Annotated in this window: 43 protein-coding genes and 2 pseudogenes; 4 read left to right on the top strand and 41 right to left on the bottom strand. The window is 45.6% G+C overall.

Going from position 1 to position 44,726, the window contains the following annotated elements:
- Positions 1-184 (bottom strand): annotated as a pseudogene (locus BUB85_RS11915) (IS110 family transposase); the annotation flags it as partial.
- 488 nt (positions 185-672) lie between these two features.
- On the opposite strand from BUB85_RS11915, the gene BUB85_RS11905 reads away from it, so the two are divergent.
- A complete protein-coding gene (locus tag BUB85_RS11905) occupies positions 673-1,476 on the top strand; it encodes an SDR family NAD(P)-dependent oxidoreductase (protein ID WP_073110737.1) in 804 nt (267 codons plus the stop codon).
- A gap of 186 nt (positions 1,477-1,662) precedes the next feature.
- Entirely contained in the window at positions 1,663-2,442 is a 780-nt protein-coding gene (locus BUB85_RS11900; protein ID WP_159434641.1) for a DUF975 family protein, read from the top strand.
- A gap of 130 nt (positions 2,443-2,572) precedes the next feature.
- Here BUB85_RS11900 and BUB85_RS11895 read toward each other — a convergent pair whose 3' ends face one another.
- Positions 2,573-3,046: a signal peptidase II gene (locus tag BUB85_RS11895; RefSeq protein ID WP_084534019.1), complete on the bottom strand. Its 474-nt coding sequence runs from the start codon at positions 3,044-3,046 to the stop codon at positions 2,573-2,575.
- A gap of 24 nt (positions 3,047-3,070) precedes the next feature.
- Positions 3,071-3,706, bottom strand: a complete 636-nt coding sequence (locus BUB85_RS11890) for a zinc ribbon domain-containing protein (protein WP_073110733.1) — start codon at positions 3,704-3,706, stop codon at positions 3,071-3,073.
- Between the two features lie 156 nt (positions 3,707-3,862).
- On the opposite strand from BUB85_RS11890, the gene BUB85_RS11885 reads away from it, so the two are divergent.
- Positions 3,863-4,900 (top strand): aromatic acid exporter family protein, encoded by a 1,038-nt coding sequence (locus BUB85_RS11885; RefSeq protein ID WP_073110731.1) that lies wholly within the window; start codon positions 3,863-3,865, stop codon positions 4,898-4,900.
- Positions 4,901-4,925: 25 nt separating this feature from the next.
- Here the strand turns inward: BUB85_RS11885 and BUB85_RS11880 are convergent, their stop codons facing one another.
- The 11 genes and pseudogenes from BUB85_RS11880 to BUB85_RS11830 form a co-directional block, all read right to left on the bottom strand.
- Complete coding sequence (locus BUB85_RS11880; protein WP_073110746.1) at positions 4,926-6,626, bottom strand: S8 family peptidase; 1,701 nt, start codon at positions 6,624-6,626, stop codon at positions 4,926-4,928.
- Positions 6,627-6,789: 163 nt separating this feature from the next.
- Complete coding sequence (locus tag BUB85_RS11875; RefSeq protein WP_073110728.1) at positions 6,790-7,662, bottom strand: aldose 1-epimerase family protein; 873 nt, start codon at positions 7,660-7,662, stop codon at positions 6,790-6,792.
- A gap of 82 nt (positions 7,663-7,744) precedes the next feature.
- Positions 7,745-9,637 carry an ABC transporter ATP-binding protein gene (locus tag BUB85_RS11870; protein ID WP_073110726.1) on the bottom strand — a complete coding sequence of 631 codons (1,893 nt, stop codon included), beginning with the start codon at positions 9,635-9,637 and terminating at the stop codon, positions 7,745-7,747.
- The gene (locus BUB85_RS11865; RefSeq protein WP_073110723.1) at positions 9,630-11,363 is read right to left on the bottom strand and encodes an ABC transporter ATP-binding protein; all 1,734 of its coding nucleotides are present in this window, start codon (positions 11,361-11,363) and stop codon (positions 9,630-9,632) included. The genes BUB85_RS11870 and BUB85_RS11865 overlap by 8 nt, the downstream gene beginning before the upstream one ends.
- On the bottom strand, positions 11,356-11,820 hold the full coding sequence (locus BUB85_RS11860; protein ID WP_084534018.1) for a MarR family winged helix-turn-helix transcriptional regulator: 465 nt from the start codon (positions 11,818-11,820) through the stop codon (positions 11,356-11,358). The genes BUB85_RS11865 and BUB85_RS11860 overlap by 8 nt, the downstream gene beginning before the upstream one ends.
- A gap of 223 nt (positions 11,821-12,043) precedes the next feature.
- Positions 12,044-12,268 (bottom strand): annotated as a pseudogene (locus BUB85_RS11855) (DUF1905 domain-containing protein); the annotation flags it as partial.
- 184 nt (positions 12,269-12,452) lie between these two features.
- Positions 12,453-13,346 carry a 3-isopropylmalate dehydrogenase gene (locus BUB85_RS11850; RefSeq protein ID WP_073110719.1) on the bottom strand — a complete coding sequence of 298 codons (894 nt, stop codon included), beginning with the start codon at positions 13,344-13,346 and terminating at the stop codon, positions 12,453-12,455.
- A 294-nt stretch (positions 13,347-13,640) separates the two neighbouring features.
- The gene (locus tag BUB85_RS11845) at positions 13,641-14,129 is read right to left on the bottom strand and encodes an HD domain-containing protein (RefSeq protein ID WP_073110717.1); all 489 of its coding nucleotides are present in this window, start codon (positions 14,127-14,129) and stop codon (positions 13,641-13,643) included.
- A 364-nt stretch (positions 14,130-14,493) separates the two neighbouring features.
- The gene (locus tag BUB85_RS11840) at positions 14,494-16,335 is read right to left on the bottom strand and encodes an ABC transporter ATP-binding protein (protein WP_073110715.1); all 1,842 of its coding nucleotides are present in this window, start codon (positions 16,333-16,335) and stop codon (positions 14,494-14,496) included.
- A 1-nt stretch (position 16,336) separates the two neighbouring features.
- Entirely contained in the window at positions 16,337-18,778 is a 2,442-nt protein-coding gene (locus tag BUB85_RS11835; RefSeq protein WP_073110713.1) for an ABC transporter ATP-binding protein, read from the bottom strand.
- Between the two features lie 62 nt (positions 18,779-18,840).
- Positions 18,841-19,323 carry a MarR family winged helix-turn-helix transcriptional regulator gene (locus BUB85_RS11830; protein WP_073110711.1) on the bottom strand — a complete coding sequence of 161 codons (483 nt, stop codon included), beginning with the start codon at positions 19,321-19,323 and terminating at the stop codon, positions 18,841-18,843.
- Between the two features lie 539 nt (positions 19,324-19,862).
- Here BUB85_RS11830 and BUB85_RS11825 point away from each other — a divergent pair.
- Positions 19,863-20,297, top strand: coding sequence for a hypothetical protein (locus BUB85_RS11825; RefSeq protein WP_073110709.1), 435 nt, complete (start codon positions 19,863-19,865; stop codon positions 20,295-20,297).
- Positions 20,298-20,304: 7 nt separating this feature from the next.
- Here BUB85_RS11825 and BUB85_RS11820 read toward each other — a convergent pair whose 3' ends face one another.
- The 27 genes from BUB85_RS11820 to BUB85_RS11690 all read right to left on the bottom strand — a co-directional run.
- Complete coding sequence (locus tag BUB85_RS11820; protein ID WP_073110742.1) at positions 20,305-21,237, bottom strand: radical SAM protein; 933 nt, start codon at positions 21,235-21,237, stop codon at positions 20,305-20,307.
- Between the two features lie 85 nt (positions 21,238-21,322).
- On the bottom strand, positions 21,323-21,772 hold the full coding sequence (locus tag BUB85_RS11815; protein WP_073110706.1) for a DUF1284 domain-containing protein: 450 nt from the start codon (positions 21,770-21,772) through the stop codon (positions 21,323-21,325).
- Complete coding sequence (locus BUB85_RS11810) at positions 21,756-22,301, bottom strand: biotin transporter BioY (protein ID WP_242945410.1); 546 nt, start codon at positions 22,299-22,301, stop codon at positions 21,756-21,758. Before BUB85_RS11810 ends, BUB85_RS11815 begins: the two co-directional genes overlap by 17 nt.
- A gap of 229 nt (positions 22,302-22,530) precedes the next feature.
- The gene (locus BUB85_RS11805) at positions 22,531-24,150 is read right to left on the bottom strand and encodes a MutS-related protein (RefSeq protein ID WP_143160709.1); all 1,620 of its coding nucleotides are present in this window, start codon (positions 24,148-24,150) and stop codon (positions 22,531-22,533) included.
- Positions 24,151-24,246: 96 nt separating this feature from the next.
- Positions 24,247-25,092, bottom strand: a complete 846-nt coding sequence (locus tag BUB85_RS11800; protein WP_073110698.1) for a MerR family transcriptional regulator — start codon at positions 25,090-25,092, stop codon at positions 24,247-24,249.
- Between the two features lie 207 nt (positions 25,093-25,299).
- Entirely contained in the window at positions 25,300-25,569 is a 270-nt protein-coding gene (locus BUB85_RS11795; protein WP_073110696.1) for a spore coat protein, read from the bottom strand.
- Between the two features lie 11 nt (positions 25,570-25,580).
- Positions 25,581-25,766, bottom strand: coding sequence for a hypothetical protein (locus tag BUB85_RS11790; protein ID WP_073110693.1), 186 nt, complete (start codon positions 25,764-25,766; stop codon positions 25,581-25,583).
- A gap of 146 nt (positions 25,767-25,912) precedes the next feature.
- Positions 25,913-26,656, bottom strand: a complete 744-nt coding sequence (locus tag BUB85_RS11785) for an SDR family NAD(P)-dependent oxidoreductase (protein WP_084534021.1) — start codon at positions 26,654-26,656, stop codon at positions 25,913-25,915.
- Between the two features lie 159 nt (positions 26,657-26,815).
- Positions 26,816-27,901 carry an ABC transporter permease subunit gene (locus BUB85_RS11780; protein ID WP_073110688.1) on the bottom strand — a complete coding sequence of 362 codons (1,086 nt, stop codon included), beginning with the start codon at positions 27,899-27,901 and terminating at the stop codon, positions 26,816-26,818.
- On the bottom strand, positions 27,888-28,778 hold the full coding sequence (locus BUB85_RS11775; protein ID WP_073110686.1) for an ABC transporter ATP-binding protein: 891 nt from the start codon (positions 28,776-28,778) through the stop codon (positions 27,888-27,890). Before BUB85_RS11775 ends, BUB85_RS11780 begins: the two co-directional genes overlap by 14 nt.
- On the bottom strand, positions 28,766-29,530 hold the full coding sequence (locus tag BUB85_RS11770; RefSeq protein ID WP_073110684.1) for a hypothetical protein: 765 nt from the start codon (positions 29,528-29,530) through the stop codon (positions 28,766-28,768). The genes BUB85_RS11775 and BUB85_RS11770 overlap by 13 nt, the downstream gene beginning before the upstream one ends.
- Entirely contained in the window at positions 29,517-30,053 is a 537-nt protein-coding gene (locus BUB85_RS11765; RefSeq protein ID WP_073110682.1) for an RNA polymerase sigma factor, read from the bottom strand. Before BUB85_RS11765 ends, BUB85_RS11770 begins: the two co-directional genes overlap by 14 nt.
- Before the next feature lie 119 nt (positions 30,054-30,172).
- Positions 30,173-31,534: a sensor histidine kinase gene (locus BUB85_RS11760; RefSeq protein ID WP_073110679.1), complete on the bottom strand. Its 1,362-nt coding sequence runs from the start codon at positions 31,532-31,534 to the stop codon at positions 30,173-30,175.
- The gene (locus BUB85_RS11755; protein ID WP_073110676.1) at positions 31,525-32,184 is read right to left on the bottom strand and encodes a response regulator transcription factor; all 660 of its coding nucleotides are present in this window, start codon (positions 32,182-32,184) and stop codon (positions 31,525-31,527) included. Before BUB85_RS11755 ends, BUB85_RS11760 begins: the two co-directional genes overlap by 10 nt.
- Positions 32,185-32,196: 12 nt before the next feature.
- Positions 32,197-32,934 carry a lantibiotic immunity ABC transporter MutG family permease subunit gene (locus BUB85_RS11750; protein WP_143160708.1) on the bottom strand — a complete coding sequence of 246 codons (738 nt, stop codon included), beginning with the start codon at positions 32,932-32,934 and terminating at the stop codon, positions 32,197-32,199.
- Positions 32,935-32,949: 15 nt separating this feature from the next.
- Positions 32,950-33,675, bottom strand: coding sequence for a lantibiotic immunity ABC transporter MutE/EpiE family permease subunit (locus BUB85_RS11745; RefSeq protein WP_073110671.1), 726 nt, complete (start codon positions 33,673-33,675; stop codon positions 32,950-32,952).
- Positions 33,668-34,372 carry a lantibiotic protection ABC transporter ATP-binding protein gene (locus BUB85_RS11740; RefSeq protein WP_073110668.1) on the bottom strand — a complete coding sequence of 235 codons (705 nt, stop codon included), beginning with the start codon at positions 34,370-34,372 and terminating at the stop codon, positions 33,668-33,670. Before BUB85_RS11740 ends, BUB85_RS11745 begins: the two co-directional genes overlap by 8 nt.
- A 238-nt stretch (positions 34,373-34,610) precedes the next feature.
- Positions 34,611-34,841, bottom strand: a complete 231-nt coding sequence (locus BUB85_RS11735; protein ID WP_073110666.1) for a hypothetical protein — start codon at positions 34,839-34,841, stop codon at positions 34,611-34,613.
- Between the two features lie 84 nt (positions 34,842-34,925).
- Entirely contained in the window at positions 34,926-35,561 is a 636-nt protein-coding gene (locus tag BUB85_RS11730) for a trimeric intracellular cation channel family protein (protein ID WP_073110740.1), read from the bottom strand.
- 133 nt (positions 35,562-35,694) lie between these two features.
- Positions 35,695-37,524: a glutamine--fructose-6-phosphate transaminase (isomerizing) gene (gene glmS, locus BUB85_RS11725; RefSeq protein ID WP_073110663.1), complete on the bottom strand. Its 1,830-nt coding sequence runs from the start codon at positions 37,522-37,524 to the stop codon at positions 35,695-35,697.
- A gap of 234 nt (positions 37,525-37,758) precedes the next feature.
- Positions 37,759-39,030 (bottom strand): zinc-binding dehydrogenase, encoded by a 1,272-nt coding sequence (locus BUB85_RS11720; RefSeq protein WP_073110661.1) that lies wholly within the window; start codon positions 39,028-39,030, stop codon positions 37,759-37,761.
- Between the two features lie 60 nt (positions 39,031-39,090).
- Entirely contained in the window at positions 39,091-39,549 is a 459-nt protein-coding gene (locus BUB85_RS11715) for a PTS sugar transporter subunit IIA (RefSeq protein ID WP_073110658.1), read from the bottom strand.
- 396 nt (positions 39,550-39,945) lie between these two features.
- A complete protein-coding gene (locus BUB85_RS11710) occupies positions 39,946-41,580 on the bottom strand; it encodes a glycoside hydrolase family 43 protein (protein ID WP_073110656.1) in 1,635 nt (544 codons plus the stop codon).
- Between the two features lie 15 nt (positions 41,581-41,595).
- Positions 41,596-42,768: a glycoside hydrolase family 5 protein gene (locus BUB85_RS11705; RefSeq protein ID WP_073110653.1), complete on the bottom strand. Its 1,173-nt coding sequence runs from the start codon at positions 42,766-42,768 to the stop codon at positions 41,596-41,598.
- A 24-nt stretch (positions 42,769-42,792) separates the two neighbouring features.
- The gene (locus tag BUB85_RS11700; RefSeq protein WP_073110649.1) at positions 42,793-43,023 is read right to left on the bottom strand and encodes an HPr family phosphocarrier protein; all 231 of its coding nucleotides are present in this window, start codon (positions 43,021-43,023) and stop codon (positions 42,793-42,795) included.
- Positions 43,024-43,048: 25 nt separating this feature from the next.
- A complete protein-coding gene (locus tag BUB85_RS11695; protein ID WP_073110647.1) occupies positions 43,049-44,428 on the bottom strand; it encodes an MFS transporter in 1,380 nt (459 codons plus the stop codon).
- Positions 44,406-44,726: IS66 family transposase (locus BUB85_RS11690; protein WP_143160689.1), on the bottom strand; the 321-nt coding region annotated here is incomplete at its 5' end. The genes BUB85_RS11690 and BUB85_RS11695, both read right to left, overlap by 23 nt.

Here is a 44,726-nt window from a genome sequence, read left to right as displayed (position 1 = left end):
AGATGAAAGAGAGTTTGTCATTCTTAGCAAATTTACCTTGTATTTCCAATTCTCTCCACGTTGATGCTTTGAGATTTTCTTCAATAGATTTAATCCGCTTAGCGATTTCATCCTTTGACAGAACATTCATTTCGAATTTCACTACACTTGCTTGCTTTTTTGTCTTTCTTGTTTTACTATTCATCTTAGATACCTCTCGTGATTTAGATTTTTTACCAACTTCCCGGTCAGTAATAATCTAAATTTACCTGAGGTATTCTTTTTGGTCAATTCCCTTTACTCTTTAAAGTATACAGGAAGCTCCTAATATAACTTTCCTAAATTCTCAATCGACAGCACCTTTTCATTAGTATCTGCGGATATCCTTATCCAATAGTCTAACATCATATACTTCATTTTGAAAGACCGTTTCTGAGTTTTTACTGTCGAAGCCCCCAGGCCAGCTTTTCTGAGCAGCAGGCCCGAACAGGAATTTATCTCCGCACAGCAGTTTCAGATAAGCGTCCCCCCCCTCGTCAAATGTATCGTGCACTAAGCGATGGACTGAGGATGATAGTGAAACAGTGCCAACAATCATCCTGCTGCTTGTTAAAATAAAGATTAAAGTGTTCTTTTTCTTTCCGTGTGCTACAATATTATTACTACATTTAATCTTTTGAAGGAGGTATTATTATGGGAAAATTATTAGAAGGAAAAGTCGCTATCATCACCGGCGGTGGAAAAGCAATGACCAAAGCCGGTGACATCGGTGCAATCGGCTACGGCATCGCGACCGCTTACGCAAAAGAAGGCGCAAATCTTGTTCTCACCGGGAGAAATGTCCAGAAGCTGGAAGATGCCAAAGAAGAACTGGAGCGTCTTTATGGAGTGAGGGTACTTCCTGTTCAGGCTGACATCAGCGCAGGCGGCGACAATGAGGCAAGCACCAAAGCCGTGATCGCAAAGGCGGTCGAGACCTTTGGAAAAATCGATGTTCTGGTCAACAATGCACAGGCTTCTGCTTCCGGTGTCACTCTGGCAGACCACACCATGGAGCAGTTCGATCTTGCCATTTATTCTGGTCTATATTCCGCATTTCTCTATATGCGTGAGTGCTACCCATATCTCAAAGAGACACAGGGCTCCGTAATCAACTTTGCTTCCGGTGCCGGACTGTTCGGCAACTTCGGTCAGTGCTCTTATGCCGCTGCCAAAGAAGGAATCCGCGGACTCACGCGTGTTGCTGCTACAGAATGGGGCAAGGACAACATCAACATCAATGTCGTGTGCCCACTGGCTTACACCGCACAGCTCGAGAAGTGGAAAGAATACCAGCCAGAAGCGTATGAAAAGAACATCCATGGCATCCCAATGGGACGCTTCGGTCATCCGGAAAATGATATTGGACGCGTATGCGTACAGCTTGCAACGCCGGACTTCAAGTATATGTCAGGCGAGACGCTCGAACTTCAGGGCGGTTCCGGACAGAGACCATAGGGCTGGCTCTCTTTTCATTCAAGACCATGCACATAAAAAGGAGTTGCCACATACGGCAGTTCCTTTTTTTATTCCACAGTCAGAGACAAATGTTCGGGCGTTTCTATTCAAGCGTGACAAGTCTTTATAAAAATGTTATACTTTTTTAATAACTTGAAAATATATCATTATGGAGGAATAAAAATTATGTGGAACAGATTACAACTAAAAGAACAGGGGAAAGTTGATTTCAAACGCAATTACTGGCTATGCGTACTGGTATCTCTCATTTTGTCCATATGTATGGTCAGCAGTTCCGGCGGCAGTGCCGGCAGGTATGCCCAAGACCATGACACAACCATCTCTTCGACGACAGATGCCACAACGGCCGGCGATGCTTCATCAACCATTTTCGCAACTGCAATACTGGCTGTCGCTTCAGTCGTTGCGCTGATCGGTATTATACTTTCTATTTTCGTGTTCACTCCGATTTATATCGGCGGGCGCAGATTTTATCTGGAGAACCAGTTTGCTCCGGGGCAGCTGAACCGACTCGGCTACAGCTTCAAAGAGCATCGTTACGGAAATGTCGTTCTCACCATGTTTTTAAAAAATCTTTTCATTACACTGTGGACACTGCTTCTCATTGTTCCCGGTATTGTAAAGGGCTACTCTTACTGGATGATGGAATATATTCTCGCCGAGAATCCGCACCTGGATCAAAAGAGAGTATTTGAAATCAGCAGACAGACTATGAATGGGCAGAAATGGAATACCTTTGTGCTGGACCTCTCCTTTATTCCATGGTATATCTTGTCTGGTATCACCTGTGGTATTGTCGGACTTTTCTATGTTCAGCCTTACATTGACGCCACCAGAACACGTCTCTATGCCGTACTGCGTGAGAATGCCCTGCAGCGTGGAATCGCTACTGCCGAAGAGCTTCCTGGATATTTTCCACAGGTAGGAAACACAATGTATCAATAGGTTTGTAGATTTGCACAGGATACCTGTCCCAAAGAGGGCATACAGAAATTTGATTTTCTGTATGCCCTCTTTCTTTATCTTTGCTCTATCTTTCCTTTATCTCTCATACATCCTTGTGGTATATCACAGTCTACTTTCTTTTGCGCTGAAAGATTTTGGTCAGCATATACAATACGCATCCACCAATGATACAGAAATCCCCTATATTAAATGTGATGTCTGTAAACTTTTTCCATTTTGTCCGAAATCCCACATAATCCACCACATATCCTCTCACCCAGCGGTCAAATGTGTTACTCCACGCGCCTGCTGCCATGAGAGAGAGGCCTGCTTTTCGGAAGAAATGCTTTTTATGCATCAGCCAGAACATCTGATAAATGGTCAGGATCACCGTCGCAAATACAGAAACAATCTTCACTTCCTCCGCATGATCATCAAATTTGTTCAGTGCCATCCCCTTGTTATATACCTTGCGGATAATCACCCTGCCATCCAACATGGAATGCTCCTCACCGCGGGCCACATTGCTCTCTATATAAAACTTTACCGCAATATCCGCAATCGTCAGAAAAAAGGTAATGCCCATCAACACTATAATCATCATATCATTTCCTCAGTTCTTTATCGCTTATTCTTTTTCATCGGCTCCCGTTTGTGTCCCGGCCTCTGTTGTTGTGCCCGGCTCTGCTGTGCTCTGTCCCGGTGTTTCTGCCGCTGTTGTTTCCGTTGCCTCGCCATCGACAATGTCTTCGTCCTCGAAAATATTCCCGGCCTTGTTTCTGATTTCCTCCGCAATATCCTCCGCCTTGCTCATCGCCTTATCCGCTGCCTCTTTCGCTTTGTCAGCCGCTTTATCCGCCGCCTCTCTCGCCTTATCTTTCATCTCGCTCTTCCACGCGTCCACTGGAACCTTCACACCGCAGTACGGGCAATAGAGCATCCCTTTTTCTACGTTCCGTTTACAGGTCGGACATGCCACAGCGCCTCTTGCATTGGCCGCATCGGCCTCCAGCTCCGCAATCTTCTCCTCACGCTGTTTGATTGCACTGCACAGGCCCTGTGCCTCGTCGCCTACCTTCTCACCTGCACAAAACCGGTCATAGGCCATCTTGCCCATGTCTGCAAAATCACGGTCGTTGCTGCGCTCCAGCGCACGAATCTGATTTTTGATTTTCTGCACTTCGATATACTCACCTGTCTTCGTTGTCACTTTTTCCGCGGTCTCACCCAGTTTTTTTCCTAAATCTTCCATAAAATCTTTCATATTCTGCTGCCCCTTTCGTTTCTATCTTCGGTTCTAATCAGCTTTCTGCCAACTATGTTTGTTTTGATTATACTACATTTTCCCAAAGAACAATAGGGAGGAGTTGCTCTTTTTTCATAATTCCCTTATAATATTTCTAGAAACGGAGGTACTATTTTGAACACTACATTTATTCGGTGGATTCAGACGCATTTCACGAAGGACAATCTCGGTCTGGCTGTCCGCATTTCTGTCGGAATTATTATTTCCATACTGCTCGCAGATTTTATCGGGGTCGACTTTGCCGCATCAACCGGTATTGTCACTCTGCTCACCGTACAGAGTACAAAGCTTGAGACATTTCACACCGCGGTCCGCCGTATTATTTCTTTTCTATACACACTCGGAATCGCATATCTCATACACGATTTTATTGCCATGGATATAGAAGCATTCGCGCTTGTCGTTTTCGGAATTGTTATTATTTCCATCTTCCTTGGATGGTCTGACACACTCTCCGTCAATATCGTGATTGCAACCCACCTTTTCATCATGCAGGAGCCTTTCACAATGCACCTGATCCTGAATGAGACACTGCGGGTTGTAATCGGTATGTGCATTGCCATTTTCATCAATTCCTACATCCCCGGCAATGAAAAGCGTTATACTGTTGAGATTCATAAAATCGAACTGAAGATTTCTTCCATCCTCGTCCTCTACTCCAACTATCTGAACGGGAACTCGGATCTAACCGCCGTCCCGGCTCTGCTGGATGAATTGAATTTTCTGTTGGAGCGAGGTCAGGACAGTGCCATAAAGTATTACAATAACAAGATGCGTCCCTACGCCCGCTACTATATCTCATATATGACAATGCGCGAGAGTGAGTGCACCATCCTCACCAACATATATCATCATCTGAACAGTATTGAGGAATTGCCGGCTACCTCTGTACAGGTTGCGGATTTCATCAGACATTTTTCTGGATCCATCCCCGTAGAGCACATGCGCGATGACTGGGAGAACCTTCATGAGGATCTAAAACAGAAGATGTTTTCAGGCCCCCTTCCCGGAAATCGCACTGAATTTACTTCTCAGGCTTTTCTGTTCAACGTACTGAACGAACTGTATCAGGTGATACAGCTCAAGCATCTTTTTATCCTCAATGTCACAGACACGCAGAAGAAGCTCTACTGGAATCCGGTTCAGAAATAATCCTCTTTCGACTGAAACCGAATACTCAGAATCTGCGCGACTGTTCAAATGTGTTATAAAGATTCAATGTGCCATATCCCCACTCTCTGTTCGGATATGGCAGATTTCTTTTTCTGTCAGCTCCCAGAATCAGCAGACTCTTCAGCTGAACAGAATCGATTCCCGATCCCCCTCTCTGATACACCACCCACTCCATTAAAAGAGCCATTGCACCGGCACTTACGGCTGTGGCGATGCTGGATCCAGTCCTTCTGACAAAGCGCTGATCCAGTGTTGCGCCCAGCACATTGACCCCCGGCGCGGCAAGCTCCGGTTTGATCAGATTCTTTCTCGTATACCCTCTGCCTGAGCGGATGGCGATACTCTGATTTACTCCATTGTAATAAGCGACGGTCAGGGGCGCCAGACTGTTTCCTGGATTTGTCAGTGTCTCATTGGGACTGGGTTCGAGGAAAAACACTTCACCGGACAGAAATTCCGTGACCGGAAGCCATACATGAAATGCGCCTTCCGCAACTTGAACCGGCGTGACAATGATACGCCAGATTCCAGCCGTCGGCTCATCGAACCGGAAAAATACGAGTTCAGAGCTGCTGCGCTCCACCAGCAGCCGATAATCAATGTATACGTTCGTCTTCTCAAGAAGAAAGTGAAACACAGTACTCGCACCTGCGCGGATCGGAATATTCCGTGTGCTCTCTCCACTCGGAGAAATCAGCGTTACGGAAAAAATGTTTGGAATGTCGGTCCACAGCTCCATTGAAAATCCGTCTACATTTTCTCCCACACGGATCTCCACCTCCTTATCCTCCAGTGTCTGCTGTGCCATCCCTGCATAGTGATGGCGTTGATTCGCCTCATTTCCACCCCCGACCACCACCGCCCGGTTTCCCTGCCGTGCATACTGCTCCAGGACAGAGGGAAGTGGCAACGTTCCATCATGACCTCCCATGTTGCTCCCCAGCGCGACACACATGACAAGCGGCAGATTCAATTCATTCGCCAGTTGGTTCAGATAGCGAAGCCCGAGCATGACATCATTTTCCTGAAAGCACGGAACCCCTTCCTGAATATAATAAAATTGTCTGAGATATGTTTTTGCTTCTTTCAGCTTCACTACCGCTATATCCGCCTCCGGAGCGGCTCCGATAAACTGATTCTCAGCATCTCCCCCACCGGCCGCCACGCTGGTCAGAAAAGTTCCATGTCCATTCTCATCCCTTGACGGCACCACTGACAGCGGGTCGTCCGACTGCAGTGCCTCGTTGATTGCATCCTCCCTATATTCCGTCCCGTATCCGATCCCATCCGGAGTCGTTCCCGACTGGATCGTCTGATCCCAGATTCCCGCAATTCTCGTCGTTCCGTCCAGATTCCGAAATACTGGATTGGTGTAATCAATTCCTGTATCCACAAATCCGAGCAGTACCTTTTCGCCTTTCAACTGCAGTGTCGGATAATTCTGTATGCTGGTGATCCCCGCCTGGTTCATGGCCTCAATTCCCAAAAGTGCATAACACTTCGGTATCGCATTGTAAGAAAACCGCTCGATCGTCATCGGCTCCACCAGTGACGTTTCAAGATATGCACTGCTGTACCCCCAGTCCATCATCTGTTCACATAACTGTTCCGGTGGAAGCTGACGAAATACTGGAGGCCTTGTCTTCGTCACGATAAAGTCCCGGAAATTCTCAGAAAGAATGCGTTCTCTGCATATATCACTCATAAAAAACCGCATTTTTTTATATGATATGCCCAAACTCCTCAGGATAGAACTCCAAATTCCAGGATCCACAAAAGGGACAGGTCAAAAGTGCAATTGGGGACGTAGCAAAACGATCGTTTTGCTACGTCCCCAATTGCACTTTTGACCTGTCCCTTTTGTGGATCTACCAGATCTTTATGGTATAACTTTTCTCAAAAACTTCACCCGCAAACAATGAGATAATTCCAGGCTTGGTGGAAATCTCTCCAGCGAATCCGTAGTCATCACACCGCCCCATCCATGGCTCCAGACACACGAACGGTGCTCCCTGCACAGACCAGATTCCAAAATTCGGGAATCCCGGGCAGGTCATCTCCACCAGCGCCGTGCCGTCTTTTCTGCACAGTATCACATCACTGATCTGCCCTCCGTCGAAGATCAATGCATCTTTCTCAAACATCTCATCCGACAGCGCACAGCTTTCTTTCTCCAACTTCAGCTCATACAGTTTCTCTCTCGCCGTCCCCGTTTCTGTGTCCAGCAGACGATACACAAGCGCATCTTTACCCGGAAATTTCAATTTATACCAGTCTTTTGTATCTTCAATATTCTCAAACTGGAATGCAGGGTGTCCTCCAATTGTGAAATGCATCTCTTCTTTCCCTGTGTTGACTATATTCCAGGATACCGACAGCCGGTTTTCTTCTAATGTATGTGTGATTCTCAACAGAAAGTCAAACGGAAAATACTTCCTGGTCTCCTCTGTTGATTTCATCTCATGTGTCACCGAATATCCGGTCTGTGCCGCGCAGGTAAATGCAGTATCCCGCGCAAATCCATGCTGCTTTGTCGCATACTCTGTTCCCTGATGTATATACTTATTCGCAAAGTTCTTTCCCACATTTGGGAACAGCACCGGCGCATGTCGTCCCCAGTACGCCGCATCTCCATTCCAGATAATTTCCCTGTCATTCACTTTATCATAGATACGACTCAGTTCAGCTCCGTCATCAGCTATTTCCACGAGTAGTGTCGCATTTTCAATCGTTCTTCTCATCGTTTTCCTCCTAAGCTTTTTCTTCCATTATAAAGATTTTATCCGAAATATGCAATGCACAGCTGCACGTTCTTCTTATACTTTACGACTGCTCCAGCGCTCCGGTATACAGCTGATAATAAATTCCACGTTCTTTGATCAGACTGTCATGGTCACCCCGCTCAATAATGTTCCCGTGATCCAGCACCATGATAACATTGGAGTTCTTGATCGTCGACAGACGGTGGGCAATGACAAACACTGTCCGGTTATCCATCAGCTTATCCATGCCATCCTGCACCACCTTCTCGGTACGGGTATCAATGCTGGAGGTTGCCTCATCCAGTATCAGCACCGGCGGATCCGCCACTGCGGCTCTGGCGATGGCGAGAAGCTGACGCTGTCCCTGTGACAGGTTGGCTCCGTCCCCCGTCAGCACTGTCTGGTATCCTTCCGGCAGGTGACGGACAAAGGTATCAGCATTGGCAAGCTTTGATGCCGCCATGACTTCTTCATCTGTGGCGTCCAGCTTACCGAACCGGATGTTCTCCATGACCGTCCCTGTAAACAGATGGGTATCCTGCAGCACGATCCCGAGTGATCTTCGCAGATCGGCCTTCTTGATCTTGTTGATGTTGATCCCATCGTAGCGGATCTTGCCGTCCTGGATATCATAGAACCGGTTGATCAGATTCGTGATGGTTGTTTTTCCTGCTCCGGTCGCCCCCACAAAGGCAATCTTCTCTCCCGGCTTTGCAAACAACTGAATGTCATGAAGAATAATCTTCTCATCGTTGTAACCAAAGTCCACATGGTCAAACACCACATCTCCCTCCAGTCTTTGGTAAGTCGTCGTGTTGTCAGCCTTATGAAAATGTTTCCACGCCCAGACACCGGTCCGTTTCTCGGATTCTGTGATCGTTCCGTCGTCCGCGGCCACCGCATTGACCAGCTCCACGTATCCGTCGTCCACCTCGGATTCCTCATCCATAAGGCGGAAGATCCGCTCCGCTCCGGCCAGTGCCATGACGATTGCATTGAGCTGCATGGACATCTGGCTAATGGGCTGACTGAAGCTCTTGCTGAACTGCAGAAAGGATGCCAGACTTCCCAACGTAAACCCGCCCACACCGTAAATAGCCAGAAGCCCTCCGGCGATGGCCGTGATCACATAGCTTAAGTTTCCAAGATTTGCCATGATCGGCATCAGAATATTTGCATATTTGTTCGCATTGTCTGCGCTGGCAAACAGCGCGTCGTTTCTCCTGTTAAATTCATTCAGGGACTCTTCCTCCCGGCAGAATACTTTTACCACCTTCTGTCCCTGCATCATCTCCTCAATGTATCCGTTCACCGCACCGAGCTGTCTCTGCTGCGCAATGAAGTGTGTGGAGCTCCGGCCCCCTACACTCTTTGTCGTAAAAATCATGAGTACCACAACTACCAGCGTGATCATGGTCAATGGAATACTCAGAATGAGCATGGAAATAAATACGCTGACGACAGTAATCACGGATGAGATCATCTGCGGCATGCTCTGACTGATCATCTGACGCAGAGTGTCGGTATCATTGGTGTAAACACTCATGATATCGCCGTGAGCATGGGTGTCAAAAAACTTGATTGGCAGAGTCTCCATGTGCTCGAATAATTCATTTCGCACATTTCTCAGCGTGCCCTGGGTCACATTGACCATGATTCGGTTGTATGCCCATGTGGAGAGCGCACCGACATAGTACACTGCCCCCATTGTGATCAGTGCCTTCAGAAGCGGCCCGAAATCTACATTCTCTCCACCGATAAATGGGGTGATATAGACGTCAATCAGGCTCTTCATGAACATGGTCCCCACCACGTTGGCCAGCGCACTCATAAGAATCAGGATCAGCACGCAGATGCATGGAAATTTATAGTACTTCATAATGTAGGCCATCAGCCGCTTCAATGTTTTGCCTGGATTTTTCTTCTCTCGATTATTCTTTTCACGATTATTCATTCTCTGCCGCCCCCTTTACCTGAGATTCATACACATCCCTGTATATCATGTTGTCCGTCAGAAGTTCCTCATGGGTACCGATTGCATCAATCATACCGTCATTCATTACAATAATGCGGTCTGCATCCTGCACCGATGTGATCCGCTGGGCAATAATCAGTTTCGTGGTGTCCGGTATCTCCGTAGCAAATGCCTGACGGATCAGACTGTCTGTCCTGGTATCCACTGCGCTGGTAGAATCATCGAGAATCAAGATCTTTGGCTTCTTTATCAGTGCTCTGGCAATGCAGAGACGCTGCTTTTGTCCGCCCGACACGTTGGTTCCGCCCTGTTCTATGTAAGTCTCATATTTATCCGGAAGAGTCTGCACGAACTCGTCTGCCTGTGACAGACGACAGGCGCGGATGATCTCCTCCTGTGTCGCATCCTTCTTTCCCCACCGCATGTTATCGTTGATGGTTCCAGAGAACAGCACATTATTCTGAAGCACCATGGCCACCTGGTCACGGAGGGTCTCGATGTCATATTCACGCACATCGATGCCACCCACTTTCACGCAGCCGCCCGTCACATCGTACAGTCTCGGAATCAGCTGCACGAAGGAAGTCTTGGCACTTCCGGTTCCACCGATGATTCCAATGGTCTCTCCAGCCTTAATCTCACAGTTGATCTCATTTAACACCTTGTTCTCACTGTCTTTCTGATAAGCAAAGTTCACATGGTCAAACAAGATGGACCCGTCCGGTACTTCATAGACCGGATTTTCTCCGTTCACGAGGCTCGCCTTCTCATTGATCACCTCCGCGATACGATCCGCAGACGCCTTGGACATGGCAATCATAACAAATGCCATGGACATCATCATCAGACTGACCAGCACATTCATCACGTAGGCAAACAGACTGACCAGTTCTCCTGTCTGCAGACTCCCGGCCACGATCATCTTGGCACCCAGCCAGGACAGCAGAAGAATGCAGCTGTAGACTGTAAACTGCATGACCGGCATGTTCAGTGTCAGGAGCTTTTCTGCCTGCACGAACAGCTTATACAGATTGTTGCTGGCCGTATGAAATTTGTTCACCTCATAGTCCTCGCGCACATAGGCCTTCACTACACGGATAGCGCTGACATTTTCCTGCACGCTGGCATTCAGAGCATCGTATTTTTTGAATACCATACTAAACACCGGAAATGTGTGCGCAATAATGAGTGCCAGCACGATCGCCAGAAATATGGTTGCCACCAGAAAAATCATGGCAAGTTTCCTGTTCACCACAAAGGTCATAGTCATGGCAAAGATCAGCATGAACGGTGATCTCGCGCACATGCGGATAATCATCTGGTATGCGTTCTGCACATTGGTCACATCCGTGGTCAGACGCGTCACCAGTCCCGGTGTCGAGTACTTGTCAATGTTTGCAAATGAGAAGGTCTGGATATTCTCATACATGGCCTTTCTCAGATTTTTTGCAAAACCAGAGCTTGCTCTGGCTGCATATTTTCCGGACATGACACCGCAGAACATGGAGATCATGGCAATTGCCACCATCAGCGCGCCCATGGTCCACACATGACTGATATTGCTCTTTTCCACCCCATTGTCTATGATGGATGCCATCAAAATCGGGATAATAATCTCCATGATTACTTCCATGATGACAAAGATCGGCGACAGGATGGAATCTCTTTTGTATTCTTTTACTTCACCCATTAATGTCTTAAGCATGTCTGTCTATTTCCTCCTCCAGGTTTTTTTTAATCTTTTTTGCGACTTCCAGAAAAGCATTCTTTTCTTCCTCCGTCAGCCCTTCTGCCATTCGGTTCTCGAAGGCCTCAATCTTCTGGTCTATTTGGCTGTGGCACCTGACTGCCTTCTCGGTCAGAATAATCTGCTTACATCTGGCGTCCCCCTCCACCGCTTCGCGGACAATCAATCCATTCTTCTCCATAGTCTGCAGCTGTGCCGTCACGGACGAGCTTTTGATATTAAATTCCTTCTCGATATCCCGCTGGCAGATCATACGGCCATTGCACACGGTCTGTTTGTATAGATAGCCAATCAGATGTCCCTGGGTTCCCGACACACAGGTGTCCAAATTCTGGAACACGCTGCGGTCGACAGCCCGCCTCACCTGGTTCGACAAATCTTTGATTACAAAACCAAGCATATTCTCATTGTTCAAATCAGTTCCTCCTTGTTCAGCTCATTGTCAGCACAAAAAACAGAACGGGGATTTTTATCCGTTCTGTTTTTTATGGATATTCAATCACTTTTTCTCTAATTATCTTGCCCTGGCTCTCCAGACCGCCTTTTGTTAGGCAGCTAGTTACTAGGTGGCTAATAGTTAGGCTCCTAGTAATTATAGCAATCTGATCGGAAATGTCAAGCGGTAGTCCTACTATTTATCATAACTCCCTGATCGTCACTGACACCATTTCACCGGGCTTCTTTCCGATTTTCGCCCTGATATCCTTGCAAATGCCTAAAATGTAGCAGATAAAACCGTCCTCATTTTTGATGCCCATGTTCACGATGCTGCCGGTGTATGGCTCACCGTCAAAGGATGCCTGAACCTTTTCGCGCCCTTTTTCAAATTCTCTTCGTATGTCAAATGGCATACGCACATACGCACCACCTTTTCCGGCACAGCTTCAATACATGCGTAAAGCGGACATTCGCAATCCGCTCTGCTACTTGCTCATGAACATCCTGCCGCTACGCTGCCTTTCAGCAGGGGCTTTTAATCCCCTGCTGAAACAAGCATCCCCCTTACCCACCACTTAGTACTCTACAGACTTGAAGTGGGGGGAATGCTTACAGATGTTCAAATTCATACCGTTTCGTGTTCATTTCCGCAATCGCCTTCTCAACACTCTCGATCGGTAATTTTAATATCTCTGCTACTTTCTTCGCATCACCAAGGCTGTCAAAAGCATTTTGAATCATCTTTACCGTCACCTGATCTGTTACCTGCTCTGTCACCTGTTCTGTCACTTCTCTGGACAGCTCTTCAAACTCTTCTGCCATCAGTTCTTTTAACGCTTCACACATTTCCGCTTTCGCCTCCTTCATTGCTTTCCAGTTTGCTTTCGTTATCACATCCATTGCAACCTGATATAGCTTCGATTTCTTCTTTCCCTCATAACAGCGCAATAATTCTTCGATTTCTTCTTTATCATGAATATCCTTGCGCAGACTTCGAAGCCATCGATTTTCCTTCGGGTCCAGTTCTTTTGTAATGATGAGCTGTATCGGAAAAGAATCACCTTTCAGATAATATATTCCTGCTCCCTGCTTCACAGCGCTCAGTCTCCGAAAATCCTGAAGATGCTTTATCATTTCTCTTGGAAAATGATTGCAGATAAACGTAATCGTAAGCTCGTCCGGTTCAATTTGTCTTACTTTTTCTGTATCTGCCTGATAAAAACAAGTATAACCATATACCTTATAAAAATCATTGACACTTAGATAATCATCGGGATCCTTATACTCAATAATGTTATATCTTCGAAATATTCTCCCGATATTTTTATGGATAGTTTCTTTCTCTTTGACTTTGATAACAAGTTCATCAATCTGCATCGGCTTCTTCCCAAGCAGATGCTCCGACTCGAAAGAAAGTTTTTCTTTTTCATCCTCAAATTCAATCTGAACCGAGGCGGAAAACGCCGGATGCCATTGAATCACTTCTTTTGTGCTTTTGCTCATGCACGTCTCCTTTCATTATAAAGATTTTTTCATTTCATTGCAACAATCGTTTTGAAGTCTCTGGCCGATTCAGCCTGAATAATTAAAGATTCGCAAATGTGTATTCATTTGCTGAAATTCTATGGTGACGAATGTCCCCTGATTAGAATTTGTAGTCCTACAATAGCATTCTTCCAGTTTCTTGTCAATCAAAGTTTTATGACTTATTTTTGACCTATGGAGTGTTATGTCTTATTTTTAACCTTGTAAAGGATATCCCCCCCTTCCGATAAGAGCATTTTATTTTCCGAAACACTACGACAGATAAATCGAGTCAAAGAGCGCCTTCCCCGCATTCGTCTTCACAATTTTATTCCGGAAGTTACGGATGCTTTCAATTCCCATCTGCATTTCTGCGGCATTCACCAGAAAGTCAGCCTCTATCAATATCTGATAATCGATGCCCTCTATATTAGAAACGGTGTGATGATGCGTTACCAGAAAAATAATTCTCTCTCTGACATCCTCCGGCAGTTCAAATTCCTCCAGAAATGGGCGCAACAGTGCCTCGCTTTCTGCCTCCTGGTGATTCCCGTTCGCGTTGCCATATTTCTCTCTGCATAATGGGCAGGCAATATCATGCACGATTGCAGCCATTTCCAGCGTCTCCTGTGTCTTTTCATCGAGTCCTTCCAGTTTTCCGATCAGCGCCGCAAACTCATGCACTTTAAAGAAGTGCCCGATTTCACCAATGCTGTTCCCATAGAAATGAACCATTTTATTCGTTAATTCTGCTTTTCGCATAAGCGTCCTCCTTATTCTGTTGGCGATATTTCTGCTCTTTATTTACAGGTTGAACATCTGTAAGCATTCCCCCACTTCAAGTGCGTAGAGCACTAAGTGGTGGGTAAAGGGGATGCTTGTTTCAGCAGGGGATTAAAAGCCCCTGCTGAAAGGCAGCGTAACTGCAGGATGTTCATGAGCAAATAGCAGCGCGGATTGCGAATGTCCGCTTTACTTTATTGATTATCATAACATATTTCCATCGTTTTTGCACTCTCCTCCGGCAAAAAACCGGCGGGGAAGACCTCCTGTCTCCCCTGCCGGTTTCATCCAGTGCTAAAGCACTCCTGTCTTTTATTGTAAAAGCTGATATTTGGAAACGGTTTTATGCAATCGCACTCTCAAACTGACTGTTGTACAGATCCGCGTAAAATCCGCCTGCTGCCAGCAGTTCCTCATGATTGCCCTGCTCCACGATGTCACCGTTGTTCATGACCAGAATCAGGTCTGCATCACGAATCGTCGATAATCTGTGGGCGATGACAAAGCTGGTTCTTCCCCTCATCAGGTTATCCATAGCCTTCTGGATCCGCTCCTCAGTTCTGGTATCCACGGAACTGGTGGCCTCATCCAGGATCAGAATCTTAGGATCGGCCAAGATTGCTCTGGCGATCGTCAGAAGCTGCTTCTGTCCCTGGGACACATTGCTGGCCTCCTCATTCAGTTCCATATCATAGCCGTTCGGCAGTGTCTTCACAAATCGGTGCACATGAGCGGCCTTGGCTGCCTCAATCACTTCCTCGTCAGTCGCGTCCAGCTTGCCGTAACGGATGTTATCCTTGATGCTTCCGTGGAACAGCCAGGTATCCTGCAGTACCATACCAAACATCTGGCGAAGCTCACTTCGATTGAAGTCCCTGACATCATGCCCATCGATCAGAATCGCTCCGCTGTTCACATCATAGAACCGCATCAGCAGCTTGATCATGGTCGTCTTACCGGCTCCCGTAGGTCCTACGATGGCAATCTTCTGTCCCTCACTTACCTTGGCCGAGAAGTCATTGATGATAATTCTATCTTCGTTGTATCCGAAATGTACATCCTTAAATTCTACATTTCCTTCCAGACCTTCCACTGATACCGGATCTGCAACCGTCTGATCCTCCTCTTCCTCGCCCAGGAACTCAAACACACGCTCCGAGGCTGCGGCTGTAGACTGCAGCATGTTGGCCACCTGTGCCACCTGCTGGATCGGCTGAGTAAAGCTTCGCACGTACTGGATAAAGGACTGGATATCTCCTACTTCAATGGTTTTCCTGATTGCAAGATATCCGCCGAGAATCGCCACGCCCACATATCCCAGATTACCGACAAACTGCATGATCGGCATCATCATCCCTGACAGAAACTGGGATTTCCATGCGGACTCATACAACTTCGCGTTGGTACGGTCAAACTCTTCCTTCACGTCGTGCTCTTTATTGAAGACCTTTACGATATTATGTCCGCCATAGACCTCCTCCACCTGTCCGTTTACATTTCCCAGATATTCCTGCTGTCCACGGAAATATTTCTGCGACTTCTTCATGATCCCTGAGATCAGGCCAAGAGAAATTGGAAGGATCAGCAGCGCCACCACCGTCATCAGCGGGCTGATGCTCAGCATCATAACCAGCACACCGATGATCGTCGTCACCGAGGTAATCAACTGTGTGGCACTCTGGTTCAGGCTCTGGCTCAGTGTGTCAATATCATTTGTAAAACGTGACAGCACTTCACCGTGTGTCTTGGTGTCAAAATAGTTCATCGGCATCCGGTTGATCTTCGCCGACAGTTCCTTTCGCAGACGGTACGTCAGTCTCTGGGAGACGCCCGTCATGATGTAACCCTGAATAAAGGAAAACAGTGCGCTGACCAGATACAGTCCCAATGTCCACGCCAGGATCCGTCCGATTTTTTCGAAATCCATCCCGGATCCGCCGGACACCTTATTCACCAGTCCGTTGAAAATCTCCGTCGTCGCTTTTCCCAGAATCTTCGGTCCGACAATACTGAATATCGTTCCTCCGATTGCAAATAATACCACAAAAAATATCTGAATTTTATACTCTGCAAGGTAGACAAATAATTTCTTCATTGTGCCTTTAAAATCCTTCGCCTTCTCACCGGCTCCCATTGCTCCGCGGCCCATGGGACCTCTTGGTCGTCTTCCTGTGTTCTCTGCCATATTATCTGTCCTCCTTTCCTAAGATGCTTGTATCTTCCAGGTCTTTCTTTAACTCTGCCGCCGACAACTGTGACAGCGCAATCTGCTGATAAACTTCACAGCTGTTGAGCAGTTCTCTGTGGGAACCGATTCCCGCAACTTTTCCGTCATCCAACACAATGATCTGCTCCGCATGGAGTATGGTACTGATCCGCTGTGCCACAATGATGACCGTGCTGTCCGATGTGCCCTCCTTCAATGCTTTACGCAGCGTCACATCTGTCTTGTAATCCAGTGCGGAAAAACTGTCGTCAAAAATATAGACATCCGGTCTCTTGGCAATCGCTCTTGCAATTGAAAGTCGCTGTTTCTGACCACCGGATACATTGGCTCCGCCCTGAGAAATATCACTGTCGTATCCCTTGCGCTTCTCATCGATGAACTCTGTGGCCTGAGCAATATCAGCCGCCCATTCCATGGTCTCTTTGCTTTCATCTGGATCGCTGTAGAGGATATTGGATGCGATGGTTCCGGAGAACAACACGCCCTTCTGCGGAACGTAGCCCAGCTTATCCCGGAGTGTGTGCTGGGAAATATCTCTCACATCCACACCATCCATGGTAACCTTTCCACTGGTCACATCATAAAATCTGGGAATCAGGTTGATCAGCGTGGATTTTCCACTTCCTGTACTTCCAATGATTGCCGTTGTCTCACCCGGTTTTGCAGTGAAATTAATATCCTCGAGCACATCCTCCTCCGCACCCGGATACCGGAAGGACACATGATCAAATTTGACAACACCCTTTCCACTGACCGGCAGCTTCTTCGCATTCTCCGGATCATGAATGATTGTCTCACTGGTCAGAACCTCATCCACGCGGGATGCAGACACTGCTGCTCTCGGGAGCATGATGGAGATCATACAGAGCATCAAGAATCCCATGATGATCTGCATAGTATACTGGATAAATGCCATCATATCGCCGACCTGCATCTGTCCTTCGTCGATACCGTGGGCTCCGGTCCATACAATCAGAACCGAAACGCCGTTCATCACCAGCATCATCACCGGCATCATGAATGTCATGGCACGGTTGACAAACAGATTCGTTTTTGTCAGATTCACATTTGCCTTATCAAAACGCTCTTCCTCGTATTTCTCTGTGCTGAATGCACGGATAACGGAAAGTCCTGTCAGAATCTCTCTGGTCACCAGGTTCAGTTTATCTACCAGATTCTGCAGTATCTTGAATTTCGGCATCACGATGGTAAAGAGCACTGCCACAACACCCACGATGATGATTACCGCAAGACCGATAATCCAGGACATGGATACATTCGTCTGGAATACCCGGTACACACCTCCGATTGCAAGAATCGGCGCATACAGTACCATACGCAGAATCATGACTGTCAGCAGCTGAATCTGCTGGATGTCGTTGGTGCTTCGCGTGATCAGTGATGCGGTTGAAAATTTATCAAACTCGCTGTTGGAGAATCCGACTACCTTGTTGAACACCTGACCTCGCAGATCACGTCCAGCCGAAGCTCCGACTCTCGATGCCAGCAGCCCCACCAGCACACTGGCAAGCATTCCTAAAAATGCAAGTGCAAGCATCTTCGCACCCGTTGTCAGAATGTAGTTCGTCTGTAATTTCTCCATATTGATTCCCAGATGGTCATAAGCTGTCTTTACATAGCTGATGGCTGCCTGCTCCATAATGGTGTCCGGCATGTCATCCATCTGCTCAGACATCTTATCCACGAGCTGTAGGCGCTGTTCCTCCGGCAGCATCTTCATGATATCGAACATACTGGTGTCCTCTGTGATGTTCGCCATCGCCTGTGCCTGTTCTGCCATCGCCGCCTGGGCTTCCGCATCTGTCCCTGCACCCTGGGCCGCCATCGCCGCCTGTGCTGCTGCGTCTGTCCCTGCACCCTGGGCCGCCATCGCCGCCTGGGTTTCCGCATCTGTCCCTGCACCCTGGGCCGCCATCGCCGCCTGGGCCGCTTCCCTCTGGGCTGCTGCGCTGCTCTTCATCTGCTCGATGATCTGGTCCTTGATCTGATTTGTCATATCGCTTTCTGACTCAAATCCGGACGTCAGCATCATCGGCGTTCCCATGATATCTGACAGTTTCGACATCTGGTCTTCATCATCCTGCATGCTTTTCTTTAGAACATACGCCGGTTTATCATATGTATCTAAATCTTCCTCATATGCTTTTTCCACCTTCTGTACGTTCTCATCCGACATGAAAAGTTTGATTTTTTCCATATCCTCCTGTGCAATCTTCATTGGTATCCTGTCACCTACACCACCCTGCTGAATACCGATATTTACAATATCGGACGTGTACGCCGGGAGGGACAAGTCACAGTATGCCTGCACAATCAGAATTGCAACGATCACAACAATCGTCTTCCAATATGCTTTCATATACTTAAATAGTTTTGACATGTTTGCTATTCCTTTCTTATCATCCTGCTAAAATTATGTTGCGTAGGTACCAAGGTTCCTCCTTAGTACATTTTATGAAAATCTTCCTGCCTTTCGTCTTCTGTATACCCTTTTGACAGATTATCTCTGATCTGTATCAGCAGCCTGCGCAGAAACAGTTTTTCCTCCTGGCTGATGTTCTGCATAGCCAAAGTCTCCGTTTCACGGATTGATTGAACAATTCTTTCCACATAACGTTCACCTTCCGTTGTCAGCTGCAGTTTCATCACCCGCTGATCATTTTCATCCCGCTGCCGCATAACAAGTCCGCTGCTCTCCAGTTTCTTGATTGCTGCGGTAACAGATGGAGGTTTTATCCTCAACGCTTCCGCTAACTCTCTCTGAGACATGGTTTTCTGGCGTTTCAGCGCAAATAAGATTCCCGCCTGCCCGCCGCGAAATTCGCAGTCCGAATTTTGAATAGAACGAATCGAATGCTGCATATACAGATGTCCGATCTGCCGCAGTAACATCTCAAAGGGGAGTTGGTCTGAATCACATTTCATAATATCACTTCTCCTTTCGTAAATTAGTTAGACATCTAACGGTTATATTAGTATTATTGCTACTATATGTCAATATAAATCATAATATTTTATACTTTTTTTATCTTTTTTGTCCAATTATTTGTTTTGATATCTAACTATATATTTTTTATGGACTATCCTTTCTTTCTCCATCTGCTGTTTTCAACTGCCAAAGAATACCGTGTCTTGCAAATCACTCAAATTTCTCATACAATTAGAATATGTGTTATATTTCCATTAATTACTACTCTTTCTAACTAAGAAAATCCAAAAACATCTAAGAATATTCTTTTAGGTGGATATACTAGTACAGCGTACCGCAAATAACTAGACGAATTACGCAGAATATTTTTTCGAGTGTACATATCAAAAAACGCAGGCGTAGCGGGCTACGCTGAGGCTTTTTGATATGTGCAATCGGGAAAATAGGCAAGTAATTCGGTCTAGTTATTTCGAGGACGCTGTACTAATATGAAAAGCGGACTCTGTTCGCTGTTCGTAATCCGAAGGAGTTTATTATGCTGAAAAAAATAAGAAATGGCATTTTTAAATATATGATTTTATTTGTAATTTTCGGTGGAATTTATTTCGGAATCGAAACATGGTGGCGCGGACACCTCGCCAATTGGAGAATGGCCGTCATGGGCGGAATTATAGCCGTACTGATTGGCATGACCAACAGCTTGTTTTCCCGGGAAACAAGCTTTATCCTGCAGTGCATCGTCGGTATGCTCATCGCAACGCTGGCCGAGGCAATCATGGGAACCTACTGGCTGGACCACGGAATGAAAGTCTGGACATACAGCCGACTTCCTTTTACCTATGTACATGGGACGGTGAATCTGTTGTACAGTCTTGGCTGGTTTTTTCTATCTGCACTCTGTATTGTTGTGGACGATGTGATCCGGTGGTTGTTTTTTGGCGAACCGCGGCCACATTATAAGCTGCGGTAATCTCATTTTATATCGTCCACACACTTCCGGACTCATCGCATTTCTCCAGATTCGGACATTCGCCATACACCAGCGAATAGACCGGCTCTTCCTTTTCCTGCTCTGCAATGGCGCGGTCGAGTCCGGCCAGCATCTTCTCCCGGTCGGCCGGCAGCATCCCTCTGGTCCGCACCTCGATGTAATCATGGAAACCTTCATAGCGGATTGCCGGCATCTGCTCTGTGCCGAGCAGTTCCAGAAGGTGCCGCTCTTCCTGCAGACTTTCCAGTTCGTCGGCCGGCTGGTAACTTCCATTTTCCACATCTTTATAGAGCGGAACCTCTTTGTGGAGAAACATTGAAAAGTTCACTACATGTGCCGGCTGTGTATGATTCAGAAATTCTGCCAATGCCTCCGCATTCTCCGTGCTTCTTCCCTTACCTGCCACTCCGGTCATAATGTGCGCGTCAAAAATCAGCCCAGCCTTGTGCAGTCTGTCGATTGCCGTATAGGCCTGTTCCAGATTGTGATCCTTTTTCATGAAAGCCAGCACGTCATCCAATCCGCTCTCAATTCCCAGATACAGGTGCCTGACCCCTTTTTCAAATAGCGTTTCTAATTCCTCATCCGATTTGCGGAGAATACCGGTCACCGTTGCATCCATGTTAACTGCCGCCCTCTCTGGAAAATAGTGTTCGATCAGATCCAGAATCTCATACAGACGCTCCGTCTTCATATCGAAAGCATTTCCGTCCCCAAGGAAGATCGTCTTTGGCTTTCCTCCGGCACCATAAACTCTTTTCAGATCTGCCTCAATCTGCTCCATTGGCAGTTCGCGGTACTTCAGATGTCGAAATAAGTTGCAGAATTTACATTGATTGTAGGAGCATCCCACCATGACCGGAAGCATATAAGAGGAACGCTCCATCGGTGCCCTGCAGATTTGTCCTTCATAATTCATTGTATTTCCTCCCTTTCTAAATTCAGTGAAACAGACATTCGGAATCTGCTTCACGCACTCAAAGCGGACGTCTCCGTCCGCTTTTTCAATCTTCAATATTTTTCATATACTTCTCATAACTGCACAGCCCTTTTTTATTCCAGCTGCAATCCCCGCAGCACTCCTGAAACATAGACTCCGTCAGCCTCTCACGCACGATCCGTATGATATTCCGGTAAGTATCCTGCGGACTCCGGTCCAGTCCCAGATTTGCCAGCAGCTTCTGGTCTTTTTTCTTCACAGAAGGCAGATCGCACACTTCTGTTTTTTCCCGGTTTTCAGACGAATCTGCTTCTTCACACGCGGTCTTCGGACACGCTCCACAGATTTCATCCGTCCCGCATACCAACTCCAGCATGACATTTTCTTCCTTCAGCATTCTGACGATCCGGCTCATATTCACCGAAAATGTATCACTGTATCCTTCTCCCACAAATAAGCCGGTGCACAGAAGATGATGTCCCCGCAGCCGAAGCGGACTATGCTGCCTGCTCATTATACATCAGATTGGCTCTTGCCAATCCTCTGCGAATTGCAATCGCAACAAACACGGCACCTGCCACAGATAACACATCTTTTACCAGATATGGAACAGACACCAGCAGCAGCGATGCCACAAATCCGGTCTTTGTCACAATGGCGAACTGAATCGCCCCCAGTAGATGGCAGACGGCCAGCCCGAGAATCCCCCACACAAAAGGCAGGATCTTACTGTTGTTTTTCAGACTCAGTCCAATCAGAAATGCCATCGGAATAAATCCAAACAGAAATCCTCCTGTCGGTCCGACCAATACACGGATTCCCGCCGACATACCGGCAAACACCGGAACACCGACTGTTCCGATCAGAACATACAGAAACGTGGACAACGCTCCCATTTTACTGCCAAGTACATATCCGCACAGAGCCACCGCAAATGTCTGCAGCGTAATCGGGACTCCTGACGGCATCGGGATCTGAATAATTGACAGTACTGCAAGCACCGCTGTGAACATCCCTGTTAATACCATATTTTTTGTTTTCATTCTCATATCCTCCTTGATTGAACATCAGCCCATTTATAATTTGCCTTCGGCAGAGGACTGACGCTGCATGTCAAGCTTTCATAGCAGACTTGACATTACCATGGTCGACTCGTTTCCGATTGTCAACCTCTATTATTATATTGGTTAACATTAGATATGTCAATAAAAACAATTGTTTTTCACTTTTCTTTTTGGACTTCGTAAAACAGATACCTGATATTCCCTTTGGCTATCTGCTTCCATACCGCCTGGCCTGCCTGATAATTTCTCCCGGAAATCCCATGTATTCCAGCAGGCGAATTGCATTCCGCGAATCATTTACGCCCTCATGTATCTTATAATCAAACGTAATCCCGTCATCTGTCATTTTTTCACAAAAATAGTACCGTTCATATGCCTCTCCCAGAAGATCCGCCAACTCTACATCATGGGACGCCACAATCGCCAGACAGTTCCGGTCTGCAAGATAGTCCAGCACCGCGAAGGACGCCGCAATCCGTTCTTTCGTGTTAGTTCCCCGCAGGATTTCATCCACCACACAGATCAGGAAACGGTCCGCATCTGCCGCATCCACGATCCTTTTCAGGTATTTTACTTCTTTTATAAAATAGCTTTCCCCTTTCATCATATCATCCCGCACCGCCATGGATGTCAGGATTCTCGTATCCGGAAGTGAAAATGCTCCGGCGGTACACGTGTGAATACTCTCCGCAAGGATGACATTGACTGCGACGGCCTTGATGAAGGTCGACTTTCCCGACGCATTGGAACCGGTAATCAGACAGTCGCCGCTAAACCGTACCGTATTCCCCACAGCCCCCTCCACCAACGGATGATACAGTCCCTCCGCGTAAAGTATATTTGAAGTGTCGGAAGATACCGGACACAGCGGGCTCACAAATTCCGGCAGGCAGTACATTTCAAGACTTTGGCGAAAGGATGCGATCGCAATCGCCATGTCCATCCGGCCAACATGTGCATACAGCTCCATAAAGCACGCCTCCTGGTTCTGGAGAATGTGGATTACTTTATCAAACTGAATAAAATCCCATAGAGTAATTCCAAACAGATAGTCCTGCAGAAGTCCCATAACATCCCCGCTCATCGACGCCCGCTTTTTATTCTGCAGCGCGGCGACCATATGCGTAAGCTTTTCCAGCTTGCTCACATGTTCACGAATGGATTTCCCTCCAGATATGACGGTTGTTTTATCCTTCACCAGCTTTTTTGAAAGCCGGACAATCCGGATAATTCCGCCCAAGGTGTCCAGATATATTTCATACCTGCCCTTTTCCACCGCATACAGCACCAGATTCACCATCGCCACCAGTCCCAGCAGTATCCAGGCCTGATTCGCTCTAGTGATACACAGCAGAAGGACACTTCCCAGCAGAACCAGCTGCATCAGTCGGAACAGCCACACATACCGAACCTTCTGCTCTCCAATCCCACTCACAAATGCAGGAATTGCATAGCAGTTCTCTTCTTTTCCCAGCTGAAAGAGCTCCATCTGGATCCGCTCCCGCTCGTCATCATGTTCTGTAAAATACTGGATTTGTTCTTCTAACGCATCCAGATTGTCTTTATTCTTTGGAATATGATGCAGCGTTTTAAAAAGCTCCTGCTCCCCCGCAAAAGAACAATTCGTATTCATACGCCAGAATATCCGGTCCATCTCCAGGTCATTCCACGTGATTTCATCGACCACCTCATCCTGCGGCAGGTCTCTTTCATACTCCTGCCAATACGCTCTGATCCCGGGCTTCATCTCCTGCTCCTGTGACGGGACACTCCCGTACCGGCGGCGGAGCCACGCCCTGATTTTTTCTTTTCTTCGTCTTCCAAACATGCTGTCTGTTTCCTTTCCGGTGAATCGGATACTCCCGATCCGCACTCCGATCCGCTTTGCTGCTTCCTCGTATCCTTACGCAGCTTTGCTGCTTTCTCAGGAGCGACGATATTTTCTCTTCTGATAAAGAACAACAGCCCAAAAACCAAGCAGAAAAACCACGATCTCAATTACCAGCACCCGATCCACACTGAACCGTACTCCGCTCTGAAACAGAATAATATACATCTGCCACGAAAATGGAATAAATACCATAAATGCTGTCACATATTTAGCCGTATCGTGAACATAGACCGTGTAGGGTCCAAAATTCTCATACCGCAGCATCCTGAACCCGCCCTCTTTTACCAACCGCACAACCAGAATCTCAATAGCCGGAAACAGAAACACAATCCATTTCCCGGCACTGCTTACTATGATCATTTCCTCCCAGTCTGTTGCCACATTTTGCGGGAGCAGCGGATAAGAAATGACTGCCGTGAGTACCGATATCAAAATGATCAGCCAGGGAATCCACACATCCTTCACCTGTGCCAGCGCACTCAGACTGTCCCGAATCAGATTTTCTGAGGTCTGTCCGGTCTCCTGCTCATACCGCTCCGGCCAGACCCCCTCCAGTGAGGTCTCCCCTGCCCGAAGCATTTGTTCGCAGATTTCAATCGAGCCGGATGCCCAGCTTCTTTTCTTCTCCAACCGTGTGATCTGCTTTTCCAGCACATCTGAGAGCTTCGCTTTTCCTTCCTGCAGTTTCCGAATGTCTTCTATAGAAACATCCAGATTTCTCAGGAACACAATTCTTCGGATCGTCTCTATATTTTCATGCGAATAGTCCCGATATCCATTGATCGGGTTGCGCTTTGCAGACAGCAGCCCTTCCTTTTCATAAAACCGGACATTGGCTCTCGTAATATGTAATTGTTCTTCTACTTCTTTAACTGTCATACGTCCCTCCTTCATACAAGTTAATGTATAAACCGACTTTACAGTCAAGCTTTTTTATAATTATTTTTCTGTCTTTCAATCTTTGCTCCCACAAATGCTGTCAAAAAAATGCTATAATACATCCCTGCAGTATTTTGTATACTGCACAGTTGTATCATAGCATTTCGATATTGAATATTCGATACTTTTTTCAAAATCCGTTTTACGTTATACCATCTTCACACCCTGCGAGAACTTTTGCTTCGCAGAATCCACCTTCATCTGATCTGCGCCTGGTGTCGGGTAGTATCCTTTTTCGTGCATGATGTTGAACACGTCCTCCTGAATGGCATGTTCCTCCTCAAGGATATGGAGCATCTCCTCTCTCACATCCTTGTGTGCACATTCATTGGCAAACATATTAAAATTGCTTGTCGATGTCTTCTGTGCAGTCAGTGCATCTGCCAGTATCTCTTTGTCTGAATAAATTGATTGCATATTGATCCTCCCTATCCTAATTTAGAATATAATGAATTATAGTGACCCTGGTGTTTGTTGGAAATCTCCGTAAATTTTGATTTGATCTCCTGATCCTCGCTATGCTCTGAGAGCATTTTGAACTTCTTGACCAAAAGTTCTTCCTCCGTTAACAAATCATTCAGTGCAGATAATTCTTTTTCCGATAGTTGACTCATATGATGACCTCCTTGTTTTTTCATAACAATTAGTGTGCATCATTTTTCGGATAATATGCATTTTTTTATTTTTTTACAGCAGTCAAAGCGGATGTTTGCCATCTGCTTCGCATCTCGCACTTTACGCACAGTGCGCTTGCAGACAATTAAGAAACTGTCGCTCCATCTACCGACACAACCGTTCCTGTCACATAGCTTGCCAGATCGCTTGCCAAAAACAGGAATACATTCGCCACTTCCTCCGGCTCGCCGACTCTGCCCAGAGGAATAGTCGCCGCAAGTCTCTCCACCATATCCGGCGGCAGCGCTGCCACCATGTCCGTGCGGGTAACCCCCGGTGCCACTGCATTCACACGAATCTGGTCACATCCAAGTTCTCTCGCCAATGACTTTGTCAGCCCGTTCACTGCGAATTTCGATGCCGGATATCCGCATCCAGACCGCTGTCCTGTGATACTCACCATGGAACTGGTATTGATGATTGCGCCTCCGCCCTGCTCTTTCATAATAGGTGCTGCTGCCTTGCTGCAGTTAAATACTGCCTTTACGTTCAGATCCATAATCTTTGCAAAATCATCCGGATCATAATCGTAAATGGATTCTCTCGCCGAGATTCCCGCGTTATTCGCCAGAATGTCAATTCTTCCAAACTGCTCCTTTACCTTGGCAAATGCCGCCTCAACCGCACTGTAATCTGTAAGGCTTGGGCATATCCCCATAACCTGATAATCCGGATTCATCTCCGTCAGCTTCGCCAGCGCCTTGTCCACAGTCTCCTGCCGGGAACCACAAAGTGCAACCTTTGCCCCGCTTTCCAGAAATTTCTTCACCACCGCGAACCCGATTCCTCTTGTGCCTCCAGTTACAACTGCCACTTTTCCCTCTAACATACCTGCTGTATTCATAGTGCTCGTCCTCCTTTTCTTCTGAAATTTATCAATAACAGTAATCGTTATTATTATTGTACTTTATTCTACCATTATTGTCAAGGATAAAATCTCCCCGAACATGGCGTGTAAACTTGTAAAATGAAGGGTAAAATCATTTTCCTACGCACTCTTAACTTTATACGCCCTGTAACCTTCCAGCATACATCCTCCGCCTATACTGATACTGATTACAGCAGCAATCCTCCAAAATGGATATATGTCTTCGATCATACCATTCATAGTTAAAAATATCGGCGTGGCCAAAATAACAATTGAGAGAAGTCCTCGAAATATCATTCTCACAAGCAGAGGCACGCACCAGCATATAGCAGCAGCTATAACCGCCGAGAAGGAGCTCTTGCACTGTGCTGATATACACAGGGTAACAGCACATAATGAGAGAAGCCCCTGCATACCGAATAGAATCACCATCGTTATATAGTTTAAAAAAGGCTGCTGATTCACCATGCTGAAATAACTCAAAAGGACAATTCCCGAAAGATTATCAAATCCATCGAAACCATAGACCACACCGCACAGCAGGGTATTGAATAATAGGATTGCCGCAAAGATAATGATTGTCACTGTGATGGATGCCGCAATCTTTGCAGTAACATCTTTTCTTCTGCCTTCCTCTGTCGTAAATATAAGCGGCAGCATCTTCGTTGTCTCCTCACCGGCAAAAACTCTTGATACACTACATATTACCAGCACACTGCCCATCATAAATCCAAGCCCCAGCATTTCTATAAAGATCTTCCATCCCTTTGTGTACTCCAGCGCCGGCGTCACCTGCAGCCGCTCACATACATCTCCCAATTCACTTTCCTCTAACGAATATCTTTCTGTCGGGAGTACCCCCTGCTCCATCGAGCCGTTTGTAAAGTATCTGGTGATAAAATCACTCAGATAATTCCCATCTCTCCATCCCGGCATGTTCTCAATAAGCTTTGAGGAGATCCCGTATTTTCCCACAATCTGATCTATTTTCTCATCTGTGATGATTCCGGCAAATTCTTTAGTTATCTTTCTGTTCATCTGAACCGCTTCATATCCGGAATACGTCTTTCCATCTACTACTGCCAGCTCATCTCCGACCTCCACGAACCAGAAAAACAGAAGCATGAGTGCTGCAATTGCCGCAAGCCCGATCAGAAATATTTTCTTATGGCACAATTTATAAAGTTCCATTTTATATAATCTCATTTTTTCGACCTCCAGACATCTGCGTATGATATAGATAAGCATCCTCCAGTGTTACGTCCACCGGTTTCGCATCCTCCGTCGGCTGCTTTTCTGATATGATCCGGAGTTCTACATCAGCTCCGCTATTACGCAGATTGCTCACAATGTACTTGTCATTGAGTTTTTGCATCTCCTGTTCCAGAACCAGACATTTCCATACATGGCCACGAGCCTTTTCTGTAATCTGTCTCTCCGTGCCCTTTTGGATCAATTCTCCTTTTTTCATGATCAAAATATGGTCTGCAATATACTCAACATCCGAGACAATATGTGTCGAGAGAAGCACAATTCTGTCTTTGCCAAGTGCGCTGATAATATTGCGAAATCGTACTCTTTCTTTCGGGTCAAGACCTGCCGTGGGCTCATCCAATATCAGGATCTCCGGTTCATTCAGAAGAGCCTGTGCAATTCCCACACGCCGGATCATTCCGCCCGAATAAGTTCTCAGCTTCTTGTTCTTCACACATTCTAAATCCACCAGATCCAACAGTTCTTTAATCCTTGTCTCCGCATATTCCTTCGATAATCCTTTCAGTGCCGCCATATATTTCAGAAAGCGCAGTGCAGTAAAATCTTCGTAATATCCGAACTCCTGTGGTAAATATCCGAGTAACCTGCGATATTCTGCTCCCATTTCATATACCGGCATTCCATCGCAAATAATGGTTCCGCCTGTCGGCTGCAAGATTCCACAGATCAAGCGCAGGAGTGTCGTCTTTCCCGCCCCATTTTCTCCGAGCAGACCATAGACGCCATTGGAAAATGTATAACTGAACTCCCTGACAGCTTCCGTTTCTTTAAATTTTTGAAGTACATCCGTTAATACTAGTTCATGCATAGCAATTCTCCTTTTTCTACTTTTCTAAAGAAACACCTGATTTCTACTGCCAGCAACACAGCCAGGATCACACACACCAAGGCCCATATTCCGATGAATGTAGCTCCGAAAATATTCGGGACAGCCGCAAGCCCCATATACCCAATCGATAAAAACATTCCGCAGGTAAAAAGAGAATACGAACTTCTTCTCCCTGTTTTTGTCGATAAAACAGCAAATGCCACCGTGTTAGACAAAAGGGACGGTGTCAGCATATAGACTGCAATCTGCAATATAGCTATTTTCCAATAAGCCCCCACATATAGCATGATAAGCAACAACATCACCAGATTGATACTTTCTGCAGTAATCAGAAAAGCAACTATACTCTGCTTCGTACTAAAATAACAGCTTGCTCCCAATTCGGCCATTTCCCCGAAGAACAGCTTATCGAGCAGAATGATGGCCGCCATGCTTACGATCCCCGCCGCCACCATACAGAAGGTCATCATTCCTTTCGCATCAATCCCCCAATAATGAAGTGCCGTCATCAACACAATTTCCAGACAAAGGAGCGTGCCATATGCGTACAGGGCAGACCGGTCCATATAGAAGAGTTGATTGAAAATTATATGATTCATTTTTTCAACAGGGCTTCTCTGTTTTCTAAATTCTGTTAACATTTTTTCATAAGTCTGCTGTTTCTTTTCCTCCTGGATTGGAAACGCTTCATCTGCTGTCTCAAACATTTTTTTTATATCACGAGTTTCCATATCCGCTGTCCTCCATCATTTTTTTCATATACTTTACGCCTAATCGAAATCTTGATTTCGTTGTTGAAATATTACTCCCCATGATTTTTGCGATTTCCTTGAACTTCAGTTCCTCATATATACGCAGAATTATTACCTCTCTTATTTCTTCTGAGAGTTTTCCAAGCATCTCTTTGAGCCAGATTGATACCATGACATCATGGGATTCATCTCGTACGCCTGAAATATCTTCTGCCCCTTTCAATTCGCACAGTTGAAGCAAAACTTTTTTATTTCTAAAATAACTTAAACAGACATTTCTTGCAATGGTTAACAAATACCCTTTCAGATTATTGTTCTGATAAGAAATACTATATTTAATAAATTTTAAAAATACTTCCTGCGTGAGATCATAAGCATCGTTCTCTTCACGAATCATGTATAAACAAAAACGATAAATATCGGCATAATATCGGTCAATCACTGCGCCCAATGCCTCTCGATCTCCGCCGTGAACTTTTCTCATCAGTTCTCTATCCGTCATAGTACTTCTCCCATCGTAAAACGTCCTATATATTATATAACCATTATTAACCCCAAAAAGTTCACTGTATCTTTCTATCGAAGATTTTTCAGTATTTTTCTAATTTACAATTTTCCAGTCTATTTCATAATATACAAGGATACTTTCGCACCTTTCACGTCTGTCCGATTGCCAAATTCAAGTGTTCCGCTATGCATTTCGGCAACTTTTTTGACGAAATTCAGTCCCAGCCCATAATGATGACTCGTCCGGGAAGTGTCCTCTGTGAAAAACTCTTCTGTCGCTTTTTTCAGACTTTCCGCAGAAAAGCCTTTTCCATAGTCTGCTACTTCAAAGACGATCTGTGTTCCATTTTCTCTGATTATCATATCAATGGAACCATCATTGTCCGAATATCGGACCGCGTTGTCCACAAGATTGAGGATGGCACGTTTCAGGAGATTCCCATCTGCAAAAACAGAATCACACGTCACCTCTTGATGCAGATTGAACTGAATATTTTTTGTTCTGCATAACGGTAATAGATCAGCTGAAATATCTTTCACAAAATCTTTGAGCGCAATCTGTTCTTTGTGAACCGGCAATGATTCCTGATTCACAACGTTCATTAATAATTCCACATATTTTTCGATGGCATTGGAACTTGTCTGAATATAGGATATCAACTCTCTGTTTTCGAGAGAGCTTTCTTCTTCGAGTAACAGCTCTGCATTTCCTTTGATCGTCGTAAGCGGTGTTTTGATATCATGGGCAAGTGCACAAAGCTGTGATTTTCTCTGCTGTTCATGGTACCACTGCTCATGAAGCGAGGCTGTCAGCGCATCTTTTAATTTTCCAATCGCTTCTAAAGAAGAATTAATTTCCAGAATCTGAGTCGGTCTGATGTCGAAATCCAGATCCTGGTTTTTGATTTTTTCAGTCGCACTGGTGATCGGTATGAGATTTCGTTTTAGTTTCCTGCTGAATCTCATCGCTGTAAGGATTGAAGCCAGAACAATCAAAACCAGCACAGCAGCCACCACGACCAGCTCCGGATAAGGCATCATTCTATGAAGCACCGGATTACGAAAATGAACCATCAGATCATATTTAATAACCAGTATATTCCCATTATCCATCGTAATCATTTTATAGAAAACGTAATCGGGTTGATTTCCCTTTGACAGATGCTCCTTTGTTTTTCCTATATCTCTTTCCTTCATATTCGTTTTGATGATTTCCCCGGAATCTCCCAAAAGAATATATTCAGAATGCAGTGGCAATAAATTTTCATCAAAGCTTTTATGCAAGGTGTCTTCCACCTGATTGATCGTGTTCTCAGAATCATTTGCCGGTAAGATCATTCCCGATTGCATACAGGCAAAGAAACCAATAAACACGACAACAATCAACAGGATAATGGCAGCGGAAAGACCGACTACATGCTCCAGAAACAGCCTGAATATTGAGATTGTTTTTTCTTTTTTCCTCTTTATTTCCATTTATATCCCACTCCCCAGACAGTCTCAATCGGACAATCACTACGTTTTCCAAGCTTGCTTCTGATATTTTTGATGTGAACCCGAATGGCTGAAATATCGCTCTCCGAATCAAACCCCAGAACCTTTTCCAATATATTTTCCAGTGAAAAAACCTGCCCTTTATTTCGTGCCAGCAATTCACATATTTCATATTCACTTTTGGTTAAAGGAATCCGCTCCCCTTCTACCGTTAACGTCTTTTCTGACAGGTCAAACATGCAGTTGTTTCGAATGAGACTCTGATGTTTTTCCCTGTGTTCTCTTCGAATATGCGCATTTACTCTTGCCCGGAGTTCTGCAATGCCGAAGGGCTTTTTCATATAATCGTCACCGCCCGCCAGAAATGCGTCCACCACGTCCGATTCCATGGTTTTCGCTGTCAAAAACAGGATGGGACAGTCAATCACGGCTCTGTTCTCTTTGCAAAATGTAATCCCGTCCATCTGTGGCATCATGATATCCAGTAAAATCAGATCCACATTTTTCAGATCCGTACTTTGAACCTCATATGCAGAATTTTTTATTTTAACGAGATGACCGTCCCTTGTCAGTGCAGTCTCAATCATCCTGCAGATCGCAATATCGTCATCAATCACAAGTATATGTCCCATAGTGTTTTCTCCTTAATCTTCCGATTTTCTTCCCTCCCATTTGCGAAACATTCCGATCAGCAGTATCGCCATCATGAAAGTAAAAGAAATCAGAACAATGATGCTCTGTATCACTCCATTATATTGCAAAAATCGTTCCTTTACGAGTCTTGTCATGAGAAAAAATGAGGAAAAACGAGCGGCGATTCCCCACGGGAGCCCCCACCAGATTCCCTCCCCCAGTCCGGTCAGAAGTAACGCTGCCAATAAACTCCCTACAATTCCAAGTCCGATACTGTAGCCTTTCCCCAAAAGGAAACTCACCATATAGTGAATGAAATACAGTGGAATCATGCTGATAAATAAAAGAACCGCCATTTTTACATAGGTTTCTGTTAGCACAGTCCCATATCCCAGTCCTTGAAATCCCAGACCAAATCCAACCACTGCAATCAGTGAGGAACAAATGCCAAACACCATGAGCAGCAAAAGTTTACTTATATGAGGCATCCATTTTGGTCTCGCACATGTTAAAAGGAGCTGACAGCACGCTGCATTTTGCTCCACTTCTGACGCCATCGCCGTAACCACCCCGATCAGCATCGGAAAAACCACCGACAGAATCTGTATATAGAGATACACTTTATCCATTTCTTTCATTGCCGAAAATGAATCATACCAGACAAACAGAGCTGCTCCCACAACAGGAATCACCAGATGGATGATCCATACCGGAGTATGAAAACTTTTATAAATTTCTGACTTCATCATTGTACAAACCCCCACTTATTTCACCTCCCGGCGGCGAAACCATAAGGTCGTGAGCACTGTAAATACAACATACAATATCACCGTAATCATAATGCCTGTAAAAATAACCGAAGAATCACTTAAATGATTGGTCCCCTCTATGGGCAGTCCGTTTGGCATTACTTTGATGATCGGACACATAAGCCTTGCCGGAATCGCAAAGGGAACGAGCCATAATTTCGTAGGAGCAAAGAATAGTCCAAATCCAATATTGCAGAACAGATTGACAAGAATCGAAACAACTGATCCCGCCTTTTCACTCAGCCACAGGAACACCGGTATCTGCCACATAAATGTCAAGAACAATACTAAGCTTGCCAACAGAGTCTCCCCAAATGATATTGAAAGTCCGAAGAATAAGCAGGCTGCTGTCACAAACAGATAAAAAATCAGATTCATCAGAAATAACAGAATCGTATTGACAAGAATCTGTGCGATCCACAGTCTCCCTTTATCCACACAAATCGCAAATAGGCCGTGCCGTCCGTGCTTCTTCTCTGCTGAAACAGTAAAAGCCAGCATCATGGCAAGTGATCCCGGTAAAATCATTGTATACCACCAGTTATATGCTCCCGCTATGAGAAAACGCCCCGACATCAAACGTATTGCAAGCGCAAGTGTAACAATGGGACCCAACCAGAGTAATTTCAAAATGAAACGATGCCTTTGTTTTAGAAATTCTGCGCGTATATCATTAATCATTGTATGCACCCGACTTTCTGATCACATCCATAAAAAGACTTTCCAGATTTTCCTCTTTATGGGCCGCATCCTCATACCAGAGTTTTCCATTTGCAATAATACCGATATCATCGGCAGTCTGCTCCACCTCCGACAAGATATGGCTGGATAGAATCACTGTGATTCCCTTTTTCGGAAATGCTAAGATCAATTCTCTTAACTCCTGTATGCCGATGGGATCAAGACCATTGGTCGGTTCATCCAAAATCAGCAGCTTGGGATGGTTCAAAAGAGCCATTGCAATCCCCAGCCTCTGCTTCATTCCCATAGAAAACTGTCCCGCTCTTTTCTTTCCGGTGCCAGTAAGCTCCACAAGCTCCAGAACTTCATCAATGCGGCGATCCGGCAATCCATATAAAAGTGTCCTGACCTTGAGGTTTTCATGTGCTGTCAGATTCTCATACACAGGCGGAGCTTCAATCAATGCACCGATATTCACTAAATCCTTTCGTTCCCAGATCTTTCCGTTAAAATAGATTTCTCCGGAAGATGGATGGATCATTCCTGTCATCATCTTCAGCAGCGTGGATTTTCCGGCTCCGTTTGGTCCGAGCAGACCGTAAATGCTGTTTTTTCGAACTGTGATGGATATCTCGTCGTTCGCCTTCTGCTTTTTGTAGTTCTTACATAGATTTTTTGTTGTCAATATATTCTCCATAACGATCCTCTTTTCTTTTTGATAGTATTAGAATAAGAGGTAATTATAAAGAAAGTGTAAATGTCTCCTGCCTGCACGCAATCTATTTTTCAGCAAACAAATCGGATACTCACAATCCGCTTCGCTGTTTTTCAAGTGAAGCTTGTTAACCGGTAAATAAAAAAGCAGATGTCCTCTCTTTCAAAGAGTATGACATCCACTTCTTATTTCTTGTTTCCACAATCCGTTTTCTTCTATTCTAGTTCATTTTTCCGCGCTTATCTACCCGGTCAATCGGCGGTGCACCGAACTTGTATATTTCCTGATATCTTTCCAGTTCGTCCTCTCCACCCTCTCCTTCCGGAATCAATCCGGTGCAGTCGGTTGTAGACGCCGCATTCGCCAGATAATCATACGCATCAATGACCTGGCGGTTTTTCGATTGCTGACTGTTCCTGCGCTGGTGTTTTTCTTTCTGCTCTCTGTCCATCTTTCATCCTCCGTTCCCAAGGCTCCTCCCACCTGCGGCGGGTCCTTCCTTAGTACTATGCCCACAAGGATGTCAGATTATTTATCAGTTAATCCGTGGAAGGTTCCATTTTTTCACTGTCGACAGAATCCGGATGATAAACGTCACCAGAATGCTGAGCGTCATCGCACTGCTCTGTTGAAAATCAATGTCTAAAAACCACAGATAGCTCATGCCTCCGACGATGGACGCAACCGCATAGATATGCTTCGCAAAAATCACCGGAGTGCGTGCCGCGATGATATCACGCAGAAGTCCGCCGCCCACTCCGGTGATCATCCCAAGACATACCAGCAGAAACTTGTTATATCCGTATCCTGTATTGATGGCGATCTGGATTCCTGTGGTGGTGAAAATTCCAAGTCCCACGGCATCGAACACATTATTTATCGTCTCTATCATGTCCAGATGTCTGGAATAATATTCCCGCGTCAGATAACCGATGATGAACACGAGCAGCGCCGTTCCTGCGGCGATTTCAATATTGCGATGAGATTCGAACATCGCCGGCGGCAGATTGCCGAGCATAATATCCCGGATGATCCCGCCTCCGAAAGCCGTTGTGATTCCCAAAAACATCACGCCAAACAAATCCATCTTTTTTTCGATTCCTACCATCGCTCCGGATATCGTAAATGCAATAATCCCCAGAAGTTCCATGATATTGAACAATTTTTCCATACCGCCGCTCTCTTTTCTGTCTTTTTTATCTTTCTTCTGACAGCAAGTATAACACTGCGGCAATCGTTTTCCAATAGCTCCACTTGTTCTTTTTCGCGTACATATGCGATGTCTGGCAAACCATCACATATTGTTATTCCACTGTCACTGATTTCGCCAGATTCCTTGGCTTATCGACATCAATTCCTTTTGCCACGGAAATGTAATAGGCAAACAATTGGAACGGAATAATCGCAAGTGACGGGGCAAAAAACGGCTGAATTTCCGGAATGCGGTATTCCAGTTCCAGTGTTTCTTTCTCTTTTTTAGCTGCCTCAAAGCCCACGGCGAATATCTTCGCTCCACGGCTCTGCACTTCCACGATGTTGCTGTGGATCTTGTCGTACAGCTCCTGTTGGGTCTCAATCGCCACCACCAGTGAGTCCTGCTCGATCAGTGCGATCGTCCCGTGTTTTAATTCCCCGGCAGCATAGGCCTCCGCGTGAATGTAGGATATTTCTTTTAATTTCAAAGCCGCTTCCAGCGCCAATGTATAGTCCAGACTTCTTCCGATGAAAAATACCTGCTTTTTCCCGGCACACTCATTGGCAGCTCTCTGCAGTTTCTCCTTATGCTCCAGAATCTGTCTGATTTTTGCAGGGATCTGCATCAGTTCACCGTGCAGCTTATTCTTCTCCGCATCCGTGATGCGTTCCTTCAGTGACGCCAGCTCCACTGCAATCAAATCCAGAACAACGAGCTGGGTGCTGTAGCCCTTTGTTGTCGCAACCGAAATCTCTGGCCCTGCGTAAGTATACAGTACCAGGTCAGATTCTCTGGCGATGGTGCTTCCCTGTGCATTGACGATAGCCATGGTCCGGCATCCACGCACCTTTGCCTCACGGAGAGCCGCTACTGTATCTGCTGTCTCGCCGGACTGACTGATGACCAGCACGACCTCTCCCTCATTGAGAACCGGCCTGCGATAGCGAAATTCAGATGCAAGCTCCACCTCCACTGCGACCCCAGCCAGATTTTCAATCAGATATTTTCCGGTCATTCCTGCATGGTACGCCGATCCGCAGGCTACAATATGTAATCTGCTGCATGTACTCAAAAGTTCCCGCAATTTCTGCATATCTTCTTTTCCCTCTTCCTGCAGATAATGCCCCAGCAGCATGCCGATTGCCTGTGGCTGCTCCTGGATCTCCTTCATCATGAAATGCTCGTAGTTTCCTTTGTCAGCCGCATCCTCCTTAAGCTCCAGATGTATGGTCTCTTTCTCTACAATCTGCGCATCCTCGTCAAAAAAGAGAATCCCGCTCTCAGAAATCTCCGCAATCTCCCCGTGCTCCGGATAGTATACGTCTCTCGTATGTGTCAGAATCGCCGGTGCATCCGAGGCAATATAAAATCCGTCCGGTGCCTGACCGATCACCATCGGACTATCCTTTCTCACACAATATATCCGGTTCGGATATTCCTTAAACAACACCGCCAGCGCGTAAGATCCCTCCAGGCGGTCCGTCACCTTCCGGATGGTCTCTATCGGATTCCCCGTCCCATAATATTCCAGCATATGTGCAATCACTTCAGAATCGGTCTCTGACACACAGGTGAAACCTCTTCGCCCCATACGCTCTCTCAGCTGCATGTAATTTTCAATGATTCCGTTATGCACCACAGCGATGGTTCCGGATTGATTGGTGTGCGGATGCGCATTTACATCGGACGGCTCCCCGTGGGTTGCCCATCTGGTATGTCCGATTCCGCAGTGCTCTCCGGCATTATCGGCCCCTGCCTCCTGATCGATCAGGTCCTGCAGCTGCTGGATTCTTCCCTTTTTCTTCCGCACCGTAATCACACCGTCTGTCATCACAGCGATTCCCGCAGAATCATACCCGCGGTATTCCAGCTTTTTTAATCCCTCCAGCAATATCGGTACTGCATTTTCTTTGCCTATATATCCTACAATTCCACACATGTTTGTCTCTCCTTTTGTACTTCCAGTCCTTTTTAATTATTCCCAAAGCTGCCTGTTATTTTATTTCCATACGTAATTTGCCAGAAGGATCACCCCTCTGGCAAATTATTGGCATTTGATATTTGCTTACTTTTTATCAACTGCTGTTTCGCTCATTTATTTATCACGGGTATCCCCGCTCTATAAAATCCCCCACTCATAATCTTATAGCGCATTACTTTCTGCCCGTTGAAATTAGATTTCGTCTGTTACTCCAAAGTGCTCGAACAGGATTCTTTCTGCCTCTGCACTCCACAGACCACGGTTTGCGCTGCATACTTCGTCAAGTTTCTTAAACAGAGGATCTGTCTCGCCTAATTTTGCAAAGTCTTCGATTGCGGTCAGTGGCATATCAAACTGTGTATAAGTCAGTTTCTTTCCACCAGGAATCTTTGGCAGATTCAGTGTTGCCTCTGCGATACTGTCAATTCCTCCTACATGCGTTACCATAACTGCCGGCTCAATTTTGCCTGCTGCTGCAAGTGTATTCGCCTCGATCAGGTCATCGTTGTTTCCACCTGTTGTTCCCATGATATGAGAGCTTGTATAGTGGCAGTTGTAAAGGTTCATCTCTGCGCTGAACTGATTGTCTGTCGGGCCTGCGAAGAAGTTCAGGCATCCGTCGAATGCAAGTAATTTATCACCAAGCTCTGCAACCTGACGGTTTGGAATGTATACGAATACATCATCATATCCGTGGCCTTCTGTAAGGTCGATAAGTTCTTTTACAGGATCAGCCATGCTTGCTGTATTCACGTATAATAATTCTACGCCCTGCTCTTTTGCATATTCCGGTGTGATTACTTCTTTTGCTCTTGCAATTCTGTCATCACTGATGTCTGTTACAACGATACGTTTTGGTTTGTTCTCAAACTGAATACCATAGCTTACTGCTCCAAGCCCCATCGGTCCACAGCCTCCGAGAATGATGATGTTACCATCTTCTTTTGTGCCGATTGCGTGATCATGGTTTCTCTTGTTTGTATGATAGTTTCCACGGAATCCACCGATACAGCAGCTCATTGGCTCACCCAGTGAAGCCTCGAAGAATGCATCCCCCTCATAAGGCATAAGGCATCCCAGTTCCATAACTTCGTGAGGCATGATGCAGTAAGTAGTTGCACCACCGCAAAATTCATATGAGTATCCAGGTGAGTCAAGACGGCCTTTGTAATTCAATGCCGGCTGCTGTGCGAATTTCTGTCCCGGTTTAAACTGATCTTTCCATTTATCACCGACTTCCACGATAATTCCTGCAAATTCATGGCCTACGATTACCGGGTTTGTATCAATATTTTGTGGAGCTCTTTTATGCTTTTTACCCTGCTCTACCAGTTTGTATGTGGACATGCAGATGCTGTCGCTCATAACCTTCACGAGAATCTCGTCATCCTTGATCTGTGGAAGTTCAAATTCCTCTAATCTCAAATCTCTTGTTCCATACATTCTGACTGCTTTTGCTTTCATAATTTCTCTCTCCTTATCTTTTTATAATTTACTTGTTACCTGCATTACTTGCTGCTCACCTTAGTTTTTCCCGGTTAACAGTTTATATATCTTTTCAGCATCATTGCTGTAAAGCTCTTTCTCTTTTTCCGGATCCATCATGATGTCCGCGATCTGTGCCAGGATATCCAAATGTGCATCACCCACGCCTGCGATTCCGACTACGATCTGTGCTGTATCTCCGCCCCAGTCGATTCCATCCGGGAATACAATCACTGCAATACCTGATGATTTCACCGCATTCTTTGCTGCCTCAACTCCGTGTGGAAGTGCCAGACCATTTCCCATGTATGTAGAAAATGTTTTTTCTCTCTCTACCATTCCCTCTACGTAAGATGGATCTACGTATCCTGTATCCACCAGCATCTTTCCTGCCATGCGGATTGCTTCTTCCTTATTCGCCGCCTTCGCATTTACGATCACGTTCTTCTGATAAAGCAGCTCCAGATTTTCTTCTTTTTTCTTTTTTGAAAAAAACATATTTTTTCCTCCTTCTTGATTTGCTGTTGACTTGTTTGGTTTCTTTTTCTCTCGTTGCTTTTATTATTTATTTTTCTTTCCTTGTTCCTCGTTTCTATGTCTATATTATAGTGGTGTAATACCTCTTTTTTCAAGTCAAAGACCCCCATCTTTGGCGCCATCCAATAGTGCCAGATTTTCGTGGCTATATCTTGCAAGTGGAAAATAACAGTGAGATAAGGTTCTGAAAACAAAAAGCACTTGCTGATCGGAAGTAAAGACCGAAGAACAAGTGCGTAAAAAGAGCGAATGCCATTATAAGATTGTAGCATCGCATAAAGGCGATACGATTATTGAGCATAGCAAGTATGGAGGATTTTCAGTGAGAATAACTTTGGAGCTGGTTCTATTATAAATCTATTGTTCTTGCACCTGATAATCGAAAAAATCAAAGTCCGCATAATGCTCGTGCTTCACCCGGTCGGCGCAGGTGATGCCTGCCATGGTTCCTGTAAATTCCCCGTATTTGCAGTATTCATCGGAAAAGATCGATGTGTCGAATATCTTGCCGATCTGGTGATATTCTTTTCCGTCGTAACTCCAGGAAAATCTGGTCTCTCTGTCCTCAATGCGAAGCTGCAGATAGATTGGAACATCCCTCACCGCTGTTCTGGTGTCCACATATTCGGTCTTTTCCCCGTTTTCCAGCTGCACCAGAGATAATGCGCTCTGGCCCAGGGTCTCACTGTAATATTTCCGCAGATTAATATAATTCATATTATCGTAATACAAAATCAATCCCGCGCTGTGCTGGTATACTTCCGGGGTGAAATCCATCTTTGTGGTCACTGTCGCCCGGGTACTGGTCAGTTTTCTTGCCAAAATGCTTACTTTATTCAAAGACGTCCGGGCCTCCTGGCCGCGAAGGCGTACCCAGCCTTTTCTGGCAGTCACATCCGCAAAGGACGTAGGCATGAGCCGTGGTGCATAATACCAGTTGCCCAATTCTTCCCCATCAAAGTCATCAAAAGCAGGGGATTGCTCCATTGGACATTCCGGCAGTTTACTGGGTTCGTACACATCGTCTACCAGATTCGTGCCGTCTGCCTTGCGCAGCCAGCCATCCTCCGTCCATACCATTTTGGAAATGGCAGTCTCACGCCCCAGGGTACAGCGAAGCTCCGGCAGAAACGGTCTGGAACAATGATATACCATATACACCTCACCCAGTGACGTCTCCACGTAACTTCCATGGCCCGCCTTCTGCAGCAGTACCGTTGGATTATAGTATTTCGGTTTGAGGTGATCCGGGTCGTGCCGTTCATTGTCGCTGACTGGATTCGATGTAAGAATCGGATTCATGGGATCTCCCTCATAAGGTCCCCATGGGTTTTCCGCGCGCCCCATGGTCACCGAATGATTGTAGCCTGTCCCGCCTTCCGCCGACATAATATAATAGTAACCATTTCGTTTGGTCAGATGGGGGGCCTCGATACAGCCCCGGTCCGTGCCGCCTCTCCAGATTGTCTTTGGATATCCCATCACTTTCTTTGCTTTGGGATCATATTCCACCAGGCAGATAGCTCCCGGCTTTTCATAGCCTTCCCGCGTTTCCCATCCCATAGACACAATATATTTTTTTCCATTGTCATCGTGAAGGATAGAAGCATCAAACCCCGCAGAATGCAGATATACCGGCTCGGACCATGGCCCGCGGATATCCTTTGCAGTAATCACAAAATTGTCCACATCGAAATATCTGGCATTCATAGAGTTCATGACACCGTAAACCACATAAAACAGGTCTTCTTCCTCGCAGTAAGTCAGGCACGGTGCCCAGATTCCCTTTGCCGAGGGAAGTTTTTTCAAGTCGACCTGACTGTCATCCGTCAGTACATGGGTATATAATTCCCAGTTCTTCATATCTTTCGAATGGTATACCGGAAGCCCCGGAAACCATTCGAAGGTGGATACAACAATATAGTAATCATCCCCTTTACGACAAATACAGGGATCCGGATTGAAACCGGGAAAAATGGGATTTTTCATCATAGTTCTGCCCCTTTCTTATGCATGTTCTACCGGAAACCAGCCCTGTGCAACACATTTGTCAAAATCCCAGGCATCCCAGCCGATCCATGAGGATTCCGAAACCGTATCCAACAGCAATTTATAATTCCAATAAAAGTAACCATTTCCCGCATTCCACGCCTGCAGCTGTGCTTTCGCCAATTCCTGATAAATCACTTTCTTTTCTTCCATGGTAAATGCCTCTGCCTCCACACCTTCCATACCATTTAAAACGCTCTGTCCACCTTTAGTATCATGTCCGCACGCATAGGAATTGAACAAACACCACTCTCCGCAGATAACAGGGAAATACCGGGACATTTCTTTTATTTCTTCTTCGTAGTTCTCTTTCACGAAGTTTACGTAACCTTCTACGGACTGCGCGCATCCTGCCATCTCTGCCATCATAAGATACTGGTGGGTGTCAAGGATCACATTCTCAAATTCTGTTTCCTGCATAAAGTCTTTCCATGCCAGAAAATCAAAACCATCGTGAATGACCACAGATTTTTCCACTGGCATATACTTACGGATCTTTCTATACGCATCTACATAGAAATTTCTCAGGAATGCCATTTCTACCGGTCTGCTCTGTTTTCCCAGTGCTTCGTCCACAGGCTTGTAGCGTTCCTGAATATTAAAGGAATCCCAGGCCGCCGCGGTCAGCGGTTCATTGACGATCTCAATGCCCAAAAGTCCTGCTCTGGTGCCATATCTCCGAGCCAGTTTTTCCAGTAGCTCCAAGGTAAATTCTACTTTTTTCGGGTCCTGAGCCCAGGTGCATACACCTGAGATGCCGCCATTATCAAATCCGTTCTGGCTGCCCGGAACCGTGTGCAGATCGATAAGAATCTGCAGTCCATACTTTTCTGCCCATCCAAAAGCCTTGTCCAATTCCTCGATACAGCCCAAAAACGGCGGGCAGTCACCAAAGATAAAATACGGAACAGGGATACGCACCGCATTCATATGATGGGATTTGATGATTGCAAAATCCCGTTCTGTAATATATTCACTGCGGTGTACCTTGATCCGCGCCTCATAGACTTCTTTTGAAAGCTGGGTGGGGAGATAATATTCATCCTCCGCCGTTGTACCTTCAAAGAGCGCCGGGCTCATCCATTTTTCCAATACCAGCCAGTTTCCCAGATTTACACCTTTTATCTGCATATGCTATCCTCCTTCTTTCTGCTTCTATTCTGCAAGATACGCTTTGAATTTTTCTTTTACATCTGCCTCATCTTCCGTATTCACAACCAGTGTCAGCGGTTTTTCCAGATCCAGGCTAAAGATTCCCATGATTGATTTTGCATCCACATAATACTTGCCTGCCTGCAGATCTACATCACAGCTAAATCTGGAACAAATTTTATTAAATGCATCTACATCCTTTACTCCGCCTATTTTTACGCTTACTTTGACCATTTTCTCATCCTCCTGCTATATTTTTCTATTCTTTTTGTGCACCTGCACAGTCTTTCAGATCTTTGATAATTCCATCAAATTCTTTATCCAGTTTCCAGAATTTCATAATGATGAGTCCCACCACATAAACCGCAATCGGGATCCATACAAAACAGATATTGATGGAAAGGAGCGCCGAATCTGTCTGTACCGCTGCCTCTCCTGCATATCCACCAGCCGCAAGGATCCATCCCAGCATGGCTGAGCCCAGTCCGTTACCGATTTTGTACCCAAAGCTGCAGGCACTGTTTACCAGACCTTCCGTACGATACCCGGTCTTCCATTCGCCATAATCAATAGTATCCGATACCATTGCCCACATGGTCGCTCCTCCACATGCTCCGCCAAGTCCACGGATGATGCTGGAAATAACAATAACTACCGTCGCTCCGCCGGAATAGGCCAAAACCAGCATACCGATAATGTTCAATACAAGACCTGCGGCAAACACATTTCTTTTCCCGAATTTCTTAACAAAGGCTGCAATCAGAAACATACACACAATCTGCGCAATATTCATGGTGCTGTTGATGGTTGCCACCAGATTGGAATTTCCAAGGATTTCCTTTGCGAAATACACCGTTGCACCGCCATTGATGGAATACATCATAAAGAAGAAGGCGAGCATTATGGTAATCATAATCCAGTATTTGTTTTTAAATAATGCTTTGATCCCTTCTTTGACCGGAACTACAGCTGCCTTACCTGTTTCCTCTTCCAATACCGGTTTTACACGTTCTTTGGTTCCAAAGAAATTAATCAAAAATGCTGCAACAGATAATGCGCCCAGCATGCAGAATGTTTTCGTCCATGCACTGGCATTATCTCCAAAGAACTCTACCAGCGGAAGTGTAAATGTATTTATAATCAAAGTTCCTGCAGTTGCAAGAAGATTTCTGAAAATACTAAGTACGGATCTTTCATATGGATTCTGGGTCATCAGTGCGTTCAATGCAGAATAAGGTACATTGATTGCTGTATAAATAACCGTTGAAACCAGATTGTAAGTAATAAACACATAAACCAGTTTGGAAGCCGCAGACCATCCGACAGGCACGGAGAACAGCAGCACACCGGAAACAGCAAAGGGAATACACATGCGCAGCAGCCACGGCCTTGCTTTACCAAATCTGGACTTGGTACGGTCCACGATAATTCCCATGATTATATCACTGACGCCGTCAAAAATTCTGGAAATCAGCATGATCGTTCCCACAGCTGCCGCACTTACTCCCGCGTAGTCCGTGTAATAAAACAGTAAGAATGCTGACATTGCCGTATAAATAATATTACATCCAAAGTCTCCGCATCCATAAGAAAATCTGTAACTGTTCAGAACTCCATTAGTTAAAGATGATATCGGAATTCCCTAAAAGGGCTTCTCTGATTGCTGTAAAAGCATTTATTCCATGCTTATGAGCAGTCCCAATATAGCTCATGATTGTAAGATATTCCTGTGCGCCTTCCTCACTGCGAAAACATCCTGAGACCTTGGTTTTAACCTTAATCATGCGCAAATCACGTTCCGCAAGGTTATTATCAAACGGAACACAGAGATTCTTTATAAATAAGCAGACTGATGCCTTGTAATTCACAAGTCTGTCAATTAGATTTAGTACCTTGGTCTTTTTCTTTCGACCACGCTTTTTGGTTGTGACTTCTGG

This window comes from Hespellia stercorisuis DSM 15480 (assembly GCF_900142165.1).
GTDB lineage: Bacteria > Bacillota > Clostridia > Lachnospirales > Lachnospiraceae > Hespellia > Hespellia stercorisuis.
The sequence above is the reverse complement of the archived record's forward strand: the minus strand, read 5'-3'. Positions and strand labels throughout refer to the sequence as shown.

What these genes read in the sequence shown, in the direction of transcription:
- BUB85_RS11905 (WP_073110737.1), top strand. Translation starts at nt 673, where the DNA reads ATGGGAAAATTATTAGAAGGAAAAGTCGCTATCATCACCGGCGGTGGA.
- BUB85_RS11900 (WP_159434641.1), top strand. Translation starts at nt 1,663, where the DNA reads ATGTGGAACAGATTACAACTAAAAGAACAGGGGAAAGTTGATTTCAAA.
- BUB85_RS11895 (WP_084534019.1), bottom strand. Translation starts at nt 3,046, where the DNA reads ATGATGATTATAGTGTTGATGGGCATTACCTTTTTTCTGACGATTGCG.
- BUB85_RS11890 (WP_073110733.1), bottom strand. Translation starts at nt 3,706, where the DNA reads ATGAAAGATTTTATGGAAGATTTAGGAAAAAAACTGGGTGAGACCGCG.
- BUB85_RS11880 (WP_073110746.1), bottom strand. Translation starts at nt 6,626, where the DNA reads ATGAGTGATATATGCAGAGAACGCATTCTTTCTGAGAATTTCCGGGAC.
- BUB85_RS11875 (WP_073110728.1), bottom strand. Translation starts at nt 7,662, where the DNA reads ATGAGAAGAACGATTGAAAATGCGACACTACTCGTGGAAATAGCTGAT.
- BUB85_RS11870 (WP_073110726.1), bottom strand. Translation starts at nt 9,637, where the DNA reads ATGAATAATCGTGAAAAGAATAATCGAGAGAAGAAAAATCCAGGCAAA.
- BUB85_RS11865 (WP_073110723.1), bottom strand. Translation starts at nt 11,363, where the DNA reads ATGCTTAAGACATTAATGGGTGAAGTAAAAGAATACAAAAGAGATTCC.
- BUB85_RS11850 (WP_073110719.1), bottom strand. Translation starts at nt 13,346, where the DNA reads ATGAGCAAAAGCACAAAAGAAGTGATTCAATGGCATCCGGCGTTTTCC.
- BUB85_RS11845 (WP_073110717.1), bottom strand. Translation starts at nt 14,129, where the DNA reads ATGCGAAAAGCAGAATTAACGAATAAAATGGTTCATTTCTATGGGAAC.
- BUB85_RS11840 (WP_073110715.1), bottom strand. Translation starts at nt 16,335, where the DNA reads ATGGCAGAGAACACAGGAAGACGACCAAGAGGTCCCATGGGCCGCGGA.
- BUB85_RS11835 (WP_073110713.1), bottom strand. Translation starts at nt 18,778, where the DNA reads ATGTCAAAACTATTTAAGTATATGAAAGCATATTGGAAGACGATTGTT.
- BUB85_RS11830 (WP_073110711.1), bottom strand. Translation starts at nt 19,323, where the DNA reads ATGAAATGTGATTCAGACCAACTCCCCTTTGAGATGTTACTGCGGCAG.
- BUB85_RS11825 (WP_073110709.1), top strand. Translation starts at nt 19,863, where the DNA reads ATGCTGAAAAAAATAAGAAATGGCATTTTTAAATATATGATTTTATTT.
- BUB85_RS11820 (WP_073110742.1), bottom strand. Translation starts at nt 21,237, where the DNA reads ATGAATTATGAAGGACAAATCTGCAGGGCACCGATGGAGCGTTCCTCT.
- BUB85_RS11815 (WP_073110706.1), bottom strand. Translation starts at nt 21,772, where the DNA reads ATGAGCAGGCAGCATAGTCCGCTTCGGCTGCGGGGACATCATCTTCTG.
- BUB85_RS11810 (WP_242945410.1), bottom strand. Translation starts at nt 22,301, where the DNA reads ATGAAAACAAAAAATATGGTATTAACAGGGATGTTCACAGCGGTGCTT.
- BUB85_RS11805 (WP_143160709.1), bottom strand. Translation starts at nt 24,150, where the DNA reads ATGTTTGGAAGACGAAGAAAAGAAAAAATCAGGGCGTGGCTCCGCCGC.
- BUB85_RS11800 (WP_073110698.1), bottom strand. Translation starts at nt 25,092, where the DNA reads ATGACAGTTAAAGAAGTAGAAGAACAATTACATATTACGAGAGCCAAT.
- BUB85_RS11795 (WP_073110696.1), bottom strand. Translation starts at nt 25,569, where the DNA reads ATGCAATCAATTTATTCAGACAAAGAGATACTGGCAGATGCACTGACT.
- BUB85_RS11790 (WP_073110693.1), bottom strand. Translation starts at nt 25,766, where the DNA reads ATGAGTCAACTATCGGAAAAAGAATTATCTGCACTGAATGATTTGTTA.
- BUB85_RS11785 (WP_084534021.1), bottom strand. Translation starts at nt 26,656, where the DNA reads ATGTTAGAGGGAAAAGTGGCAGTTGTAACTGGAGGCACAAGAGGAATC.
- BUB85_RS11780 (WP_073110688.1), bottom strand. Translation starts at nt 27,901, where the DNA reads ATGAGATTATATAAAATGGAACTTTATAAATTGTGCCATAAGAAAATA.
- BUB85_RS11775 (WP_073110686.1), bottom strand. Translation starts at nt 28,778, where the DNA reads ATGCATGAACTAGTATTAACGGATGTACTTCAAAAATTTAAAGAAACG.
- BUB85_RS11770 (WP_073110684.1), bottom strand. Translation starts at nt 29,530, where the DNA reads ATGGAAACTCGTGATATAAAAAAAATGTTTGAGACAGCAGATGAAGCG.
- BUB85_RS11765 (WP_073110682.1), bottom strand. Translation starts at nt 30,053, where the DNA reads ATGACGGATAGAGAACTGATGAGAAAAGTTCACGGCGGAGATCGAGAG.
- BUB85_RS11760 (WP_073110679.1), bottom strand. Translation starts at nt 31,534, where the DNA reads ATGGAAATAAAGAGGAAAAAAGAAAAAACAATCTCAATATTCAGGCTG.
- BUB85_RS11755 (WP_073110676.1), bottom strand. Translation starts at nt 32,184, where the DNA reads ATGGGACATATACTTGTGATTGATGACGATATTGCGATCTGCAGGATG.
- BUB85_RS11750 (WP_143160708.1), bottom strand. Translation starts at nt 32,934, where the DNA reads ATGATGAAGTCAGAAATTTATAAAAGTTTTCATACTCCGGTATGGATC.
- BUB85_RS11745 (WP_073110671.1), bottom strand. Translation starts at nt 33,675, where the DNA reads ATGATTAATGATATACGCGCAGAATTTCTAAAACAAAGGCATCGTTTC.
- BUB85_RS11740 (WP_073110668.1), bottom strand. Translation starts at nt 34,372, where the DNA reads ATGGAGAATATATTGACAACAAAAAATCTATGTAAGAACTACAAAAAG.
- BUB85_RS11735 (WP_073110666.1), bottom strand. Translation starts at nt 34,841, where the DNA reads ATGGACAGAGAGCAGAAAGAAAAACACCAGCGCAGGAACAGTCAGCAA.
- BUB85_RS11730 (WP_073110740.1), bottom strand. Translation starts at nt 35,561, where the DNA reads ATGGAAAAATTGTTCAATATCATGGAACTTCTGGGGATTATTGCATTT.
- glmS (WP_073110663.1), bottom strand. Translation starts at nt 37,524, where the DNA reads ATGTGTGGAATTGTAGGATATATAGGCAAAGAAAATGCAGTACCGATA.
- BUB85_RS11720 (WP_073110661.1), bottom strand. Translation starts at nt 39,030, where the DNA reads ATGAAAGCAAAAGCAGTCAGAATGTATGGAACAAGAGATTTGAGATTA.
- BUB85_RS11715 (WP_073110658.1), bottom strand. Translation starts at nt 39,549, where the DNA reads ATGTTTTTTTCAAAAAAGAAAAAAGAAGAAAATCTGGAGCTGCTTTAT.
- BUB85_RS11710 (WP_073110656.1), bottom strand. Translation starts at nt 41,580, where the DNA reads ATGATGAAAAATCCCATTTTTCCCGGTTTCAATCCGGATCCCTGTATT.
- BUB85_RS11705 (WP_073110653.1), bottom strand. Translation starts at nt 42,768, where the DNA reads ATGCAGATAAAAGGTGTAAATCTGGGAAACTGGCTGGTATTGGAAAAA.
- BUB85_RS11700 (WP_073110649.1), bottom strand. Translation starts at nt 43,023, where the DNA reads ATGGTCAAAGTAAGCGTAAAAATAGGCGGAGTAAAGGATGTAGATGCA.